Below are 55947 nucleotides of genomic sequence, written 5' to 3'. Positions count from 1 at the left end.
GGCGGGCAGTTGCTGGCGCGGATCAAGGGGGTGCGCAAGAAGCTGTCCCAGGACCTGGGCTTCCTCATGCCCACCGTGCACATCCGCGACAACCTCGACCTGCAGCCCAGTGCCTACCGTCTGACACTGATGGGGGTGATTCTCGCCGAAGCCGAGATCTACCCCGACCGTGAGCTGGCCATCAACCCAGGGCAGGTGTTCGGGACGCTCAACGGCATCGCCGCGCGCGACCCAGCGTTCGGCCTGGAGGCGGTATGGATCGACGTCGGCCAGCGTGCCCAGGCGCAGTCGCTGGGTTACACCGTGGTCGATGCCAGTACCGTGGTGGCCACCCACCTCAACCAGATCCTGCAGAAGCATTGCCATGAACTGATCGGCCATGAAGAGGTCCAGCAATTGTTGCAGGTGCTGGCCAAGGGTTCGCCTAAACTTGCTGAAGAACTGGTGCCGGGTGTCATTTCCTTGTCGGGCTTGCTCAAGGTCCTGCAGGCGTTGCTGTCCGAGCAGGTTCCGGTACGTGACATCCGCAGTATCGCCGAGGCGATCGCCAACAATGCGGGCAAGAGTCAAGATACCGCCGCGCTGGTCGCGGCAGTGCGCGTCGGATTGTGCCGTGCCATCGTGCAAAGCATTGTCGGCGTTGAGTCGGAGCTTCCTGTGATCACCCTGGAGCCAAGGTTGGAACAGATCTTGCTCAATAGTCTGCAAAGGGCCGGGCAAGGCCAGGAAGACGGTGTTCTCCTGGAACCTAGCATGGCCGAGAAGCTGCAGCGCTCGTTGATCGAGGCGGCCCAGCGCCAGGAGATGCAGGGCCTGCCGGCCATCCTCCTGGTCGCCGGCCCGATCCGCGCCATGCTGTCGCGATTCGGCCGCCTGGCTGTACCGAATTTGCATGTTCTGGCGTATCAGGAAATACCTGACAACAAGCAAGTCACCATCGTTGCCACCGTGGGCCCCAATGGCTGAGGTAGTGGGTTATGCAAGTTAAGCGTTTTTTCGCCGCCGATATGCGTCAGGCCATGAAGCTGGTCCGGGATGAGCTGGGCGCCGACGCCGCCATCATCGGCAACCGGCGCATCGCCGGCGGTGTCGAGTTGACGGCCGCGCTGGACTACAAGCTGTCCGCCCTGGCTCCGCGGGTGCCGAACATCGAGCTCGAGGACGAGCTGCGCAAGACCCAGTCGCGCATTGCCACCGCACAGGCCGAACTGAGCAGCCGCCACGAAGGTGACGAAGGCAACCGGCAATTGTTCGCCGGCCTCTCGCTGACCGCGTCCGAACCGCTGGTAGAACCCCATGTCGATGCGCCGGCCCCGGCTGCCGTGCCTGCCTCGGCACCGGTCGACCCGCGCCTGTTCGACGCCATGCGCTCGGAGCTCTCGGGCCTGCGCGAGCTGCTCGAAGTGCAGCTCGGCTCCCTGGCCTGGGGCCAGCTGCAGGGCAACAAGCCGCAGCAGGCCAACCTCTGGCGCCGCCTGCAGCGCATCGGTCTGTCGGGCCCCATCGCCCGCGAAGTGCTCGAGCTGACCGGCGAGATCGAAGAACCTCGCCAGGCCTGGCGCATGGTTCTGGCGCACCTGGCGCGGCTGATCCAGGTGCCCGAGGTGGAACCGATCGAGGAGGGCGGGGTGATCGCCATGGTCGGCCCGGCCGGCATGGGCAAGACCACCACCCTGGCCAAGCTCGCCGCACGCTACGTGCTCAAGTATGGCGCCCAGCAGCTGGCGTTGGTGAGCATGGACAGCTTCCGCATCGGTGCCCAGGAGCAGCTCAAGACCCTGGGCAGGATCCTCAATGTACCGGTGACCTACGTCGACCCCGGCCAGTCCCTGGCCCAGGCCCTGGAGCCACTGCTGCGCAAGCGCGTGGTGCTGATCGATACCGCTGGCCTGCAGGCCAGCGACCCGGCCCTGCGCATGCAGTTGGAGACCCTCGCCGGGCGCGGCATTGCCGCCAAGAACTACCTGGTGCTGGCGACCACCAGCCAGAAGCAGGTGCTCACCGCCGCCTACCACAGCTACAAGCGTTGTGGCCTGGCCGGGTGCATCCTGACCAAGCTTGATGAAACGGCCAGCCTCGGTGAAGTACTGAGCCTTGCCATCAGTCATGAATTGCCGGTGGCCTATCTGACCGATGGGCCGCGCATTCCTGACGACCTGCACTTGCCGCGCAAGCACCAGTTGGTCAGTCGTGCGGTCAGTGTGCAGCTGCAGGACGAGCCCAGCGAAGAGGCAATGGCCGACATGTTCGCTGATCTCTACCACAACCCTGGCAAGCGTGTGGGTTGACGAATGGACATCGCAAAGTACCTACACGAAAGGGGCGCTTTCCAACCCCTTGTGTGGCCTGGGCCCCGAGACAAGGTAAAGAACAAACATGGGTAGCATGCATCCCGTACAGGTGATCGCCGTGACTGGCGGTAAAGGCGGCGTCGGCAAGACCAACGTTTCAGTGAACCTGTCCCTGGCCCTGGCTGACCTGGGGCGGCGGGTCATGCTGCTGGACGCCGACCTCGGTCTTGCGAACGTCGACGTCCTGCTGGGCCTTTCGCCCAAGCGCACCCTGGCCGACGTCATCGAGGGGCGCTGCGAACTGCGCGATGTGTTGCTGCAGGGCCCTGGCGGTGTCCGGATCGTGCCGGCGGCCTCCGGCACCCAGAGCATGGTGCACCTGGCGCCAGCGCAGCATGCCGGCCTGATCCAGGCGTTCAGCGAGATCGGCGACAACCTCGATGTGCTGGTGATCGACACCGCCGCAGGGATTGGCGATTCGGTGGTCAGTTTCGTCCGTGCCGCCCAGGAGGTGTTGCTGGTGGTGTGCGACGAGCCGACGTCGATCACCGATGCCTATGCGCTGATCAAGCTGCTCAACCGCGACTACGGCATGAATCGCTTCCGCGTCCTGGCCAACATGGCGCAGAGCCCGCAGGAAGGGCGCAACCTGTTTGCCAAGTTGACCAAGGTCACGGATCGGTTCCTGGACGTCGCCCTACAATACGTCGGTGCCGTGCCTTACGACGAATGCGTGCGCAAGGCGGTGCAGAAGCAGCGGGCGGTCTACGAGGCCTTCCCTCGGTCCAAGTGTGCGCTGGCCTTCAAGGCCATCGCGCAGAAGGTCGACAGCTGGCCGCTGCCTGCCAATCCGCGTGGGCACCTTGAGTTCTTCGTCGAGCGCCTGGTGCAACCCACCAGTGCAGGGCCGGTACTATGAATGCGAGTGGTTACAAGATGTACAGCAGGGCGGCACGCGATGCCCAGTATGAACTGGTCGAGCGTTATGCCCCGCTGGTCAAGCGCATCGCCTATCACCTGCTGGCACGCCTGCCGGCCAACGTGCAGGTCGAGGACCTGATCCAGGCGGGCATGATCGGCCTGCTGGAAGTGGCCAACAAGTACGACGCCAGCAAGGGCGCCAGCTTCGAGACCTACGCCGGTATCCGCATCCGTGGCGCCATGCTCGACGAAGTGCGCAAGGGCGACTGGGCGCCGCGTTCGGTACACCGCAATACCCGTATGGTCAGCGATGCGATCCGTGCCGTTGAAGCCAGAACCGGTCGTGACGCTAAAGATCATGAAGTTGCTGCCGAACTCCAATTGAGTCTCGATGATTATTACGGGATCTTGAACGACACCCTGGGCAGCCGCCTGTTCAGCTTCGACGACCTGCTGCAGGACGGCGAGCACGAAGGGCTGCACGAGGATGGCGCCAGCGGCCAGCTGGAGCCGGCGCGGGACCTGGAGGACGAGCGCTTCCAGGCCGCCCTGGCCGAGGCGATCGCCAACCTGCCGGAACGCGAACGCCTGGTCCTGGCGCTGTACTACGACGAGGAGCTGAACCTCAAGGAAATCGGTGAGGTGCTTGGGGTCAGCGAGTCGCGCGTCAGCCAGTTGCATAGCCAATGCGCGGCGCGCCTGCGCAGCCGCCTGGGAGAATGGCGGGCGCGTTGAGCCAGGGTTCGCCGCAGTCGTTGCACGTTGTACCGAATTGATTGAACGCGCGCCCGGGGGCCGGGCGCGTTAAAGACTGCTTGGAGGTCTAATTGAACAAAGACATGAAAATCCTCATCGTTGACGACTTCTCGACGATGCGGCGGATCATCAAGAACCTGTTGCGTGACCTTGGCTTCACCAACACCGAAGAAGCCGACGACGGCACCACGGCGCTGCCGATGCTGGAAAACGGCCATTACGACTTCCTTGTGACCGACTGGAACATGCCTGGCATGTCCGGCATCGACCTGCTGCGCAAGGTACGCGCCCATGACCGTCTCAAGGGCATGCCGGTGCTGATGGTCACCGCTGAAGCCAAGCGTGACCAGATCATCGAAGCCGCCCAGGCTGGGGTCAACGGCTACGTGGTCAAGCCTTTCACGGCCCAGGTGCTCAAGGAAAAGATCGAAAAGATCTTCGAACGCGTCAACGGCTGAGTCACGTCAGGGGGCGCCATGGAGCAAATGAATACATCGCTCGGGGAGTTCGAGACGACCCTGAAGAAACATGCCCAGGAACTGGTCGAGAGCCTCGAGCGCGGCCGGTTCGGCGAGGCGGTGCAGCTGATCCACCAGCTGAACCAGACCCGTGACCGTGGCCTGTACCAGGAAGTCGGCAAGCTCACCCGCGAGCTGCACAGTGCAATCGTCAGCTTCCAGATCGACCCGCGCATGCCGCAGGCCGAGGAAGTCTCGCAGATCACCGATGCCACCGAGCGCCTGTCCTACGTGGTCAAGCTGACCGAGGGCGCGGCCAACCGGACCATGGACCTGGTCGAGGCCGGCACGCCGGTGCTCAACGACCTGACGGCCGAGGCCCAGAGCCTGAGCGCCGACTGGCAGCGCTTCATGCGCCGGGAAGTCGCAGCGCCTGAGTTTCGCGAGCTGGTCAAGCGCGTCGACAGTTTCCTGACGCACAGCGTCGAGGGTAACCGCAAGGTTGCCGGTCACCTCAACGACATTCTCCTGGCCCAGGACTATCAGGACCTGACCGGCCAAGTGATCAAGCGCGTGACCGCGCTGGTCACCGAGGTGGAGAGCAACCTGCTCAAGTTGGTGCTGATGGCCAGCCAGGTGGACCGTTTTGCCGGTATCGAACACGACCACCAGCAACTGCGCGCTGAAAAAGATCAAGAAAAACATCCGACTCGGGGTGAAGGTCCGCAGATTCATGCCGATAAGCGTGAAGATGTCGTGTCCGGTCAGGACGACGTCGACGATTTGCTGTCCAGCCTGGGTTTTTAAGGAGCACGTTCAATGAGCTTCGGCGCCGATGAAGAAATCCTCCAGGATTTCCTGGTAGAGGCCGGCGAAATCCTCGAGCAATTGTCCGAGCAACTGGTCGAGCTGGAAAGCCGACCCGAAGATGCCGACTTGCTCAACGCGATCTTCCGCGGTTTTCACACTGTAAAAGGGGGCGCCGGTTTCCTTCAGCTCAACGAGCTGGTGGAGTGCTGCCATATCGCCGAGAACGTGTTCGACATCCTGCGCAAAGGTGAGCGCCGGGTCGATGCGGAACTGATGGACGTGGTCCTCGAAGCGCTGGATACCGTCAACAGCATGTTCGGCCAGGTGCGCGAGCGCAGCGACATCACCCCGGCCACGCCGGAACTGCTGGCGGCGCTGTCGCGCCTGGCCGAGCCTGCCGGTGCCGACAGCGCTGCGCCCGCCGTCGAGGCGCCGGTGGCGGCCGAGGCCGAAGTGCCAGCGGTCGAGCCGGACATCACCGACAGTGAATTCGAACAGCTGCTCGACTCCCTCGATGCAGTCAAGGCCCAGGCCGCCGAGCAGATGCAGGGCGAGGTCGTGGGCGGCGAGGGTGACGAGATCACCGATGCCGAATTCGAATCGCTGCTCGACCAGTTGCACGGCAAGGGCCAGTTCTCCCCTGAAGTCGTGGCTGCCACACCAGCGGCCAGCACCTCGGCGCCTGCGGCATCCGACGAAATCACCGACGACGAATTCGAAGCGCTGCTCGATCAACTGCATGGCAAGGGCACCTTCGCCGCCGATGCGCTGGCGGGTGCGGCCGCACCTGCCGCCCCGGCAGCCCCTGCCGAGGCGGGCGGCGAGCACATCACCGACAACGAGTTCGAAGCCCTGTTGGACCAGTTGCACGGCAAAGGCAAGTTCTCCAGCGATGCGCTGGCCACCCAGGCGCCTGTCGCACCCGCTGCCGCCAGCGCCGCACCGAAGGCCGATAGCAAGCCGGTCGCCAAACCCGAGCCTGCCCCAGCCGCCAAGCCTGCCGCTGCCAAGCCCGTGGCCCCGGCACGCGCTGTGGCACCGGCTGGCGATAAGCCTGTGGCCAGCGAGGCGGAAACCACCGTGCGGGTCGATACCGCGCGCCTGGACGAGATCATGAACATGGTCGGCGAGCTGGTGCTGGTGCGTAACCGCCTGGTGCGCCTGGGCCTGAACAGCGGCGACGAGGCCATGTCCAAGGCCGTCTCCAACCTCGACGTGGTCACCGCCGATCTGCAGACCGCGGTCATGAAGACCCGCATGCAGCCGATCAAGAAAGTCTTCGGCCGCTTCCCTCGCCTGGTCCGCGACCTGGCCCGCCAGCTCAAGAAGGAAATCAACCTGGAGCTGGTCGGTGAAGAGACCGACCTGGACAAGAACCTCGTCGAAGCCTTGGCCGACCCGCTGGTGCACCTGGTGCGCAATGCCGTCGACCATGGCATCGAGATGCCCGACGAACGCGAAGCCTCCGGCAAGGCGCGTACCGGCCATGTGGTGTTGTCCGCCGAGCAGGAGGGCGACCATATCCTGTTGTCGATCTCCGACGACGGCAAGGGCATGGACCCGAACGTACTGCGCGCCAAGGCCGTGGAAAAGGGCCTGATGGACAAGGACGCCGCCGAGCGCCTGAGCGAGTCGGACTGCTACAACCTGATCTTCGCCCCCGGCTTCTCCACCAAGACCGAGATCTCCGACGTGTCCGGCCGTGGCGTGGGCATGGATGTGGTCAAGACCAAGATCGCCCAGCTCAATGGCTCGATCAATATCTTCTCGGCCAAGGGCCAGGGCTCGAAGATCGTCATCAAGGTGCCGCTGACCCTGGCGATCATGCCGACCCTGATGGTGATGCTGGGCAACCAGGCGTTCGCCTTCCCGCTGGTCAACGTCAACGAGATCTTCCACCTGGACCTGTCGCGCACCAACGTGGTCGACGGCCAGGAGGTGGTGATCGTGCGCGACAAGGCGCTGCCGCTGTTCTACCTCAAGCGCTGGCTGGTCCAGGACCAGGTGCACGAGGAGCAACGGGAGGGCCATGTGGTGATCCTCTCGGTCGGTACCCAGCGCATCGGCTTCGTCGTCGACCAACTGGTGGGGCAGGAGGAAGTGGTGATCAAGCCGCTGGGCAAGATGCTCCAAGGCACCCCGGGCATGTCTGGTGCGACCATCACCGGCGACGGTCGTATTGCGTTGATCCTCGACGTACCGAGCATGCTCAAGCGTTACGCCGCGCGGCGTTATTGATTTCGGTGGCGCACCCTGGCGGTGGCGCCGCCTAATGGAGTGTTTATGGCAGTCAAGGTCCTGGTGGTGGATGATTCCGGTTTCTTCCGCCGCCGCGTCTCGGAAATTCTCTCGGCCGACCCGACGATCCAGGTCGTCGGTACTGCGACCAACGGCAAGGAAGCGATCGACCAGGCGCTGGCGCTGCGACCGGATGTCATCACCATGGACTACGAAATGCCCATGATGGATGGCATCACCGCGGTACGCCACATCATGCAGCGCTGCCCGACGCCGGTGTTGATGTTCTCCTCGCTGACCCATGAAGGAGCCCGTGTCACCCTCGACGCGCTGGATGCCGGCGCAGTGGACTACCTGCCGAAGAACTTCGAGGATATCTCGCGCAACCCGGACAAGGTCAGGCAGTTGCTGTGCGAGAAGGTCCACACCCTGTCGCGCAGCAACCGTCGTTTCGGCGGCTATGCCACGGCCATCGCGACGCCAACGCCTGCACCCGCCAGCCATGCCCCGGCCAGCAGCCTGGGCAGCGCATCGCCGGCCCGCAGCGCCGTTCCGGCTGCCCCGGTGACGCGCAGCGCGGCGGGCAGCAGCCACGCGCCCGCGCCCAAGCGCAAGCCCTACAAGCTGGTGGCCATCGGGACGTCCACCGGCGGCCCGGTGGCGCTGCAACGGGTGCTCACCCAGCTGCCGGCCAGCTTCCCGGCGCCGATCGTACTCATCCAGCACATGCCGGCAGCCTTCACCAAGGCCTTCGCCGAGCGCCTGGACAAATTGTGCAGGATCAGCGTCAAGGAAGCCGAGGACGGCGATGTGTTGCGCCCGGGCCTGGCCTTGCTGGCCCCAGGCGGCAAACAGATGATGGTCGACGGCCGAGGCACGGTGAAGATCCTGCCGGGCGACGAGCGCCTGAACTACAAGCCATGCGTGGACATCACTTTCGGTTCTGCGGCCAAGTCCTATGGCGACAAGGTGCTGTCGGTGGTGCTCACCGGCATGGGGGCCGACGGCCGTGAAGGTGCACGTCTGCTCAAGCAGGGCGGCAGCACCGTATGGGCCCAGGATGAGGCCAGCTGCGTGATCTATGGCATGCCCATGGCCATCGTCAAGGCCAACCTGGCCGACGCGGTGTACAGCCTGGACGAAATCGGCAAGCACCTGGTCGAGGCGTGCATCTGATGGACGTGCTGAGCCTGATCGGCCTGATCCTCGCCTTTGTCGCCATCGTCGGCGGCAACTTCCTCGAGGGCGGTCATGTCGGCGCCTTGATCAACGGCCCGGCGGCCCTGATCGTGCTGGGCGGTACCCTGGCGGCGGCGCTGCTGCAGTCGCCGTTGCCGGCCTTCAAGCGGGCCTTGCAGATCCTGCGCTGGATCTTCTTTCCGCCCCGGGTGGACCTGCCCGGTGGTATCGACCGGGTCGTCAACTGGAGCCTGACCGCACGCAAGGAAGGCCTGCTGGGCTTGGAAGGGGTGGCCGATGCCGAGCCCGACCCCTATGCGCGCAAGGGCTTGCAACTGCTGGTCGACGGCGCCGAGCCGGAGGCCATCCGCAGCATTCTCGAGGTCGACTTCCTGACCCAGGAAAGCCGTGATATCCAGGCGGCCAAGGTGTTCGAAAGCATGGGCGGCTACGCGCCGACCATCGGCATCATCGGCGCGGTCATGGGCCTGATCCATGTGATGGGCAACCTGGCCGACCCCTCGCAGTTGGGCAATGGCATCGCCGTGGCGTTCGTCGCCACCATCTATGGCGTGGCCAGCGCCAACCTGATCCTGCTGCCGGTCGCCAACAAGCTCAAGGCCATCGCCCTGCGCCAGTCGCGCTATCGCGAGATGCTCCTGGAGGGCCTGCTGTCGATCGCCGAAGGGGAGAACCCACGCTCGATCGAGCTGAAGCTGCAAGGCTTCATGGAGTAGACCATGGCCCGTCGTCGCCATACCGAGGAGCATGAGAATCACGAGCGCTGGCTGGTGTCGTACGCCGACTTCATCACCTTGTTGTTCGCCTTCTTCGTGGTCATGTACTCGATTTCCTCAATCAACGAGGGCAAGTACAAGGTTATTTCCCAGGCGTTGATCGGCGTGTTCAACGACCCCGAGCGCAGCATGAAGCCGATCCCCATCGGCGACGAACGCCCGCTGACCATCAAGCCGGCCGAACCACTGGTCAAGGACAGCGAGCAGACCGATGCGGGCCTGGCGCAGAGCAGTGTGGACCCGTTGCAAAGCATTGCCGACGACGTGCGCGAGGCATTCGGCGATTTGATCAAGTCTGACCAGATGACGGTGCGCGGCAACGAGCTGTGGGTGGAGATCGAGCTCAACTCGTCGCTGTTGTTCGGCAGTGGCGATGCCATGCCAAGCGACGTGGCCTTCAACCTCATCGAGAAGGTGGCGAAGATCCTCAAGCCGTTCGCCAATCCGGTACACGTGGAGGGTTTCACCGACAACCTGCCGATTCGCACGGCCCAGTATCCGACCAACTGGGAACTGTCGTCGGCGCGCGCGGCGAGCATCGTCCGCTTGCTGGCCATGAACGGTGTGAACCCGGCACGCATGGCCTCGGTGGGCTATGGCGAGTACCAGCCGGTGGCGAGCAACGACACCGCCGAAGGCCGGGCCCGCAACCGTCGGGTGGTCCTGGTGATTTCCCGTAACCTCGAGGTGCGTCGCAGCCTGACCGGTTCCGGTAGCGCCAATGCCACGCCAGATGCGGCTTTGCGCCGTGCTGGCACACAAAGTGCACCGGCAACGCCAGCAGCGGTGGCGGGGCCGTAACTCGTCAATTCTCTGGCACCGTATCCCTGTGGGGGCGGCGAAGCCGGTTCCCACAGCGGGCAGCGTCATCAACGAGTCATGAGTCGTCCTATGAGAGTCTGGGCAGTAGCCAATCAAAAAGGTGGCGTCGGCAAGACCACCACTACCATCGCCTTGGCCGGCTTGCTGGCCGAGGCGGGCAAGCGCGTGGTCGTGGTCGACCTCGACCCCCACGGCTCGATGACCAGCTACTTCGGGCACAACCCCGACGCCCTGGAGCACAGCTGCTACGACCTGTTCCTGCACAAGGGCTCGGTACCCGAGGGCCTGCCCGGGCAACTGCTGCTGCCGACCAGCGACGAGCGTATTTCGTTGCTGCCCTCGAGCACCGCGCTGGCAGTGCTCGAGCGCCAGTCGCCGGGGCAGAGTGGCCTGGGCCTGGTGATCGCCAAGAGTCTGGCGCAACTGTGGCAGGACTTCGATTTCGCCTTGATCGACAGCCCGCCACTGCTCGGTGTGCTGATGGTCAACGCCCTGGCGGCCAGCCAGCAGTTGGTGATCCCGGTGCAGACCGAGTTTCTCGCCGTCAAGGGGCTCGAGCGCATGGTTGGAACCCTGGCCATGGTCAACCGCTCGCGGCGCCAGGCCTTGCCCTACCAGATCGTGCCGACCCTGTTCGACCGGCGGACCCAGGCGTCGCTGGGCACCCTCAAGGTGCTGCGCGACAACTACGGCGAACAGGTCTGGCCGGGCTACATTCCGGTTGATACACGCCTGCGCGACGCCAGCCGGGCGGGGGTCACGCCTTCGCAGTTCGATGGCAAGAGCCGTGGCCTGATCGCTTACCGGGCGCTGCTCAAGCATCTGCTCACTCAACAATCGGCACTGCAGGTGGCCTGATGAATTCCGCACGGCAAACCACCACCAAGCCGCAACTGGCCCTGCAGTCCTACCTCGATGGTCTGCTCCAGGAAGCCACGCATGAACTCGACCCGGTTCCGGAGCCGGCCGAGGCGGCTCCCAGCGACGAATTTGCCGAGGCGGTTCGCCAGGAACAGGCACAGGACGCCCTGCGTGAAGCCCATGCCCCTGTAATGCTGCGGCCATTCGCTGAGCCCGAGGCCAAGGTCCTGCCCTCGGTGCTGACACCCGTCGAGCTTGAACCGGTGCCCGCCGAGGTCGTGGGCGAGGCCGAAAAAGCAGCTGAGGTGATCACGCCTGTGGCGCCCCTGGTCGATGTGCACTTGCCATCAGCCGGCGCGGTGCTGCCGCCCAAGGCTGTCGACGGGCGCCCGGCCTGGGCGGCCGAGCCGTTCGAATGCCTGTTGTTCGATGTCGCCGGCCTGACCCTGGCCGTGCCGCTGGTCTGCCTGGGTTCGATCTACAGCCTGGCTGGCCAGGAACTGACTCCGTTGTTCGGCCAGCCAGACTGGTTCCTCGGCATTCTGACCTGCCAGGCGGGTAACCTCAAGGTACTGGACACCGCGCGCTGGGTCATGCCCGACCGCTACCGCGAGGACTTCCGCCAGGGCCTGCAGTACGTGATTTCCGTCCAGGGCTATGAATGGGGGCTGGCCGTGCACCAGGTCAGCCGTTCCCTGCGCCTGGACCCGGCCGAGATCAAGTGGCGCAGCCAGCGTGGGCAGCGCCCATGGCTGGCCGGCACGGTGATCGAACACATGTGTGCCTTGCTCGATGTCGCCGAACTGGCTGAGTTGATCGCCAGCGGCGCCGTCAAGCAGATGCACGCCAAACACCAATGACCGAACACACCGCCGAGCGCGGATTTCAAGGGGTAGGGGAATGAAAAAGTCGTCTGCACAAGGTTCCGAAGATCCGATCCTGCAGTGGGTAACCTTCCGTCTGGACAACGAGTCCTACGGCATCAATGTCATGCAGGTGCAGGAAGTCCTGCGCTATACCGAGATCGCGCCGGTACCGGGTGCGCCGAGCTACGTGCTGGGCATCATCAACCTGCGCGGCAACGTGGTCACGGTGATCGACACCCGCCAGCGTTTTGGCCTGATGCCCAGCGATGTCACCGACAACACCCGTATCGTCATCATCGAGGCGGACAAGCAGGTGGTCGGTATCTTGGTCGACAGCGTCGCCGAGGTGGTCTATCTGCGCCAATCGGAGATCGAAACCGCGCCGAATGTCGGTAACGAGGAGTCGGCCAAGTTCATCCAGGGCGTGTGCAACAAGAATGGCGAGCTGCTGATCCTGGTCGAGCTGGACAAGATGATGACCGAGGAAGAGTGGTCCGAGCTGGAGAACATCTGAGTTGATCTTCGAGGCTGCTGTCCTTCTCCTGGCGCTGCTATGGGCGCTGAGCCTGTGGTTGTTTCTCAACTACAGCAAGCGCCAGCGCGAGCTGGCCGCCCAGCAGGCCCAGGGCGATGCGCTGCGTGACCAGCGCATCAAGGACCTGGCCAAGCGCCTGGACGACTACCAGAACGGTACTGTGCGCATGGGCGAGGCGATCCACGAATTGCGCGCGGTGGTCGCCCCGTTGCCCGACAAGCTCCAGCAACTGGAACAGCGCGACCCCAACAGCGTGACCTTCACCCAGGCGGCCAAGCTGGTGGGCATGGGGGCCAGCGTCGAGGAGCTGACCCGCACCTGCGGCCTGACCCAGGCCGAAGCGGAGCTGATGAGCAAGCTGCATCGCAGCGAGTGAAGCGATCCATCAACCTCTACTGAGCGGCCTTGCGCCGCGATGGGGCGCGAAGCGGCCCTGAGTTCATGTGCACGGTTTGCCCGAGAAACCGGTATGGCCGATATTAGGGCCGCTTTGCGCCCCATCGCGGCACAAGGCCGCTCCTACAGGTTTCTGTCAGATCAATGAGTTTCGCGCTATGAGGGCAGGTGCAGCTGCGTGGGCGTGACGTCGCGCTCGGGCGGCGGTGCGTCATCGAAGCCCGCAGGCACCTTGCCACGTAACTGCCAGGCGAAGGCAATGATCTCGGCGATGGTCAGGTACAGCGCCTCGGGGATCTGTTCCCCCAGCTCCAGGCGCGCCAGCAACCGCACCAGCTCGGCATTCTCATAGATCGGCACCTCGTGCTCGCGGGCGATGGCAAGAATGGCCTCGGCCAGTTCGTCGTCGCCCTTGGCGCTTAAGGTCGGGGCTTGCTGGCCGTCGTAGCTCAGGGCGATGGCCTGGCGCGGTTGCTTGCTGCTCATGCGTTTTCATCCACCCAACGTTGTTCCAGGCGTGTGCGTGCCCCTTGCGGCGGGGTGCCGGGGTGGCACTCCAGGTCGCCAACCTCCAGGCCGCGGGCCACCAGCCGTTCGCGCAGCTCACCCAACTGACGCTCGATCAGCTGCGCGGTCTGGGGCAACTGCGCCCACAGCTGGCCTGAGAGCCGACCCTGGTTCAACTGTGCCTGGACCTGCAAAGGGCCGAGCGGTGGCAGGTCGAATGCCAGTTCGATACGCCACAACGACGCCAGCGGATCGCGTTGTTCTCGTTGCGGGTCGGCCTGTTGCTCCGGCGTTTCCTCGCGTTGCAGCTTGACCTGCAAGGGTATGAATTCCTGGCTATGGCGGATCGGTATTTCAGACTGCCAGGTGGTCAGCAGGTTGCCGTTTTCGTTGATGCCGGTTTGCTGCAGGCTGGACAGCTGATGGGCCTGCAGGCGTGCGATGGCGGCGGCGGCCAGGCGCAGCAACTGCTGCAGGTCGCCTTCCTCTTCCAGGTTCTTCACCAACCGCGAGGGTAGAGGGAATGCGCCGGGGTGAGGCTTGGGCGTATTGCGCTCGAGCATGCCCAAGGCGCCTCGGGCCATACCGGGAAAGGCCTGCGCCAGCGTATTGGCCACCGCTGGGTTGAAGGGCGTCCCGGTAGGGAGAGAAGGCATGGCCTGGGCCACCAGGCGAATCAATTGCGCCTTCAGGTCCGTTGCCACGCCGCTTGCCAGCCCTGCCAGCAGCTTCGATTCGAGGAAGGCGCCACTGCTTTGCAGCGCCTGGGCCACGGCCTTGGCGTCGCCCAGTTGCCGTGCCTCAGGAAGGCTGGCCAGCAGGCGTTCGGCACTGACCCGCAGATCGCCGTTGCCGTTCGGGGTGCGGGCCAGTTGTTGCAAGGCATCGAGCAACCCCGGCAGCGAGGCCTGGCGGCTCTGCTGCGCACCAAGCATTTGAGTAATGGCCAGATGATCCTGGCGACCGCCCAGAGGCACGAAGCGCAGCGACTGGTCACCCTGTACCAGGGCGCTGAGCAGGCTACCCACCGCCAACGGCCTCGGGCTGTCGATGGTCAGGGTAGCACCGGCCTGGGGGCTGTTGAGCAGACTCACCAGCGAACGGAAGCTGGCCGCTTCGCCGGGGGTCATCGGCAGGGCCTGGCTGGTCAGCACCTTGCCTTGCAACAGGGTGCCAACCGGCACCTGGGCTGTATCGAGGCGGGTGAGGGCCGCACTGTTGCCGGCATTGGCTTGCTGCACGAGGATTGCAAGGCGGTTGCCTTCGGTCTGGGTGACGGTTACCTGGCTACCTTGGGGCAGGGGCTGGCTGGCGCTGGCCTGCAGCTGGGTCTGGTTGCCGTTGGCCAGGGTCAGGCGCAGCAACAATTGGAAGTCCTGGCCGACCTGGCGCAACGACAATACATCGGCCCGGGCGGTCTCGCCGGGTGCCATCAAGCCCGGCTGAGGCTGTAGCAGACGCAGCAATTCGCCGGCCATCGCGGCCTTGCCGGCCTGCAGGCCCAGCACGGTTTGTGCGCCGAGACTATTGATTTCAGTCATGATTGTATACAACCTGTCGGACCAGCCCTCTTGGCAGCGGGACGTTGCATGTAATAATGCCCGCCCGTCCGCCATTGCCACTATAACGGCAGTGGCTGGGGCGACTTGAGACACTGGGTCGAGGTTCGCTGCCGCCTTCGAGCAGCGAGCCTGGGCCCAACCTGTATAAGGCGAAACCGTGACCCTTCACCTACAAGCCACAGGCCTGGCCTGCGAGCGCGACTGGCGATTGCTCTTCGAGCACCTGGAATTCCAGTTGCGGCCCGGTGACATGCTACAGATCAGCGGCCCCAACGGCAGCGGCAAGACCAGCCTGCTGCGCCTGTTGGCCGGGCTGATGCAGCCGACGGCCGGGCAGATCCTGCTGGGCGGCCAGCCGCTGGCCGAGCAGCGCCATGCCCTGGCCAGTATCCTGCTGTGGATCGGCCATGCCGCCGGCATCAAGGACCTGCTCACCGCCGAGGAAAACCTCGCCTGGCTGTGCGCCCTGCACCAGCCGGCCAGCACCGAGGCGATCTGGCAGGCCTTGGCTGCGGTAGGCCTGCGGGGTTTCGAGGATGTGCCGTGCCATACCTTGTCGGCCGGGCAGCAGCGCCGCGTGGCCCTGGCCCGGTTGTACCTGGACAGCCCACCGTTGTGGATCCTGGACGAACCCTTCACGGCCCTGGACAAGCAGGGCGTGGCCCAGCTCGAGGCACACCTGGCGGCCCACTGCGAGCAGGGGGGGACGGTAGTACTGACCACCCACCACAACCTCGAGCGCAAGCCCTCCGGCTACCGCGAACTGAACCTGGGGCAATGGGCGGCATGAGCGTATTCATCCTGTTGCTGCGCCGCGAGGCGCGCCTGTTATGTCGTCGTCCGGCGGAGCTGGCCAACCCGCTGGTGTTCTTCGCGATCGTCGTCGCCTTGTTCCCACTGGCGGTCGGGCCTGAGACACAATTGTTGCAAACCTTGTCGCCAGGCCTGGTCTGGGTGGCCGCGTTGCTGGCCGTGCTGCTGTCGCTGGACGGCCTGTTTCGCAGCGACTTCGAGGACGGCTCGCTGGAACAGTGGGTGCTGTCGCCGCATCCCTTGGCAATGCTGGTGCTGGCCAAGGTGTTGGCGCACTGGATCTTTTCCGGGCTGGCGCTGGTATTGTTGGCACCGCTGCTGGCGCTGATGCTGGGCCTGCCCGCCAATTGCCTGCCGGTACTGCTGGGCTCGCTGCTGCTGGGTACACCGGTGCTGAGCCTGCTGGGCGCGGTGGGCGCGGCGCTGACCGTCGGTCTCAAGCGCGGTGGCCTGTTGCTGGCGTTGCTGATCCTGCCGCTGTATATCCCGGTATTGATCCTGGGCAGTGGCGCCTTGCAAGCGGCATTGCAGAATATGCCCGCCACCGGCCATCTGCTCTGGTTGGCCAGCCTGGCGGCCCTGGCGGTGACACTGGCACCTTTTGCGATCGCGGCCGGCCTGAAGATCAGCGTCGGCGAATAACGAGTCCCGGGCTTCCAAGCCCGGCAAATACCCTGGATGTACCCTGATGAAAATGAGCTGGACGTGGTTCCACAAGCTGGGCTCCCCCAAATGGTTCTATGCGATCAGTGGGCGCATGCTGCCCTGGCTGACCGTTTCCGCCGTCCTTCTGCTGTTGGTCGGCATCACCTGGGGGCTGGCCTTCGCGCCCCAGGACTACCAACAGGGCAACAGCTTCCGGATCATCTACATCCATGTGCCGGCCGCCATGCTGGCGCAGTCGTGCTATGTGCTGCTGGCGGTGGCTGGAGTGGTGGGGCTGGTATGGAAGATGAAACTGGCCGATGTCGCCCTGCAATGCGCTGCCCCCATCGGTGCCTGGATGACTGCGGTGGCGCTGGTGACCGGGGCGATCTGGGGCAAGCCGACCTGGGGTAGCTGGTGGGTCTGGGATGCACGCCTTACCTCCATGCTCATCCTGTTGTTCCTGTACTTCGGCATCATTGCCCTGGGGCAGGCGATCAGTAACCGTGACAGCGCGGCCAAGGCCTGCGCGGTGCTGGCCATCGTCGGCGTGGTGAACATCCCGATCATCAAGTATTCGGTGGAGTGGTGGAACACCCTGCACCAGGGCGCCACCTTCACCCTGACCGAAAAGCCTGCCATGCCGGCCGAGATGTGGCTGCCGTTGCTGCTGACGGCGCTCGGTTTCTACTGCTTCTTCGGCGCAGTGCTGTTGGTGCGCATGCGCCTCGAGGTGCTCAAGCGCGAAGCCCGTGCCAGCTGGGTGCGGGAGGAAGTACTGAACAGCCTGGGTCGGAGGGCCGCCTGATGAGTTTCGCATCCTTCGGTGATTTCCTCGCCATGGGGCACCATGGCCTGTATGTCTGGTCGGCCTATGGCATCTGCCTGGCAGTGCTGGCGTTCAATGTCGCAGCGCCCCTGCTGGCCCGCCGCCGCTACCTGCAAGAAGAGGCGCGTCGTCTGCGCCGGGAGAACAACCAGTGAATCCGCAGCGCAAGAAACGCCTGTTCCTCATCCTCGGCCTGCTGGTCGGCGTGGCCATCGCCGTCGGCTTCGCCCTGAGCGCCCTGCAGCAGAACATCAACCTGTTCTATACCCCGACCCAGATCGCCAATGGCGAGGCGCCCCTCGATACCCGCATCCGCGCAGGCGGCATGGTCGAGAAGGGCTCGGTGCAGCGTTCGTCCGACTCGCTGGACGTGCGCTTCGTGGTCACCGACTTCAACAAGTCGGTGCCGATCACCTACCGCGGCATCCTGCCTGACCTGTTCCGCGAAGGGCAGGGCATCGTGGCCTTGGGCAAGCTCAACGCCGAAGGCGTGGTGGTGGCCGACGAGGTACTGGCCAAGCACGACGAGAAATACATGCCGCCCGAGGTCACCAAGGCCCTGAAGGAGAGCGGCCAGGCGGCCACCGGCGCGGAGCCCAAGCCATGAATGCGGCCCTGGTGATCCCCGAACTCGGGCAGTTGTCGATGATCCTGGCGATCTGCTTTGCCGTGGTGCAGGCCAGTGTGCCGTTGCTCGGCGCCTGGCGCGGCGACAGCCTGTGGATGAGCCTGGCACGACCGGCGGCGTGGGGGCAGTTCGCCTTCCTGGCGTTCGCCTTCGCCTGCCTTACCCATGCCTTCATGACCGACAACTTCTCGGTAGCCTATGTGGCCAGCAACTCCAACAGCGCCTTGCCCTGGTACTACAAGTTCAGCGCCGTATGGGGCGCGCATGAAGGCTCGCTGCTGCTCTGGGCGCTGATCCTGGGGGGCTGGACCTTCGCCGTGTCGGTGTTCTCGCGCCAGTTGCCGCAGGTGATGCTGGCCCGGGTACTGGCAGTGATGGGCATGATCAGCGTGGGCTTCCTGTCGTTCCTGATCATCACCTCCAACCCGTTCGAACGCCTGTTGCCCCAGGTACCGACCGACGGGCGCGACCTCAACCCGCTGTTGCAGGACTTCGGCCTGATCGTCCATCCGCCGATGCTGTACATGGGCTACGTCGGCTTCTCGGTGGCCTTCGCCTTCGCTATCGCCGCCCTGTTGGGCGGGCGCCTGGATGCCGCCTGGGCGCGCTGGTCGCGGCCCTGGACCATCGTCGCCTGGGCCTTCCTCGGCGTCGGCATCACCCTGGGCTCCTGGTGGGCCTACTACGAGCTGGGCTGGGGCGGCTGGTGGTTCTGGGACCCGGTGGAAAACGCTTCCTTCATGCCATGGCTGGTAGGTACGGCGTTGATCCACTCGCTGGCGGTCACCGAGAAGCGTGGGGTATTCAAGAGCTGGACCGTGCTGCTGGCGATCGCTGCCTTCTCCCTGAGCCTGCTGGGGACCTTCCTGGTCCGTTCCGGCGTGCTGACCTCGGTGCATGCCTTCGCATCCGACCCATCCCGTGGCGTGTTCATCCTGGTCTTCCTGCTGTTCGTGGTCGGCGGCTCGCTGACCTTGTTCGCCCTGCGCGCCCCTGTGGTCAAGAGCCAGGTGGGCTTTGCCCTGTGGTCGCGCGAGACCCTGCTGCTGGCCAATAACCTGGTGCTGGTGGTGGCGGCGTCGATGATCCTGCTCGGTACCCTCTACCCGCTGGTGCTCGATGCCCTGACCGGGGCGAAGCTTTCGGTCGGCCCGCCTTACTTCGATGCATTGTTCCTGCCGTTGATGGCATTGCTGATGGTGGTATTGGGGATCGGCGTGGTTGTGCGCTGGAAGGACACCCCGGGCAAATGGCTGGTGGGCATGTTGACCCCGGTGCTGGTCGGCAGCGCGGTGCTGGCGCCGGTCGCCGGCCTGCTGGTCGACGACTTCGACTGGCCGGCCTTGAGCGCGTTCGCCCTGGCCGCCTGGGTGGTGCTGGCGGGCGTGCGCGACATCCTCGACAAGACCCGCCACAAGGGCCTGGCCAAAGGCTTGCGCGGCTTGTCGCGCAGCTACTGGGGCATGCACCTGGCGCATCTGGGGCTGGCGGTGTGTGCCCTGGGCGTGGTGCTGTCGAGCAACAACAGTGCCGAGCGCGACCTGCGCATGGCGCCGGGCGAGACCGTGGAGCTGGGGGGGTATCACTTCCTGTTCGAGGGCGCCCAGCACTTCGAGGGGCCGAACTTCATCTCCGACAAGGGCACCGTGCGCATCAGCCGCGACGGCCGCGAGGTGACCGTGCTGCACCCTGAGAAGCGCCTGTACACCGTGCAACAGTCGATGATGACCGAGGCCGGTATCGACGCCGGCTTCACCCGCGACCTGTACGTCGCCCTCGGCGAGCCCTTGGACAACGGTGCCTGGGCGGTACGGGTGCATATCAAGCCATATGTCCGCTGGATCTGGCTGGGCGGTCTGCTGACCGCACTGGGTGGCTTCCTGGCGGCGTTCGACCGACGCTACCGCGTCAAGGTCAAGGCCCGGGTGCGTGATGTCCTGGGCATGTCTGGAGCAACTGCATGAAGCGTTGGATCATGGTGTTGCCGTTGGCGGTGTTCCTGCTGATGGCGGTCTTCCTCTACAAGGGCCTGTTCCTCAAGCCCGACGAACTGCCCTCGGCGATGATCGGCAAGCCGTTCCCGGCCTTCTCGCTGGCCTCGGTCCAGGGCGATCGCACGCTTACCCCGGCCGACCTGCAGGGCCGCCCGGCACTGGTCAATGTCTGGGCCACCTGGTGCCCGTCGTGCAAGGTCGAACACCCTTATCTGAACCAGCTCGCCGAGCAGGGCGTGGTCATCCACGGGGTCAACTACAAGGACGACAACGCTGCGGCACTGAAATGGCTGGTCGACTTCCACAACCCCTACCAGCTGAACATCCGTGACGAGCAGGGCAGCCTGGGGCTGGACCTGGGCGTGTACGGGGCACCGGAAACCTTCCTGATCGATGCCAAGGGCATCATCCGCTACAAGCACGTGGGCGTGGTCGATGCCACGGTCTGGCGTGAACAACTGGCGCCGCTGTACCAGGGTCTGGTCGACGAGGCCAAGCCATGAGGCGCTGGCTGGCGGCGGCGGTGCTGATCCTGGGCGTGGCCGGTGTGGCCCGGGCCGCCATCGATACCTACCAGTTCCGCGATGACGCCGAGCGCGAGCGCTACCAGCAATTGACCAAGGAGCTGCGTTGCCCCAAGTGCCAGAACCAGGACATCGCCGATTCCAATGCGCCGATTGCAGCCGACTTGCGTCGGGAGATCTTCCGCATGCTCGGCGAAGGCAAGAGCAACCAACAGATCGTCGATTTCATGGTCGATCGCTATGGCGACTTCGTGCGCTACAAGCCGGCGCTCACCGGCCGCACCTGGCTGCTCTGGTTCGGCCCGGGCATCCTCCTGGCCTCGGGCTTCGTGGTGCTGGCGCTGATCGTGCGCCGTCGTCGCGGGCCGGTAGCGGCCTCGACCGAGCAATTGTCGCCTGAAGAACGCGAGCGCCTCGCCAAACTGCTGGATAAAGAACAGACCCATGACTGAATTCTGGCTTAGCGCGGGCCTGCTGTTGCTCGCCGCCCTGGCTTTCCTGCTGATCCCGACCCTGCGCGGCCGCCGCCAGCAGCAGGAAGAAGACCGTACTGCCCTCAATGTCGCCCTGTACCAGGAGCGGGTCGCCGAGCTGGCGGCCCAGCAGGAAGCCGGCGTGCTCGATGCCGACCAGCTGGCCAAGGGGCGTGATGAGGCAGCCCGTGAACTGTTGGCCGATACCGAGGGCGCCGAGGCGTCGCGCCAGGGCCATCTGGGCAAGGCGCTGCCGCTGCTGGCGGCGGTCCTGGTGCCGGCGATGGGCCTTGGGCTGTACCTGCATTTCGGCGCCGTCGACAAGGTCGAGCTGACCCGCGAGTTCGCCCAGGCGCCGCAAACGATGGAAGAAATGACCACGCGCCTGGAGCGTGCCGTGCAGGCCCAGCCGGACTCGGCAGAGGGTCTGTACTTCCTTGGCCGCGCTTACATGGCCGAGCAACGCCCGGCCGACGCCGCACGTATCTTCGAGCGCGCCGTCGCCTTGGCCGGTCGCCAGCCCGAGCTGCTTGGCCAGTGGGCCCAGGCCCTGTATTTCGCCGCGAACAAGCAGTTCAGCGAGCAGGTGCAGGCCTTGACCGACGAAGCGCTCAAGGCCGACCCCAAGGAGGTGACCAGCCTTGGTCTGCGCGGGATCGCCGCGTTCGAGGGCGAGCGCTACCAGGAGGCGATCGACTATTGGCAGCGCCTGCTGGCGCAATTGCCCGAGGGCGACGCTTCACGCGCCGCCCTTCAGGGCGGCATCGACCGTGCCGCCGAAAGGCTGCAGGCGGCGGGCGGCAAACCGGCGGCAGCGCCCGAGGCTGCTCGCCTGAAGGTGCGGGTGACACTGGCCGACAAGCTCAAGGACAAGGTTAAGCCCGGCGACACGGTGTTCATCTTCGCCCGTGCCAGCAATGGCCCGCCCATGCCCGTTGCGGCCAAGCGCGTGACGGTGGCCCAGTTGCCGCTGGAGGTGGAGCTGTCCGACGCCGATGCGATGATGCCGCAGATGAAACTGTCGGACTTCAGTGAGGTCCAACTGGTTGCCCGTGTGTCCCGTGCCGGCCAACCGACCCGGGGCGAGTGGATCGGCCAGAGCGCGCCGCTGTCCACCCATACCGAGGCAGCCCAGCACCTGACTATCGACAGCCCAGATCAATAAGAGAGCATTTGCATGAACAGCGCCGTCCGTCTGACCCTGATCACCCTGGCACTGGGTCTTTCCGCCTGTACGGTGCAGCAACCAAGCGACGAGCCGTGGCCGCCGGTCGAAACCGCGCCGCCGCGCCAGGGGCCGGTGATCAAGCCGGCGCCGAGCGGGCAGCCGAGCACCCGGCCGAGTAAACCGGCCAGCGCGCCCAAGGCCATGCCGCGCACCTCCGCCAGCTTCGCACCGCCGCCGGGCGGCGCCAGCCACTGGGACCCGCGCATGGGCGTCTATGTGCTGGAGAACAAGCCCAACACCTTCTATCGCCAGCGCACCTACTACCGCTGGAACAATGGCTGGAGCTGGTCGCTGAGCCCCGAGGGCCCTTGGCAGGAAACCGACAGCAGCGGCGTTCCGGGCGGCCTGGGTCGGGCGTTCGCTCAGTAAACGTCGACTACCGATACAGTACAGTTATGGCCCAATATTCTCATTGACTGTACTAGCCGGTCCCCACGCATAATCCCTTCTCGCACACGAGCCGGAGGGCGCATGAGCAAGACCGTTCTGGTGCTGGTGGAAACCGTCGATGACTATTTGCCGCTACTCGAGCAGGCCGGTTTTCGGCTGATCCGCGCGCCGTCGCCGCAATTGCGCGCCGAGGCCATCGTGCGCTTCGGTGCCCAGGTCGATGCGGTACTGACCCGCGGCCCGCTGGGCCTGACGGCCAACGAGATCGAAGCCTTGCCGGCGCTTAGGATCATCTGTGTGATCGGCGCCGGCTACGAACAGGTCGACCTGGCTGCCGCCTCGGCTCGCGGCATTACCGTGACCAATGGGGCCGGCGCCAATGCCGCGGCGGTCGCCGACCATGCCCTGGCGCTTCTGCTGGCCTTGCTGCGCGATGTGCCACGGGCCGATGCCAGCACGCGCCGGGGGGAATGGAACCGGGTCATCAGCCCTTCGGTGAGCGGCAAGCGCCTGGGGATCCTTGGCCTGGGCGCGGTCGGTCGGGCGATCGCCAAGCGGGCGAACCTGGGCTTCGACATGAGTATCAGCTACCACAGCCGCACGCCGCGTCGCGACGTGTCCTACACCTGGCACGACAGCGTGCCGAGCCTGGCCGAGGCCGTGGACATCCTGGTGGTGGCGACGCCCGGCGGGCACGCCACCCGCCATCTGGTCGATGCCCAGGTGCTGCAAGCGTTGGGGCCGGACGGTTACCTGGTCAACATCGCCAGGGCCAGCGTGGTCGATACCCAGGCCCTGGTCGATGCCCTGAGCCGAGGCGCGATCGCCGGCGCCGCACTGGATGTCTTCGATGACGAGCCTGCCGTGCCCGATGCACTCAAGGTGCTCGGCAATACCGTGCTCACACCTCATGTGGCCGGCCAATCACCGGATGCCGCACGGGATACGGTGAGCCTGGTGCTCCTTAACCTGCAGGCGTTCTTTGCCGGTGAGCCGGTGCTGACCCCGGTCCGATCCTGACCTTTCCCCTGAACCTGCCGGGCCTGAGGCCGGGCATGAGGAGCTTTTGCATGCAACTCGAGATCTTCCAGGTCGATGCGTTTTCTGCCACACCGTTCGGTGGCAACCCGGCGGCAGTGGTGCCGTTGGAGCGTTGGCTGCCGGATGAAACGCTGCAGCGTGTGGCTGAGGAGAACAACCTTTCCGAGACGGCGTATTTCGTACGCAATGGCGAGGCGTTCGACTTGCGCTGGTTCACGCCCAGCGTCGAGGTGGATTTGTGCGGGCACGCGACGTTGGCGACGGCCTGGGTGCTGTTCGAGCAGTTGGGCGAGCAGGCCGCGGTACTGCGGTTCAATACGCGCAGCGGGGAATTGCGGGTCAGCCGTGGCAGCGATGGGTTGTTGGCGATGGACTTTCCGGCCAAGCAGCCGGTGGCGGTCGACGTGCCCGAAGGCTTGCTCGAGGCGCTGGGGCTGAACAGTGTCCGGGCGGTTTATCGGACCGATGATTATGTGGTGGTAATCGACGATGCGGCGTTGCTGGAGCCCTTGGCACCGGACTTCGTGGCATTGGGCGCGTTCGATGTGCGTGGTATCGCGGTGACGGCGCCGGGGCGAGGGTTCGATTTCGTGACGCGGTGGTTCGGGCCGCGGGTAGGGGTCAACGAAGACCCGGTGACAGGGTCGGCGCACACCTCGCTGGCGCCCTATTGGGCTGAGCGGCTGGGCAAGCGCAGCCTGGTATGCGAGCAGGGCGGCCGGCGCAAGGGGCAGTTGTGGTGCGAGGTGCCTGGGAATGGGCGGGTGATCATCAGCGGGCGGGGGGCGTTGTACCTGCGCGGGGTGATCTCCATCTGATGGGTTGCCTTCGGTCTCCTGGCGGCGTTCAAGTTACCGGTTGCACCTGGGCTGGTGTTGATCGTTCAGTGGCAGTGGCGGTAGGCTCTCGGGCCAATCGCGGGACAAGCCCGCTCCCACAGTGATTTCGCAAGTCTTGAGAGCGGCGCAATCTCGGTGGGAGCTGGCGACAGCCTGCGATGGGCTGCAAAGCAGCCCCAAGCCCTCAAACGGTGGAGCCCCTCCAGACTCAAGGGGCCGCTGTGCGGCCCATCGCAGGCTCCGCCAGCTCCCACCAAGCAAGCGGGGCCTGGCCGTATTTGCACGGCTGGGGAAACCAACCGAAGGCAATTTGGGCTTGTCCCGCACCATAGAATCTCCCACAGGGCTACACAATTCTTGAGCTTGCGCCGTCCCTGTGGGAGCGGGCTTGCCCCGCGATCGGGGCAAAACAGCCAACCAATCAGCATGATTTTTCGCCAACGCCGTCGCCGCTTTTGCTCTTGCTTTGCCTACGCAATAGCCCAAGCCCAACAGGAGATCCCCAATCTATACTTCCAAACCCAATTCCCAAGGAGCTCCACCCATGCCCCTGGAAAAACAAGGCACCTGCCTCTGCGGCCAAACCCACCTGAAAGTCACCGTCGACAACACCCATATCAGCGCCTGCCACTGCAGCATGTGCCGCAAATGGACCGGCGGCCCCCTCTTGGTCGTACACTGCAGCCAACCTCCCCAGATCGAAGGCACGCCCCCCACCGTCTACGACTCCTCCGACTGGGCCCAGCGCGGCTTCTGCGGCCAGTGCGGCACGCACCTGTACTACCGCCTGAAGGCCAACGACTTCTACGCCATCCCGGTTGGCCTGCTGGACGGCGATGAAACCTGGGACTTCGATCTGCAGATCTTCGTCGAACAGAAACCCGCCTGGTACTGCTTCGCCAACCAGACCAAGGAACTGACCGGCCAGGAAGCCTTCGAGCAGCTCGGCTAGGCGACCCTGGGCGCCTCGCGGCCTTGCCAAAGCGGTTCATTCCTGAGAAAACGGCGGCCACGAAAATCCGTTTCAGGAACAGCAGGCATGAGCAGCGAACTGCAAATCATCGATCTCGAGGAAGGCCAGGGCAAGGCCGTGGTCAAGGGCGCCTTGATCACCACCCAGTACACCGGCTGGCTGGCCGACGGCAGCGAGTTCGACTCGTCCTGGTCGCGGGGCAAGCCGTTCCAGTGCGTGATCGGCACCGGTCGCGTGATCAAAGGGTGGGACCAGGGCCTGATGGGGATGCGCGTCGGCGGCAAGCGCAAGCTGCTGGTGCCGGCACACCTGGGCTATGGCGAGCGCAGCGTGGGTTCGATCCCGCCCCACTCGGACCTGACATTCGAGATCGAGTTGCTGGAAGTGCTGACGCGGGATGATTGAGTCGTTCATAGGCTCAGCCGCGACCATGGGGCACATAGCTGCCCGACCTGAGCCGGTGGGTCGGGCGGCGCGCAATTGCGAACCTATCGACCGAACATCATCGGCCAGCCCACCACTTTCTTCGCCCGAGGCGTGGCGTAGGTCCGCACCTTGGAAGTGCTCAGGCCCATGCGCACCAGCGACTCGGCGATGGTCACCGCCGCACTGACACCATCGACCACTGGCACGCCGGTGCGCTGACGGATCTGCTCGTCCAGCCCGGCCATGCCGCCACACCCGAGGCAGATCACCTCGGCCTTGTCGTCGCGCACGGCCCGTTCAGCCTGCTCGACGATCGCCTCCACCGCGCGCCGTGGGTCGGCTTCCAGGTCGAGCACGGCCAGGCCGCTGGCGCGCACCGAGGCGCAGCGATCGAACAGGCCCGAGAGCTTGAGGCGGTCCTCGATCAGCGGCACGGTGCGGTCCAGGGTGGTGACCACCGAGTAGGCGTGCCCCAGGTACATGGCGGTGCTGGCGGCGGCATCGGTGATGTCCACCACCGGCACATCCAGCAGCTCCTGCAGGCCCTCGCGGCCATGCTCGCCGTAACCTGCCTGGATCACTGCATCGAAGGGTTGTTCGTAGGCCAGCACGCGGTCCATGACGGCGATGGCGGCCAGGTAGCTCTCGAAATTGCCTTCCACCGACTCGGCACCGAACCAGGGGGTCAGGCCGATGATTTCGGTACCCGGCGAGGCCACGCTGCGGGCCTGTTCGACGATGGCGTCGGTGATGGCGCAGGTGGTGTTCACATTGGCGATCAAGATGCGCATGAAGGATCTCCCTATCAATGGCTGCTGTGGTCGACGGCGATGGCTTCGCCGCTGACGTCGAGGTATTGGCGGTTGCGCGGCGCGAGCAGCAGGTACAAGGCGGCGGCGGTGCCGGCGCCGATCAGCCAGGAGAACGGCGCGACGCTGTGGAAGTTGGGCACCAGGGCCAGGACGATGGCCAGCAGCGCGGTGGGCAGGAAGGCGGCGACGGCGCGCAGGTTGATGCCTCGGGTGTAGAAATAGGCGCCGGCCGGGTTCTCGCTGTACAGCTGCGGGACGTTGACCTGGCCTTTGCGCAGCAACCAGTAGTCGGCCATGATCACACCGTACAGCGGGCCGAGCAGGGCACCCAGGCCAGACAGGAAGTACACGATCACCAGCGGGCTGTTGTACAGGTTCCACGGCAGGATCAGCACTGCCAGGGTCGCGCTGATCAGCCCCGCGCGGCGGAAGTTCAGGTGGCGTGGCGCCAGGTTGCTCAGTACGAAGGCCGGGGCGACGAAGTTGGCCATGATGTTCACCGCCACGGTGACGATCAAGAAAGCCAGGCAACCCAGGACCAGGAACGGCGTGCTGGGGATGTTGGCGACGATCTGGGTGGGGCTGTCGATCACCTGGCCGTTGATCTGGAACTGGGCACCGCACAGCACCGCGGTGATGGTGGCGAACACCAGGATGTTCACCGGCAGGCCCCAGAAGTTGCCCACGCGAATGGTCTTGCGGCAGGGCGAGGAGCGGGCGAAGTCACAGAAGTTCAGCACCAGCGTGCCGTAGATCGCCAGCCACAGGGCGCCGCCAGCGAAGATGTTGCGCCACATCTCGTAGCCGGTCAGCGGCTCGGCCACCGACCAGGCGATGCGCGCATCGGCCTGGAAGTACATCCAGCCCGCAAGGCTTGCCACGGTCAGCAGGATCACCGGGCCGGCGAAGGCTTCGTAACGGCGCACCATCTCCATGCCGTAGGCCAGGATCACCAGTTGCACCAGCCAGATCGCCACGAAGCACACCCAACCCAGGCTCGACAGACCGAGGATGCTGTCCTGGTCATGGATGGCCAACTGCGGCCATATCGCCGTGAGCAGTACCCGCAATACCACCGAGGCCAGGTACGTCTGGATGCCGAACCAGGCGATGGCGATGACCGCGCGGATCAGGGCTGGGATCTGTGCGCCATGGATCCCGAACGCAATGCGGCTGATCACCGGGAAGGGCACGCCGGTCTTCTGCCCCATATAGCCGGACAGATTCATGAAGAAATACACCAATGCTGCGCCGATGGCCAAGGACAGCAGGATCTGCCAGCCACCCAGGCCGAGCGCGAACAGCCCCATGGCGAATGAATAGTTGGCGATGTTGTGCACGTCGTTGGTCCACAGCGCGAAGATGCTGTAGCGCCCCCAGCGCCGGCCTTCGCTGCGGGTCGGGGCCAGGTCGCGGTTATGCAGGCGTGGGCTGAGTTCGAGGTCCGGTAGATCACCGGCGAGTGGCGTGGAAGTGGGGTTGGTGCTGGCAACGGATAGTTCAGGGGCAAGGTTGAGGCTGGTACTCATTCCGGCAGGCTCCTGATGCGTGTGGACTGCGATGATCGGGCATGCGCACGGGCTCGCCATCTCGTCGGTGCAGCGTTGGCATCACTGGGTTCTGGGCGCAACGGCCTGCCGGGGCAGGCGCTGCGGGTTCTTGTGTATTTATGTTTTGTTCAACTTGTATACAAAACACAAGGACACAAAAGCGAGTTCCATGCCAGGCGAAAAGCAACTTTCAGCGCGAGGCTTTTTCGAATCTATCTTGTTGAAAGATAAGTGAATGAAATTGGGGAATTATAAGTTGACCAAATGAACAGTTTTTATTTTTGAAGTGCACTATTAGTTGATTAATTGGTCAGTTTTTCGCGGCGGAAGTGTGTAACGTGTTGGGGCGTTACCGGACAAAGTGCACACAAAAATGGCACCTAAGGTGACATTAGTGTGTACAAAAATTAATCGTCGCGTATCCGAACTACTATTCCATGGGTGGCAGCCGGCGTTTGACCGGTGTCTTCTTGATGATCGCCGTGTTGGTTTCGGCCAACACATTGATGCGATCGAGCAGGGTGTCCAGCTGTTCCATGGAGCGCACGTGCAGACGGGCGATGAAGCAATCCTCGCCAGTGACCTTGTCGCATTCGGTGAATTCGGGGATGGCGATGATCTGCCGCTCGACGTCTTGCAACTGTCCTGGCAGTGGCCGGATACGCACGATGGCCTGTAGCTGGTAACCGAAGCTGCGAGGGTCGACATCCACCGTGTAACCGCGCAGCACGCCACGTTCCTCCAGGCGGCGTAGGCGTTCGCTGACACTGGGTGCCGACAGGCCGCTGACCTGCGCCAGTGCCTTGAGCGAACGGCGGGAGTCTTCCATCAAGGCATTGATCAACAGCTGGTCTATGGCATCGGTCATGTCGCCCTCGTTAGGTGATTTCCTGTATTCGCCTTGATAGTAAAGGTGAATGCGCGAGAACGGCTTTGTTTTCCGCTGGATGGTCGACCGTCGCCTCGCACATACTGTGGCCCTGTTCGACAGGAGGTGTGAGATGGACAATTCGTTGCGTCGCGGCTCGCTGGAGATGACGGCCGCCATGCTGATTTCCGGTACCATCGGTTGGTTCGTACTGGTGTCCGGGCAGCCGGTACTGGAGGTGGTGTTCTGGCGTTGTGTGTTCGGCGCCGGCACCTTGCTGTTGATCTGCGCAGCCATGGGGTTGCTCAAGCCCGGTGCGCTGACCCGCACGACCTTCCTGCTGGCCGTGACCAGCGGGGTGGCCATCGTCGGTAACTGGGTGCTGTTGTTCGCCTCGTACGCCAAGGCCTCGATCGCGATCGGCACGGCGGTGTACAACGTTCAGCCGTTCATGCTGGTGGGGCTGGCGGCGCTGTTCCTGGGCGAGAAGATCACCCTGCCCAAGATGACCTGGTTGAGCCTGGCGTTTCTCGGCATGCTGGCCATCGTCAGTGCCCATGGCAGCGGCCAGGAAGGGGCGGGGGATTATCTGCAAGGCATCGGCCTGGCGTTGGGCGCAGCCTTCCTCTACGCCGTGGCGGCGCTGATCATCAAGCGCCTGAGCGGTACCCCGCCGCACCTGATCGCCTTGGTCCAGGTGGTGACCGGTATTGTGCTCCTGGCACCTTGGGTCGGGGTGCGAGGGCTACCGGCAGAAACATCGGCCCTGGCCAGCCTGGTGACCTTGGGCATCGTCCATACCGGGCTGATGTACGTGCTGCTGTACAGCGCCATCCAGCGCCTGCCGACGGCGCTGACCGGTGCACTGTCGTTCATCTACCCGATCGCGGCGATCCTGGTCGATTGGGTGGCGTTCGACCATCGCCTGGCACCGCTGCAGTGGCTGGGTGTGGCGGCGATCCTGCTGGCGGCGGCAGGCATGCAGCAGGGGTGGTGGTTCCGGTCGGGCAGAGGAGCGGTGAAGGGGTATTGAGCGAGGTTTGCCTTGCGGCCCTATCGCGGGACAAGCTTGCTCCCACAGGGATGCGCCGCTCTTGCGAACAGCGGTGAACCTGTGGGAGCGGGCTTGTCCCGCGATGGGGTACGTAGCAGCCTCTGACAGTGCTTATAGGCTGGCATTAGGTAGAATGCGTTCTTTTTGCTTGCGACCCCACCATGACCTCGCCGATCCATATCCTCGAGCAACACCTGCTCGCCGCCCTTGACCCCGCCCCGCAGGAAACCCGTCGCCTGTTCCACGGTCGTGGCCGCTGCTGGCCGGGCCTCGAGCAGATCACGGTCGACTGGCTGCAGGGCGTGCTGCTGGTAGCGCTGTTCCGCGAGCCGCCCGAGGGCCAGCTGGCCGAGCTGGAGGCCATGCTGCGCAGCCTCGCCGAGCGCCCGCAGTGGGCTGGGCAGGCCATCCTCATCCAGCACCGCTACCTGCCGGACAGCCCTGGCCAGTGGCTGCTGGGCGAGCCGTGCCAGCAACGCGAAGTGATCGAGGATGGCCTGACCTATCTGCTGGACCTGGGCGTGCGGCAGAACAACGGCCTGTTCCTCGACATGCGCTACGGCCGCCGCTGGGTACGCGAGCAGGCCGCGGGCAAGCGGGTGCTCAACCTGTTCGCCTATACCTGCGGATTCTCGGTGGCCGCCATTGCCGGCGGGGCGCAGCAAGTGGTCAACCTGGACATGGCCAAGGCGGCGTTGTCCCGTGGCCGCGACAACCACCGGCTCAATGGCCACGATGCCTCCCGGGTCGCCTACCTGGGGCATGAGCTGTTCAAGTCATGGGGCAAGGTGCGCAAGTACGGGCCCTATGACTTGATCATCATCGACCCACCGACCTTCCAGAAAGGCAGCTTCGTGCTGACCCAGGACTACGCGAAGATCCTGCGGCGCCTGCCGGAGCTGCTGACGGGAGAGGGGACGGTGTTGGCGTGCATCAATGACCCGGGGATCGGGCCGGACTTTTTGATCGAGGGCATGGGCGAGCATGCACCGGGGCTGGTATTCGTCGAGCGGCTGGAGAACCCGCCGGAGTTTCCGGATGCCGATCCGGCAGGGGGCTTGAAGGCATTGGTGTTTCGCCAGCGAGCCTGAGTAAGCTTCAATCGCGGGACAAGCCCGCTCCCACAGAGATCGTATCTGTCGGTGCGGGCTTGTGTCGCGAACCGTTACTGGTTGGTATAGATCTGGTCGAACACGCCACCGTCATTGAAGTGGGTTTTCTGCACGGTACGCCAGTCGCCGAAGGTCTTCTCCACCGATAGGAAATCGACTTTCGGGAAGCGGTCGGTGTACTTGGCCAGAACGGTCGCGTCACGTGGGCGCAGGTAGTTCTGCGCGGCCAGTTCCTGGGCGGCCGGCGACCACAGGTATTTGAGGTATTCCTCGGCCACGGCGCGGGATTTCTTGCGCTCGACAACCTTGTCGACCACGGTCACCGGCGGCTCGGCCTCGGCCGACACGCTCGGGTAGACCACCTCGAACTGGTCGCGACCGAATTCGCGGGCGATCATTTCCGCCTCGTTCTCGAACGTCACCAGCACGTCGCCGATCTGGTTGGTCATGAAAGTCGTGGTGGCGGCGCGTCCGCCGGTGTCCAGCACCGGAGCCTGCTTGAACAGCTTGCCGACGAACTCGCGCGCCTTGGCTTCGTCGCCGCCTTGCTTGAGCACATAGCCCCAGGCCGACAGGTAGGTGTAGCGGCCGTTACCCGACGTCTTGGGGTTGGGCACGATCACCTGCACGCCGTCCTTGAGCAGGTCGGGCCAGTCCTTCAGGGCCTTGGGGTTGCCCTTGCGCACGATGAACACGGTGGCGGAGGTGAACGGCGCGCTGTTGTTCGGCAGGCGCGTGACCCAGTTGTCCGGCACCAGCTTGCCGTTGTCGGCCAGGGCATTGATGTCGGTGGCCATGTTCATGGTGATGACGTCTGCCGGCAGGCCGTCGATCACGGCGCGTGCCTGCTTGCTCGAGCCGCCGAAGGACATTTGCACGTTGACCTTCTCGTTGTGCTCGGCTTCCCAGTGCTTCTGGAATGCTGGGTTGTAGTCCTTGTAGAAGTCGCGCATCACGTCGTAAGACACGTTGAGCAGGGTCGGTGCAGCCTGGGCCAGGTTGCCCAGGGCCATACCGGCGGCGAGCAGCGATGCGGTGAAGAGCTTTTTCACGTTGCTTCCTTGTTCTTGAGAGGTTGTAGGCAGTTTGCCAGCGACTATAGCGGGTGGCTTGGCAGGGGTTAAAGAACAAAAAACACTTTGGTTATGCCGGTGCTTGTGCGGCCCCTTCGCGGGCTGGGCATCACTGCTTCGGGAACAACGCATTGCCACAGCGCGAGCAGAACGCCGCGCCGTGTTCATGGGTGTTCTTGCGGCACGTCGGGCAATCATGCTGCAGCTGTTCGCCGCGCAGGGCGTTGGCCAGCTCCGCCGTGAAGATGCCCGTGGGTACGGCGATGATCGAATAACCGGTGATCATCACCAGCGACGACAGTACCTGACCCAGCGGCGTCTTCGGCACGATATCGCCGAACCCTACGGTGGTCAGGGTGACGATCGCCCAGTAGATGCCCTTGGGGATGCTGGTGAAGCCATGCTCGGGGCCCTCGACCACGTACATCAAGGTACCGAACACGGTCACCAGGGTCGATACGCTGACCAGGAACACGATGATCTTCTGCCGGCTGCCCTGCAGTGCCGCGAGCAGGTAATGGGCCTGCTTGAGGTAGGGGCTGAGCTTGAGCACACGGAAGATCCGCAGCATGCGGATGACCCGCACGATCAGCAGATACTGGGCGTCGCTGTAGTACAGGGCGAGGATGCCCGGGATGACCGCCAGCAGGTCCACCAGCCCATAGAAGCTGAAGGCATAGCGCAGGGGCTTGGGCGAGCAGTAGAGCCGCACCAGGTACTCCACCAGGAAGATCGCGGTGAAGCACCACTCGATCCCGGCCAGCAGGCCGGCGTATTGCTGGTGCACTTCGTCGATGCTGTCGAGCACGACTGTGACCAGGCTGGCGAGGATGACCAGCAGGAGGATCTTGTCGAAACGCCTGCCGGCGACGGTATCGGTCTGGAAGACGACGACGTAGAGCCGCTCGCGCAGGTTCGCAGGGTTATCCATGGGCTCGTTCCATTGTGCGATGGCCTGAGCCTAGGGGGTGCGTTCTAGCTGTGCAAGCGGTCTGCGTTGCGGCGCTGGGCCGATTGCGCCAGGTGGCTGCCCAGGTGCATCAGCCAGCAGGCGACGACAAAGGGTGCGGTCAGGCCAGCGATAGGCATCAGGTTGAATAAAGGCTGCAGCAACAGTGCCATGGCGATGGCCAACAACGTCACCCAGGCACGTTCGCCCTGGCGGCTGAAGGCCAGCGCGGCGAGCGCTGCGTTGAAACCGAACAGCCCCATCCAGGCAGCCTGGGCCTCGCCCGCCAGCAGGGCGACACCGCCGCCGACGGCCGAGCCGATCAACGCCCAGAGTGCGGCATAGGGGTTGGCGATGAACATGCCGATGACGATCAGCAGGCCGGCCAGCGGGTTGTCCAGCAGGAAGATCTGGCCGACACCACGTAGCAAGGCATACAACGGGTTGGCCTCGGTGTAGAGGGCCGGCATGGGCTCTGCCACCAGCAGGGTACCCCAGCCCAGCAGCACGAAAGGTGCGGTGTAGGCGATCAGCAGCTTGCCGCCGCGCTTGCGCCATTGGTGCGTGAGGATGCTGGAAAGGCCGCCGGCGGCGATGATCAGCGGTGGCATGATGGCCGACCAGGGCAGCAGCGCGGCAATCAGCAGGCCGATCAGTACGCCGTTGTAGCAGTACAGGCCAGCCTGGCGATCGGCGCGTTCGTAACCGCGGCGCTGGGCGGTCAGCAGCCCGGCCAAGGCGCCGAGCAGGGCGCCGCCGACCAGGTTCGGGGCGGTGACCAGGATGGCCAGCAGGCAGCACAGGCCGCACAAGGGATTGCGCAGCAGCAGTACCTGGCTGAAGCCGTTGAGCAAGGCCGTGGCCCAGTCGGGGCACGGGTTGACGAAATTCTTGGTGTACATGGGGCAGTCGGGAAGGTGGATGGAAGAGCGGTGGGCCTCTTCGGGCCTCGGGTTTTCCGCAGGTTTCATGGATCGGTGTAACGGGAGGGCCGCGCCCTCCAATCGCCGGCAAGCCGGCTCCCACAGGGATTTCGCAAGTCTTGAACGCGGCGCAATCTCGGTGGGAGCTGGCGACAGCCTGCGATGGGCTGCAAAGCAGCTCCAGCACCATAGAATCTCCCACAGGGGGGCGCACAGCGCCCCCCGGCATTCTCAGACCAAGGTCTCGATCCGCAGCGTATTAGTCGTCCCTGGCTTGCCGAAAGGCACACCGGCGGTGATCAGCAGCGTGTCGCCACGGCTGGCCATGCCTTGGGCCTGGGCAATTTCCAGCGCAGTGGAAACGACCTCATCGACTTGGTGCAGGCGATCGTTGACCACCGAGTGCACGCCCCAGGTCACGCTCAGGCGGCGGGCGGTGGAGAGGTTCGGCGTCAGGTTGAGGATCGGTGCGCGTGGCCGTTCGCGGGCAGCGCGCAGGGTCGAGGAGCCCGACTCGCTGTAGTTGACCAGCACGGCCACCGGCAAGATGCCACTGATGCGGCGAATCGCGCAGCTGATGGCGTCCGAGACCGTGGCTTCGGCCTTGGGCCGGCCGACGTCGAGCTGGGCCTGGTAGTCCGGGCCGTTCTCCACCTGGCGGATGATCTTGCTCATCATCTGCACGGCTTCGAGCGGGTAGTCGCCCGAGGCGGTCTCGGCCGACAGCATGACTGCGTCGGTGCCTTCGGCCACGGCGTTGGCCACGTCGGTGACCTCGGCGCGGGTCGGGGCAGGGGAGAAGCGCATCGACTCGAGCATCTGGGTCGCCACCACCACGGGTTTACCCAGCTGGCGGCAGGTGCCGATGATGCGTTTCTGGATCTGCGGCACGCTTTCGGCCGGCACTTCCACACCCAGGTCGCCACGGGCGACCATGATCGCGTCGGACAGCTCGGCGATCGCCTGCAACTGCTCGACCGCCGACGGCTTCTCGATCTTGGCCATCAGGTAGGCGCGCTCGCCGATCAGTTGACGGGCTTCGACGATGTCTTCCGGGCGCTGGACGAACGACAGGGCCACCCAGTCCACGCCCAGGTCCAGGCCGAAGGCCAGGTCGCGGCGGTCTTTCTCGGTCAGCGGGCTGAGGTCGAGCACGGCCTGGGGCACGTTCACGCCCTTGCGGTCGGACAGCTCGCCGCCGGCAACCACCTCGGTGTCGATGGCGTCGCTGTGCTTGGCGGTCACCCGCAGGCGCAGCTTGCCGTCATCGAGCAGCAGGTCCATGCCCGGTTCCAGCGCCGCGATGATCTCGGGGTGGGGCAGGTTGACCCGGCGGCTGTCGCCCGGGGTGGTGTCCAGGTCCAGGCGCAGGGCCTGGCCGCGTTGCAGCTGCACCTTGCCGTCGGCGAAACGGCCGACGCGCAGCTTGGGCCCTTGCAGGTCCATGAGGATGCCCAGCGGATAGTTCAGCTGTTGCTCCACTTCGCGGATCCACTGGTAGCGCAGGGCGTGGTCGGCGTGCTCGCCATGGCTGAAGTTCAGGCGGAAGATGTTCACGCCGGCCTCGACCAGTTGGCGGATATCGTCGACGCCTTTGATCGCAGGGCCCAGGGTTGCGAGGATTTTGACTTTCTTGTCTGGCGTCATGATGGCTGAGTCTCGAGGATCAGGATGGCACGGAAGTCGTTGACGTTGGTGCGGGTCGGCTCGGTGACGATCAGCGCATCCAGTGCGGCGAAGTAGCCATAGCCGTTGTTGTTGTCCAGCTCGTTGGACGCCGACAGGCCCAGGGCCTCGGCGTTGGCATAGCTTTGCGGGGTCATGATGGCGCCGGCGTTCTCCTCGGAGCCGTCGATGCCGTCGGTGTCCCCGGCCAGGGCGTAGACACCCGGCAGGCCCTTGAGGTTTTCGGTCAGGCTGAGCAGGAACTCGGCGTTGCGCCCGCCACGACCGTTGCCGCGCACGGTGACCGTGGTCTCGCCGCCGGACAGGATGATGCAAGGCGCCTTGAGCGGCTGGCCGTGCAGCACGATCTGCCGCGCGATACCGGCATGCACCTTGGCCACTTCGCGCGACTCACCTTCCAGGTCACCCAGGATCAGCGGGCTGAAGCCCGCCTGGCGGGCCTTGACGGCCGCGGCCTCGAGCGACTGCTGGGGCTTGGCGATCAACTTGAAGTGGCTGCGCGCCAGGGCTGGGTCGTCGGCCTTGACGGTTTCCGAGGCGGGGTTGTTGAGCCAATCGATGACGGCCTTGGGCGCTTCGATGGCGTAGCGCTTGAGAATGGCCAGGGCATCGGCCGAGGTGCTCGGGTCGGCCACGGTGGGGCCGGAGGCGATGACGGTGGCCAGGTCCCCGGGGACGTCGGAGATGGCATAGGTGTAGACCGTCGCTGGCCAGCAGGCCTTGGCCAGGCGACCGCCCTTGATCGCCGAGAGGTGCTTGCGCACGCAGTTCATCTCGCCGATGGTGGCGCCGGACTTGAGCAGGGCCTTGTTGATCTGTTGCTTGTCGGCCAGGGTCAGGCCTTCGGCAGGCAGGGCCAGCAGGGCCGAGCCGCCACCAGAGAGCAGGAAGATCACCCGGTCGTCTTCATTGAGGTTGCTGACCAGCTCCAGCACGCGCTTGGCCACGGCCAGGCCAGCGGCATCGGGGACCGGGTGGGCGGCTTCGACCACTTCGATCTTCTGGCAATTGGCGCCATGGCCGTAGCGGGTCACGACCAGGCCGGACACCTCGCCCTGCCAGCTCTTCTCGACCACCTCGGCCATGGCCGCGGCGGCCTTGCCGGCGCCGATGACGATGACGCGGCCGGTGCGGTCGGCGGGCAGGTGGGGTTCCAGGACCTGGCGGGGGTGAGCGGCGGCAATGGCCGTATCGAACAGCTCGCGGAGAATTCTTTGTGGATCGACCGACATGGCAGGCTCCCAAAATCTTATTGTTCTGCAGAATCGAAAACGCCCCTGGAACTGCCTCCGTGCAGGCCGAACCAGGGGCGGGTGTTGCTCGGTGTCACCGTTGAGCCTGTGGTCGCAGGTCCAAAGGTGTGGATTTCATCGCCGGCAAGCCGGCTCCCACAGGTACGGCGGAGTACTTCGGGCTAGTGGGAGCCGGCCTGCCGGCGATTGGGCTGCAAGGCAGCCCCTTGTCACTTGTCGTCGCGGATCGAGAAGTTGGCCATGTGCTCCAGGCCTTTGATCAGCGCCGAGTGGTCCCAGTTGCCGCCGCCCAGGGCAACGCAGGTGCTGAACACTTGCTGGGCGTTGGAGGTGTTGGGCAGGTTGATGCCCAGCTCCTTGGCGCCTTGCAGGGCCAGGTTCAGGTCCTTCTGGTGCAGGTTGATGCGGAAGCCTGGGTCGAAGGTGCCCTTGATCATGCGCTCGGCGTGCACTTCGAGGATCTTCGAGGAGGCGAAACCGCCCATCAGCGCTTCACGTACCTTGGCTGGGTCCGCGCCGTTCTTGGCAGCGAACAGCAGGGCTTCGCCGACGGCCTGGATGTTCAGAGCGACGATGATCTGGTTGGCGACCTTGGCGGTCTGGCCGTCACCGTTACCACCGACGCGGGTGATGTTCTTGCCCATGGCTTCGAACAGCGGCAGGGCGCGCTCGAAGGCTTTCGGGCAGCCACCGACCATGATGCTCAGGGTGCCGGCCTTGGCGCCGACTTCGCCACCGGACACCGGGGCGTCCAGGTAGGCAGCGCCGGTGGCCTTGATCTTCTCGGCGAAGGCCTTGGTCGCGGTAGGGGAGATCGAGCTCATGTCGATCACCACCTTGTTCGGGCCGACGCCTTCGGCCACGCCATTCTCACCGAACAGGACCGCTTCTACCTGCGGGGTGTCCGGGACCATGACGATGATGAACTCGGCTTCCTGGGCCACTTCCTTCGGGTTGGCCAGGGCGACGGCGCCAGCGGCGACCAGGTCGGCCGGGGCGGCGTCGTGGTGAGTGGAGACGAACAGGCTGTGACCTGCCTTTTGCAGGTTCTGGGCCATTGGTTTGCCCATGATGCCGGTGCCGATGAAACCGATTTTAGCCATGACAATGTGCCTCTTTGTATTTGTTCGCGGAGCCTGTAGGAGCGGGCTTGCCCCGCGATGGCGGCGCTGAGGTCGCCATCGCAATCGCGGGGCAAGCCCGCTCCTACAGGTCGGTGTTCAATCTTTAGATTGCGTTATGGGTCTTCAGCCAGCCCAGGCCTGCTTCGGTGGTGGTCAGCGGCTTGTATTCCGCGCCCACCCAGCCCTGGTAACCGATGCGGTCCAGGTGCTCGAACAGGAAGCGATAGTTGATCTCGCCGGTGCCTGGTTCGTTGCGGCCGGGGTTGTCGGCCAGCTGGATGTGGTTGATCAGCTTCAGGTTGGCTTCCATGGTACGAGCCAGGTCACCTTCCATGATCTGCATGTGGTAGATGTCGTATTGCAGGAACAGGTTGTCGCTGCCGACTTCGGCCTGGATTTCCAGGGCCTGCTTGGTGGTGTTCAGGTAGAAGCCCGGGATATCGCGGGTGTTGATCATTTCCATGACCAGGCGGATACCGGCGGCCTTGAGCTTGTCGGCGGCGTACTTGAGGTTGTCGACGAAGGTCTTGCGCACGGTGGCGCAGTCCGGGCCTTGCGGGCGGATACCGGCCAGGCAGTTGACTTGGGTGTTGCCCAGGACCTTGGCGTATTCGATGGCCTTGTCGACACCTGCGCGGAATTCCTCGACGCGCTCGGGGTTGCAGGCGATGCCGCGCTCGCCCTTGCCCCAGTCACCGGCCGGCAGGTTGAACAGCACCTGGGTCAGGCCGTGGGCATCGAGCTGTTGCTTGATCTCGGCGGCGCTGAAATCGTACGGGAAGAGGTATTCGACACCGCTGAAACCAGCGTCGGCGGCGGCCTTGAAGCGGGCCAGGAAGTCCTGCTCGGTGAACAGCATGGACAGGTTGGCAGCGAAGCGAGGCATGGTTGTCTCCTTGCAGATGAAGGCCCCCGGCACAGCCGGCGCGGGGGCGTCAGGCGGTCAGTCCAGCATCGAGATCGCGGTAGGCGCGTCGTTGCCGACCAGGGCGAGGTCTTCGAACTCGTTGACCGCGTTGATCTCGGTACCCATGGAAATGTTGGTCACGCGCTCGAGGATCACTTCGACCACCACCGGCACGCGGAACTCTTCGGCCATCTTCTGCGCCTTGAGCAGGGCAGGGGCGATTTCAGCCGGCTCGAACACGCGCAGTGCCTTGCAGCCCAGGCCCTCGACCACGGCCACGTGATCGACGCCGTAGTTGTTGGCCTCGGTGGCGTTGATGTTCTCGAACGCCAGTTGTACACAGTAATCCATGTCGAAGCCACGCTGGGCCTGGCGGATCAGGCCGAGGTAGGCGTTGTTCACCAGTACGTGGACGTACGGCAGGTTGAACTGCGCGCCCACGGCCAGCTCTTCGATCATGAACTGGAAGTCGTAGTCACCGGACAGCGCGACGACCTTGCGCTTGGGGTCAGCCTTGACCACACCCAGGGCAGCCGGAATGGTCCAGCCCAGCGGGCCGGCCTGGCCGCAGTTGATCCAGTGGCGTGGCTTGTACACGTGCAGGAACTGGGCGCCGGCGATCTGCGACAGGCCGATGGTGCTGACGTAGCAGGTGTCCTTGCCGAAGACCTGGTTCATTTCCTCGTAGACGCGCTGCGGCTTGACCGGCACGTTGTCGAAGTGGGTCTTGCGCTGCAGGCTCGACTTGCGCTGCTGGCAGTCTTCCAGCCACTCGCGGCGGCACTTGAGCTTGCCGGCGGCTTTCCACTCGCGGGCCACTTCCAGGAACGCGTCCAGTGCCGCGCCTGCGTCGGAAACGATACCCAGGTCCGGGGTGAACACACGGCCGATCTGGGTCGGTTCGATGTCTACGTGAACGAACTTGCGGCCTTCGGTGTAGACGTCGACGGAGCCGGTGTGACGGTTGGCCCAACGGTTACCGATACCGAACACCAGGTCGGACTTGAGCAGGGTAGCGTTGCCGTAGCGGTGCGAAGTCTGCAGGCCGACCATGCCGACCATCTGTGGGTGGTCGTCCGGGATGGTGCCCCAGCCCATCAGGGTCGGGATGACCGGTACACCGGTCAGTTCGGCGAATTCGACCAGTTTTTCGCTGGCATCGGCGTTGATCACGCCGCCGCCGGAAACGATCAGCGGACGCTCGGCTTCGTTGAGCATGGCCAGGGCTTTTTCAGCCTGGACACGGTTGGCGGCTGGCTTGTGCACCGGCAGCGGCTCGTAGGCGTCGATGTCGAATTCGATCTCGGCCATCTGCACGTCGAACGGCAGGTCGATCAGCACAGGGCCTGGGCGGCCGGTGCGCATTTCGTAGAAGGCCTTCTGGAAGGCGTAGGGCACCTGGCCTGGCTCCAGAACGGTGGTCGCCCACTTGGTGACTGGCTTGACGATATTGGTGATGTCAACGGCCTGGAAGTCTTCCTTGTGCAGGCGGGCACGAGGCGCTTGGCCGGTGATGCAGAGAATTGGGATGGAGTCGGCCGAAGCGCTGTACAGGCCGGTGACCATGTCGGTGCCGGCTGGGCCGGAGGTGCCGATGCACACACCGATGTTGCCCGGGTTGGCGCGGGTGTAACCCTCGGCCATGTGGGAAGCGCCTTCGACGTGGCGAGCGAGGACGTGATCGATGCCACCGACTTTCTTCAGGGCCGAGTACAGCGGGTTGATGGCTGCCCCCGGGATGCCGAACGCGGTATCTACACCTTCACGGCGCATGACCAGAACGGCTGCATCGATTGCTCTCATTTTGCTCATGGTTTGTGCCTCATCGATTTTGTAATTGTATACAACTTGCTTTGCGACAGAGTGTATTCACGCTCGACGCCCTAGGTCAATCCATTTTCATCTGTAGAAGTGGCTTTCGTCGGGAAGCCGGTGAAAACGGCATTTCGTCCGATCGTGCACGATAGTCTAAAAATATTGTATACAAAAAATCTGGCCGTTGTGTTCTATTGTCGTATCGGTTTTCAACTGCCCTCAGGGCTTCTCACAACAAGAAGAGGACCTTTCCATGAACGCATTGACCCTGAAAGTCGCCGTCAGCCTGGTGAACGCCGCGCTGGACGCCGGTCGCAAGATCAACGCCGCCCCCTTGACGGTGGCGGTACTGGACGCCGGTGGGCATCTGCTCGCGCTGCAGCGCGAGGACGGCGCCAGCTTGCTGCGCCCGCAGGTGGCCATGGGCAAGGCCTGGGGGGCTGTCGCCCTGGGCAAGGGCTCGCGCCTGCTGGCGCTGGATTCGCAACAACGGCCGGCTTTCTTCGCGGCGCTCAATGGCCTGGGCGAGCGTCCGGTGGTACCGGCGCCGGGTGGTGTGCTGATTCGCGATCAGGACGGCAAGGTGCTGGGTGCGGTAGGGATCAGCGGCGATACGTCGGATATCGACGAGCAGTGCGCGATCAGTGCGATCGAGGAGGTGGGGCTGACGGCGGATGCCGGAGTGGTGGCGTAAGCGTCTGAAATCCTGGGGCCGCTACGCAGCCCTTTCGCGGCACAAGGCCGCTCCTACAGGTTCAACGATGATCCTTGTAGGAGCGGCCTTGTGCCGCGAAAGGGCTGCGTAGCGGCCCCGCTTTTTATCAGGCCGCCTCGGGCTCGCAGCCTTTGAGCACCAGGCGGATGATGGTTTCGGCCGCCGCTTCGTAGTCGGTGTCGGACAGCTTGGCCTTGCCGGTGATCACCGAGATCTGCCAGTCGAAGTCGGCGTAGGTCTGGGTCGCCGCCCAGATGCTGAACATCAGGTGATGCGGGTCGACCGGGGCGATCTGCTTGCGCTCGATCCAGCGCTGGATGCACTCGATGTTGTGCCGCGCCTGCTCGTTGAGCTGCTGCACCTGGTTGGGCGACAGGTGCGGGGCGCCATGCATGATCTCGCTGGCGAACACCTTCGACGCATGGGGCAGGTCACGGGAGATGCGGATCTTCGAGCGGATGTAGCCGCTGAGCACCTCCTTGGGGTCGCCGTCGGCGTTGAATGGCGTGGAGGCCTGCATGATCGGCGCGATGATGCTCTCCAGGACCTCGCGGTAGAGGTTTTCCTTGGATTTGAAGTAGTAGTACACGTTCGGCTTGGGCAGGCCAGCCTTGGCGGCGATGTCGCTGGTCTTGGTGGCGGCGAAGCCCTTGTCGGCGAATTCTTCGCTGGCCGCGCGCAGGATCAGCTCCTTGTTGCGCTCGCGAATGGTGCTCATGTCGGGAATCTTCCTTTGTCTGGCCACCTCTAAAGAGGGTCCGGCATGGTAGCACCCGCCTTGTCGGGCGCTCAAGGCAGCCGCTTTGGGCTAGACTTCGGCCCATTCAACCCATTGGAAACACGCAAACATGGCAGGAAGCAGTCTACTGGTACTGATCGACGACATCGCCACGGTGCTCGACGATGTCTCGGTGATGACCAAGGTCGCGGCGAAGAAGACCGCAGGCGTGCTGGGCGACGATCTGGCGCTCAATGCCCAGCAGGTCACAGGCGTGCGCGCCGACCGGGAACTGCCGGTAGTCTGGGCGGTGGCCAAGGGGTCGTTGGTCAACAAGGCGATTCTGGTGCCGGCGGCCTTGCTGATCAGTGCGTTCATACCCTGGGCGGTGACCCCGCTGTTGATGCTCGGTGGCGCCTTCCTGTGCTACGAAGGCTTCGAGAAGCTCGCGCACAAGTTCCTGCACAGCAAGGCCGAGGATGCGACGCAGCATGCGGCGCACACCGAAGCCCTGGCCGACCCGAACATCGACCTGGTGGCCTATGAGAAGGACAAGATCAAAGGCGCGGTGCGCACCGACTTCATCCTCTCGGCCGAAATCATCGCCATCACCCTGGGCATCGTTGCCGATTCACCGCTGACGCAGCAGATCGTCGTGCTCTCGGGCATCGCCGTGGTGATGACCATCGGGGTGTATGGGCTGGTGGGTGGCATCGTCAAGCTCGACGACTTGGGGCTGTGGCTGACCACCAAGGCATCCGGGCTGGCCCAGGCGGTGGGCAATGGCATCCTGCGCGCGGCGCCCTACATGATGAAGAGCCTCTCGGTGATCGGCACTGCGGCCATGTTCCTGGTCGGCGGCGGCATCCTGGTGCATGGCATCGAGCCGCTGCACCACGCCATCGAGGCCTTCAGCGAAGGGCGCGGCGGTGCCTTGACCGGAGGTGTGCTCAACGGCCTGGCCGGCGTGGTGGCCGGGGCTGTGGTGCTGGCCGTGGTGAGTGGGGTGGGCAAGGTGTGGAAGGCGCTGCGGCCGGCCAGGTGACCGTGGAGGATGGCCGGGGCAAGCCCCCGGATCGCGGGACAAGCCCGCTCCCACAGTCAGGAAGCGCCCTACGCCTGTAGGAGCGGCCTTGCGCCGCGAAAGGGCTGCGCAGCAGCCCCCGCGCACCGTCAGAAGTGATACTTGAGCAGGAAGCTCATGGTGTTCTGGTCGGTGGTGAACGCATCGCTGTCCTTGATGCCGTACTTGTTCTTCCAGTAATCGTACTCGATACCCACGTACAGCTGCTTCTGGCCGATCTTCAGCGCCTTGCCCAGGTCGTACTTGACCTGTGGATTGAAGTGCAGGTTGGCCTGGTAGGTGCCGCGGCGGTTCTCGTCGTTGTCCACCACCCAATCCATGAATCCGTCGATCAGGATGTCAGACGAACCCACAGGCAGCGTGTAGGACCACACCGGGGTGATCTGCCAGACGTTGTCACCCGGGCGGCTGCCGTCGGTGGTGCGCTGGTAGAAGTTCAACTGGAAGTAGTCGAAGCCCGGGATATCCAGGTCGAAGCCTGGGCCGATCAGGTAGGCCTCGGTGTCGCCTTCGCCGAACTCGTAGGTCATGGCCAGCAGCACGTCCTTGACCGGGCCGAACGAGAGCTTCTGGTCGAAGATCTTGCCGAACGACAACCGCGGACTGATTTCGCCGTAGTAGGTGTTCGGGCCATTGCCGGCGTCTTTCTTGCCCTGGTAGAAGATCTTGTCGAAGAAGATGAAGTTGTCCCCGTACTTCCAGCCATCGGCATGCTCGAAAGTGAAGGTCTGCTGGGTTTCCGGGTTCACCTTGAAGTTCTTGCCCCACAGGTAGGTGAGGCTGTTGTTCTGCCATTGCAGCAGATCGCCGGCGAACGTGGCTCCGGATGCCAGCAGGCCGCCGGCGAGTATCAGGCTATTGATGGTACGCATTGCGAAGGTCGCTCCCTTGAGTCAGATCTGTTGTCAGCGCTCTTTGGCGCTATTCTTGTCTTTCGAGTCAGCTTTTTTCGATTGGCCACAGCTGTTTGGCAAGAGCTGCGCCAACTTTCCGGGTTGGTCACAACCATCCTGCTCGACTTCGTTCTGAACGGATGAAAAGGGTGTTTCAGGCTGGCAACACGTTGGCCAACCGCCCGAATTCATTGACTGAGCGGTCAGGAAACGCGGGCAGGATCCTTCCTGCCCTGATCGAGGGGGCGCGCAGATTACTCACTTGCGCGCTGGGCCTCAAGTGCTCCGTCCTGGCGCACTATGGCATAAAACCTGATCTTTGAGTCAACTTTTAGAAGTGAACTTTCACCAAGGCGCTGGTTACGCTCTGGTTGCTGTCGATGTTGCCTTGGCTGTCGATGCCGTACTTGTCCTTCCAGTAGCTGTATTCGATACCCACATAGAGCTGCTTGGCGCCCCAGTTCAGGGCCTTGCCCAGGTCGTACTTGACCTGTGGGTTGAACTGCAGGTTGGAATGGTAGGTGCCGCGGCGGGTCTGGTCGTTGTCCACCACCCAGTCGATGTAGCCATCGATGAGGATGTCGGATTTGCCCACCGGAATGGTGTAGGACCAGTTCGGGGTGATCTGCCAGACATCATCCCCGGGGCGGCTGCCCTCGGTATTACGCCAGTAGAAGTTCAGGTTGAAATAGTTGAAGCCAGGCACTGCCAGGCTGAAGCCGGGGCCGATCAGGTAGGTCTCGTTGTCGCCTTCGCCGCGCTCGTAGGTCATGGCCAGCAGGACGTCCTTGATCGGGCCGAACTCGAGCTTGCGGTCGAAGATCTTGCCGAACGACAGGCGCGGGCTGAACTCACCGTAGTAGGTGGTCGGGCCTTTGGTGGCATCGGCCTGGCCGTTGTAGAAGGTCTTGTCGATGAACAGGAAGGTGTCGCCGTATTTCCACCGGTTGGCGTGTTCGAACGTCACCGTCTGCTGGATGCCTGGGTTGACCTTGAAGTCCTTGCCGTACAGGTACGTCAGGCTTTCGCCGTGCCACTCCAGCCAGTCGCCTGCGACGGCGGGGAGGGTGGCCAGCAGGCTGCTGCCCAGCAACAGGGACGAGGTGATGCGCTTCATGTTGTGATTCCCGGTTCTTGTTCTTGTTTGTGGTTTTTTCGGCGCGCAGGCGCCCCGTACGGCCCACGAGCGTGGGCCGACGGTGTTGCGGTTACTGCGGGGAAGAGCAGGGCGGCAATGCAGCCGCCCGACCACTCAGTGCTGATGCGCGGCGTTGTGCACGGCGCGCTCGGCACCGCCGAGGATGTTGAACAGCAGGTTCAACACCAGGGCGCTCACCGTGGCCATGGCGATGCCGCTGTGGGTGATGGGTTCCATCCACTGGGGCATCTGGGCGAAGAACTCCGGACGGACCACAGGGATCAGGCCGAAGCCGACGCTGACCGCGACCAGCAGCTGGTTGCGACGGTCGGAGATGTCCGCTTCCTGGAGGATCTTGATGCCCGTGGCAGTGACCATGCCGAACATGGCGATGGACGCGCCGCCCAGTACCGCAGGTGGGATCGAGGCAATCAGGAAGGCCGCCTTCGGCAGCAGGCTGAGGAGGATCAACAGCGCGCCGGCCACGATGGTGACATAGCGGCAGCGCACCCCGGTCATCTGCACCAGGCCGATGTTCTGGGCGAAGGAGGAGTGGGTGAAGGTATTGAAGAAGCCGGCGACGAACGACGCCCCCGCGTCGCACATCAGACCGCGCCGCAGCATGCCAGGGGTGACTTCACGGTCGGTGACCTTGCCCAGGGCGAGGAACATGCCGGTGGATTCCACGAAGATGATCACCACCACCAGGCACATGGACAGGATCGGTGCCAGGCTGAAGGTCGGCATGCCGAAGTGCAGTGGGGTGACCACTTGCACCCACGGCGCCTCGGACAGGCCGGACAGGTCGACCATGCCGATGGAACCGGCCAGGATGTAGCCCAGGCCCATGCCTACCAGTACCGAGACATTGACCCAGAACCCACGCATGAAACGGTTGATCAGCAGGATCACTGCCAGTACCAGGCCGGCAACCAACAGGTAGATGGGCGAGCCGAAGGTATCGGCCTCATGGCCACCACCGGCCCAGTTGACCGCGACCGGGAACAACGACAGGCCGATCGAGGTGATCACGGTGCCGGTGACCAGAGGCGGGAAGAACCGCACCACCTTGGACATGAACGGCGCGATCAGCATGCCGAAGAAACCGGCCGCGATGGTCGCGCCGAAAATCCCCTGCAGGCCGACGCCCGGCATGCCGGCCATGGCGACCATGCTGCCGACGGCAGCGAAGCTGGCCCCCATCATCACCGGCATGCGAATGCCGACGGGACCGATACCGAACGATTGGACCATGGTGGCAACGCCTGCGACCAGCAGGTCGGCGTTGATCAGGAAGGCAACTTCTTCACGAGACAGCCCGGCGGCCTGGCCAATGATCAAAGGCACGGCGATCGCGCCTCCGTACATCAGCAATACATGTTGCAGGCCCACCAGGATCAGTTGGAACAGGGGCAGAGGCTGTCGTGGGGGCGCAACGGGGATGTACGCCTTGCGGGACTCGGACATGCAGCACCTCGAGTTTTGTTTTTATTCTCGGATCCAAGCGTCGGGCTCCGGAGGGGCAGGCCCGAAGGCCTGGGGTTTCCCCTGTGGAGCCCTAGCTCGATGCTAGCTACGTACTACTTACAGCTTGACGTGTGTTACCGCGTGCAACTCAGTTGACCGGAGCGCCCTTGGCGATCCAGGCACCGACCATGTTGCGTTCTTCCTGGGTCATCTGGGTGATGTTGCCCAGTGGCATGATCTGGCTGGCGACGGCTTGCGCCTGGATGCGCGCGGCCTGGGCCTGGATCTGTTGCGGGGTGTCGAACATCACGCCGGCAGGGGCGGCGCTGAACAGCGGGCTGGTCGGCTTGGCCGAGTGGCACACGGTGCAGCGTTCCTGGATGACGGTGTGGATCTTCTCGAAACCACCGGGTGCGGCCTGGGCGGTAGCCTGGGCTGGCGCCTCGGCCGGTGCTGCAGGCGCCTCGGCGGCCGTGGTGGCCTCTTCGGCGCGCTGTTCGGCAGCGGTCTTGCCACCGATGGCGGTCGCCGGCAGCGGCTGGTACTCGATCTTCGCCGCGGCTTGCTCAGGTGCGGTAGGCATCGGCTTGGGGCCGGTCACGTAGGCCAGGCAGATCATCGCCAGGGCGCCGACAGGCAGGGTCCAGGCGTACTTGTTGCTGTCATGGCGGGTGTTGAAGTAGTGACGGATCAATACCGCAGCCACTGCGATCCCAGCCAGGATCAGCCAGTTGTACTGGCTGCCGTAGGTGCTCGGGAAGTGGTTGCTGATCATGATGAACAGCACCGGCAGGGTGAAGTAGTTGTTGTGGCGCGAACGCAGCAGGCCCTTGGCCGGCAGGACCGGATCAGGGGTTTCGTTCTTTTCGATGGCCGCCACCAGCTGGCGCTGGGCCGGCATGATGATGCGGAACACGTTACCGACCATGATGGTGCCGATGATCGCGCCGGTATGCAGGTACGCACCACGGCCGCTGAATACCAGGCTGAAGCCGAAGCAGGCAGCGATGATCAGGACGAACAGCACGGCACCGAGCAGGGCCGGGCGCTTGCCCAGGGGCGAATCGCAGAGGAAGTCATAGATGAACCAGCTTGCCACCAGCGAGCCGATACCGATGGCCACGCCCTCGGCACCGCTCAGGGTGCTGCCAGGGGCCAGCAGGTAGAGGGTCGGGTTCCAGTAGAACACCACGCAGAGCAGGGCGATACCGGACATCCAGGTGAAGTAGGCTTCCCATTTGAACCAGTGCAGGTTCTCGGGCATCTTCGGCGGGGCCAGCTTGTACTTCTCGAGGTGGTAGATACCACCACCGTGGATGGCCCAAAGGTCACCCGACAGCCCGTCACGCGGATTGCTCCGGTTCAGGTTGTTTTCCAGCCAGACGAAGTAGAACGAGGCACCAATCCAGGCGATGCCGGTGATCATGTGAACCCAGCGAATGCTCAGGTTCAGCCATTCGTGAAGGTGTGCTTCCACAGTATTTACCTCTTGCCGGTCACGACCCGGGCGAACCCTGGATGACCGACCTTTTCTTATTGGTGGGGATTGAGGACCAGCATCTGTTCCTCGGTGAAGTAATGCTCGTCGCAGTTGTTGCCGGAACCACTGCGATCAACCACCAGGAAGTCATCCCGCTTTTCGATCGTCAGCACCGGGTGGTGCCAGACGCCGCGATGGTAATTAACGCCCTGCCTGCCATTACTGCGGAAGGCTCGGACCAAGCCTGATACAGGTGCATCGCCAACTGGCGCGACCACGATCAGAAAGGGGTTGCCGAGCAGCGGGATGAAAGCCTGGCTGCCCAGCGGATGGCGTTCCAGCATGCGTACGGTCAGTGGCATCTCCAGAGCGTCGGCGCGGAAGATGCTGATGATCGCTTTGTCCTCGGGCTCGGCGGTCTCGACCGTGGCGAGCTTGTGGAAGCGCATGGTCGACCCGTTGTTGATCATGAAGTGGTCGCTGCCATCGGTTTCGATCACGTCACCGAACGGGGCGAAGGCTTCTTTGGTCAGGGGCTCGATCACTAAAGTGCGCATGCGGTTATCTCTTTGTTCTATGTTCTGTTTGGGGGTGGGCCGGCCCCGGGGCGAATGTATCGCGCAGTCGGGGCCGGGCATCGCACCGTCTTTTAAAGCTGCAGCAGGCGGAACAGCGCGATCAGGTTGATCTGCGCCAGGGCCTCCTTGAATTCGGCATCGACATCGTTGTGGATGCGTTTTTCGAAGGAGGCGAGGATCTGGTGCCGGTTGCTGCCCTTGACCGCCATGATGAACGGGAATTGGAACTTGGCCTTGTAGGCGTCGTTGAGTTCGGTGAAGCGCGCGAACTCTTCGGCGGTGCACTGGTGGATACCGGCGCCGGCCTGTTCGTTGGTGCTCGACTCGGTCAGCTCGCCCTGGATGGCGGCCTTGCCTGCCAGGTCCGGGTGAGCGTTGATCAGGGCCAGCTGGTCTTCATGGCTGGCGCTGAGCAGGATGTCGCTCATGCGCTGGTGCAGCGCTTCGATCTCGTCCAGTTCAGCCAGCTGACCCAGGTCATAGGCTTTCTCGGCAACCCACGGCGAGTGCTCGTAGATGTCGGCGAAGGCTTCGACGAAGGCGTCGCGGGCCAGGGTCGATGGCTTGAGGGTCTTGAAAGCGGTCATCAGGCGTTCTCGTTCTTGTACGGGTGGGTGGCGTGCCAGTGGCGGGCGATGTCGACGCGACGGGCGAACCAGACCTGGTCGTGGCTCTTGGCGTATTCGATGAAGCGCTTGAGTGCGGCCAGGCGGGCCGGGCGGCCGACCAGGCGGCAGTGCAGGCCGATCGACAGCATCTTCGGTGCTTCGGCGCCTTCTGCGTAGAGCACGTCGAAGGCGTCCTTGAGGTACTGGAAGAACTGCTCGCCGCAGTTGAAGCCCTGGACCTGGGTGAAGCGCATGTCGTTGGTGTCCAGGGTGTACGGGATCACCAGGTGCGGTTTGCCGGTCGGGTTGTTCGGCTCCCAATAGGGCAGGTCGTCATCGTAGGTGTCGCTGTCGTAGAGGAAGCCACCTTCCTCCATCACCAGGCGGCGGGTGTTCGGGCCGGTGCGGCCGGTGTACCAGCCCAGCGGGCGTTCGCCGGTGAGTTCGGTGAGGATGCGGATTGCCTCGAGCATGTGCTCGCGTTCCTGGGCCTCGTCCATGTACTGGTAGTCGATCCAGCGGTAGCCGTGGCTGCAGATCTCATGGCCGGCTTCGACCATGGCGCGGATCACGTCGGGGTGGCGTTGGGCGGCCATGGCGACGGCGAAGATGGTCAACGGCACGCCGGTGTCCTTGAACAGCTTGAGCAAGCGCCATACGCCGGCACGGCTGCCGTATTCATAGAGCGATTCCATGCTCATGTTGCGCACGCCTTGCAGGGGCTGGGCGGCAACCATCTCGGACAGGAAGGCTTCGGACTCCTTGTCACCGTGCAGGACGTTGCGTTCGCCACCTTCTTCATAGTTGAGCACGAAGGACAGAGCGATGCGTGCATTCCCCGGCCATTGCGGGTGAGGTGGGTTGTTGCCGTAACCGATCAGGTCGCGAGGGTAGTCAGCGCTCACTGCAGTCTTCCTTCTTGTTCGTTGGTGCGTGGGGTGGGCGGCCCGCGTCGGGTTGTCGCACCACCGGATGGGGTGATTGTATACAACTTCTGAAATCTTTTGTAAGCCTGTTTTTCCGCATTTCTTCCCATTTGTCGGTTGAGAATGTATTGCAAGAAACCTGCCTGGTCGGTCAGCTAATGACGACGCCGTCGGCACGGGGCCTGTCTTTCCAGCCGTTGGTGTATTTACAAGCAGGGCAGGGGGGTAGTGCAAGAGGTGTTCAAAAAATTGTGTACAATTTCTCGGGAAAATGTCTTAATGGCTCCATTCCCGCACACCGCAGGCCCCTGGCGCGGTGATTGCCGTGTATTTTTTGCCCACGCATATGACAAGAGGCGACAAGCAAATGGGACGTTTGACTACACACGTACTGGATGCCGCTCACGGCTGCCCGGGCAACTCGATCAAGGTCGAGCTGTACCGTGTCGAAGGCCAACAGCTGGAGCTGGTGAACACCGCCCTGACCAACAGCGACGGCCGCGTCGACGCGCCGTTGCTGCAGGGTGACGATTACCGTACCGGGGTGTACCAGCTGCAATTCAGCGCCGGCGACTACTACCGTGCTCGCGGTGTGAAACTGCCTGAAACCGCATTTCTGGATGTTGTCGTGCTGCGCTTTGGTATCGATCAGAACCAGGAGCACTACCATGTGCCGCTGCTGATCTCGCCGTACAGTTACTCGACCTATCGTGGAAGCTAGTTGGTCGCTAGAAGAATCTTCGTAGGTCCTTGGCCCGCTCTCACACTGGCGGGCTTTTTTTTGTCCTGGATTTGGTGCTGGTGTTGGTCAGCTGACGAGGCGCACGTTAGGGGTGGCGGCTGGGGCTGCTGTGCAGCCCAATCGCCGGCAAGCCGGCTCCCACGAGATACAGCGATCCAGCGGATACCGCTGAGCCCTGTAGGAGCCGGCTTGCCGGCGATTGGGCCGGGGCAGGTAACCGACCGGCATGAGTCTTCGCCGCCGCTTTTGCTCTCGCTTTTCCTACGCAATAGCCCCGGCGCCGCCAATCGCGACGTCAGGAGGCTGAATGGAGGCGTTGCGTAGGTGGGTGCCCGGCATGGATACCTGGCAAGCGGCGCAGGGCCACGGATGGCCCTTCGCCCCGCCGGAGCGATACTGGAGGGAGCCCCGGCGCGCAGCGCCGGGGCCGGATGCAGGACTCAGCGGTTTTTGCCTACGTTTGCCCAAGAGCAAAAGTAGGTCGCCGTAAAGGCGAAAAGCCCCGGTGGCGCCACCGCCGAACATGACTATTCACGCTCTCTATAAGCCCAAGCCTCAAAGAAACACAAACTTGGCAATAAAGATCACGCACAGCACCCACAAGCTAGCGGAAATCTCCTTGAACTTCCCGGTCCCCGCCTTGAGCGCCACATAGCTGATAAAGCCCAGGGCAATCCCATCCGCCACCGAGAACGTCAACGGCATCATGATCACAGTCACGATCGCCGGAATCGCATCGGTCGCCTCGTCCCAGTGAATATGCGCCATGCTCCCCATCATCAGCATCGCTACATAGATCAGCGCCCCCGCCGTGGCATACGCTGGGATCATCCCCGCCAGCGGTGCAAAGAACATGGCCGCGACGAACAGCAGGCCAACCACGACAGCGGTCAGGCCCGTCCGGCCACCGGCGGCAACCCCTGCGGCACTTTCCACGTAGCTCGTCACCGGCGGAACCCCCACCGCAGCACCGAACACACTCGAGGCACTGTCCGCCTTCAATGCGCGCGACAGGTTTTCGATGCGCCCGTCGTCAGCCACCAGGCCAGCCCGCTGGGCCACGCCCATCAAGGTGCCGGCGGTGTCGAACATATGCACGAAGAGGAACGCCAGCACCACGCTGATCATGCTGACGTTGAACACCCCGGCAACGTCCATGGCCATCCAGGTCGGCGCCAGGCTCGGAGGCAGCGAGAACACCCCGCCGTATTGCACCAGCCCCAGACCCCAACCCGCCAGGGTCACGGCGATGATGCTGATCAGGATGGCGCCGAATACCCGGTGGTAGCTGAGCACGGCGATCATCAGGAAGCACACCGCCGCCAGCAGCGGGCCTGGCTCATGCAGCGAACCGAGCTTGATCAGCGTGGCCGGGCTGTCGACGACGATACCCGCGGTCTTGAGGCCGATCAGGCCGAGGAACAGCCCGACGCCAGCACCCATGGCATGGCGCAGGCTCACGGGAATGCTGTTGAGCAGCCATTCGCGTACCCGCGAAAGCGTCAGCAGCATGAACAGTACGCCGGAGACGAATACCGCGCCCAGCGCCGCCTCCCAGGTGTAGCCCATGGTACCGACCACGGTATAGGTGAAGAACGCATTGAGCCCCATGCCCGGGGCCAGGCCAACCGGCCAGTTGGCGTACAGGCCCATCAGCAGGCAGCCAAGGGCTGCGGCAATGCAGGTGGCGACGAACGCTGCACCGTGGTCGATACCGGCGTCGGCCATGATGTTGGGATTGACGAAGATGATGTAGGCCATGGTGATGAAGGTGGTCACCCCGGCGATCAGCTCGGTCCTGACGGTGCTGCCATGTCGCTTGAGTTTGAAAATCCGTTCCAGCCAGCTCGTTTCGAGCGGTGGAGCGAGATCCAGCGTAGGGGCTTCGGATTTGCGGCTTTCCACAGCGAGTACTCCTCAAGTCTTTCTTGTTGTTTCGGAGCCTGGTCCTGCGCCATGCACTTGGGCGGCTCCGCGAGGGGATTTGGCAGACGTCCGACCGTTTGTTGACTTTCGGGTCAAGAAGTTGCTCGCAGGATTATGCGTTTGTGTACAAATAATGCAAATAATGTTTTATCTTTTGTGGGCGAAATACGACGCATAGTGGCTATATGGCGAAGGCCACCTGCAGAAACCGGTATGCCTGTGTACAATAGGCCGATACCTTGATCCCTTTTTTCTTTCCAGGACTTGCCAGCCACCCTCTGACGGGTATTACAGTCAAGGTCCCGACTGGCGGATCCTCGTGCTCGAGAGCCCATGAACGAACAGCTGCAACCTCTGAAGAAACCTGCGCGCAATGGCAAGGCCGGCCGCAGCGGTACCCAGGACGATATCGTCTATGCGCATATTTTCGAGGCGATCCTCGAGCAGCGACTGGCTCCGGGCACCAAGTTGAGCGAGGAAGCGCTGGGCGAAATCTTCGGCGTCAGCCGCACCATTATCCGCCGCGCCCTGTCGCGCCTGGCCCATGAAAGCGTCGTGCTGCTGCGGCCCAACCGTGGTGCGGTCGTGGCCAGCCCCACGGTGGAGGAGGCACGCCAGGTGTTCTTTTCCCGTCGCATGGTCGAGCGCGCCATCACCGAGCTTGCGGTGCAGCATGCCACCATCGAGCAACTGAACGAGCTGCGCCAGATGGTCCGAGAGGAGCGCGACAGCTTCTCCCGCGGTGATCGAGGCGCCGGGATCCGGCTTTCGGGCGAGTTCCACCTCAAGCTGGCGGAAGCCGCGGGCAATGCACCCTTGATCAGCTTCCAGCGCAGCCTGGTGTCCCAGACCTCACTGATCATCGCCCAGTACGAGAGCGGCAACCGCTCGCACTGCTCCTATGACGAGCACATGCAGCTGATCGATGCCATCGAGGCCCGCGACGGCGACCTGGCGGTGAGCCTGATGATGCACCACATGGACCATATCGACACCAAGCTCAACCTGGACGAGGAAGGCGCCTCGGACGACCTGCACGCGGTATTCTCGCATTTGCTGAAAAAGCCCAAGGCCTCGGTCAAGGGTTGATCGTTTGCCGTCCCTTGAACGAGGGTAGGAAAGGGGTCGCATAGCGGCCCTTTGCTGTTACTGGCCATTAGCCAATGCTCTGCTAGATTCTCCTTGCAAACCTTCATCAAGCAGTTGGGCTTGCGCATCCGTCGCGTTCAACTACTTGAGGAATGTTCCATGAGTATGTCCCTGGGCAAGCGCATGGGTGCCGAGCTGGTCGGCACCTTCTGGTTGGTCCTTGGCGGTTGCGGCAGCGCAGTGCTGGCCGCCAGTTTCCCCACCGGTATCGGTATCCTCGGCGTCGCCTTTGCATTTGGCCTTACCGTATTGACCATGGCTTTTGCCATTGGCCATATTTCCGGCTGCCACCTCAACCCTGCGGTGTCGTTCGGGTTGGTGGTAGGAGGGCGATTCCCGGCCAAGGAGTTCGTGCCTTACGTCTGCGCCCAGGTGATTGGCGCGGTCCTGGCGGCTGGCGTGATCTATCTCATCGCCAGCGGCAAGGCAGGCTTCGACCTGGCGTCGGGGTTGGCATCCAATGGCTATGGGGAACATTCGCCTGGCGGCTATTCACTGGCGGCGGGCCTTACCAGCGAAGTGGTGATGACCGCGATGTTCCTGGTGGTCATCATGGGGGCGACCGACGCACGCGCGCCGTCGGGCCTGGCACCGATCGCCATCGGCTTGTGCCTGACCCTGATCCACCTCATCTCGATCCCGGTGACCAATACCTCGGTCAATCCGGCGCGCAGCACCGGCCCCGCCTTGTTCGTCGGCGGCTGGGCACTGCAGCAACTCTGGCTGTTCTGGGTGGCACCGCTGATCGGCGCGGCGATCGGCGGTGCGCTCTACCGTGGGTTGGCGCGTGAACCTTAGCGCTGATGCACGCAGCGCCCGGCCGCATAGGTTTCACGCACGGTGCGGTCGTCGCCCAGGGTGGTGAGCACGAACAAGGTCTCCTCGATGCTGTTGGACTGCTGGATGCGGTAGTCCAGCAGCGGAGTCGCCTTGTAGTCCAGCACCACGAAGTCGGCGTCGTTGCCTGGGCGCAGGCTGCCGATACGGTCTTCCAGGCGCAGGGCGCGGGCGCCGCCCAGGGTGGCCAGGTACAGGGACTTGTATGGATGCAGGCGCGCGCCTTGCAGCTGCATGACTTTGTAGGCTTCGTTCAGGGTATTGAGCAGTGAGAAGCTGGTGCCGGCACCTACGTCGGTTCCCAGCCCGACATTGACCTTGAACCGCTCCGCCTGGGGCAGGTTGAACAGGCCGCTGCCCAGGAACAGGTTGGAGGTCGGACAGAAGGCGACCGCCGAACCGGTGTCGGCCAGGCGCTGGCACTCTTCATCGCACAGGTGCACGCCATGGGCGAACACCGAGCGCTCGCCCAGCAGCTCGTAGTGATCGTAGACGTCCAGGTAGCCGCTGCGCTCCGGGAACAGTGCCTTGACCCACTCGATTTCCTTGAGGTTCTCCGACAGGTGGGTGTGCATGTACAGCCCGGGGTATTCCTTGAGCAGCTGGCCGGCGAGGCTCAGCTGTTCCGGTGTGCTGGTCGGGGCGAAACGTGGCGTCACGGCATAGTGCAGGCGGCCCTTGCCGTGCCAGCGTTCGATCAAGGCCTTGCTTTCGGCATAGCTGGACTCGGCCGTGTCGGTCAGATAGTCGGGGGCATT

General features: G+C 63.9%; 58 protein-coding genes (2 of these 58 cut by a window edge). 35 read left to right on the top strand and 23 right to left on the bottom strand.

Annotated features, from left to right (window positions below; translation table 11 throughout):
• From flhA to ACXHGZ_RS14015, 14 genes are all read left to right on the top strand, one after another.
• Positions 1-966, top strand: partial view of a flagellar biosynthesis protein FlhA gene (gene flhA, locus ACXHGZ_RS14080; protein WP_084858220.1) — the end only. 1164 nt of this gene lie to the left of the window's left edge; 966 of the gene's 2130 nt are visible here — the last part of the coding sequence; its start codon lies off the left edge, out of view; it ends in the stop codon at positions 964-966.
• Between the two features lie 11 nt (positions 967-977).
• Complete coding sequence (flhF, locus tag ACXHGZ_RS14075) at positions 978-2288, top strand: flagellar biosynthesis GTPase FlhF (protein WP_084858219.1); 1311 nt, start codon at positions 978-980, stop codon at positions 2286-2288.
• A gap of 88 nt (positions 2289-2376) precedes the next feature.
• Positions 2377-3210, top strand: coding sequence for a flagellar synthesis regulator FleN (gene fleN / locus ACXHGZ_RS14070; protein WP_224456383.1), 834 nt, complete (start codon positions 2377-2379; stop codon positions 3208-3210).
• The gene (fliA, locus tag ACXHGZ_RS14065; protein WP_084858217.1) at positions 3207-3947 is read left to right on the top strand and encodes an RNA polymerase sigma factor FliA; all 741 of its coding nucleotides are present in this window, start codon (positions 3207-3209) and stop codon (positions 3945-3947) included. The genes fleN and fliA overlap by 4 nt, the downstream gene beginning before the upstream one ends.
• Before the next feature lie 104 nt (positions 3948-4051).
• Positions 4052-4426, top strand: a complete 375-nt coding sequence (locus tag ACXHGZ_RS14060) for a chemotaxis response regulator CheY (RefSeq protein WP_011534888.1) — start codon at positions 4052-4054, stop codon at positions 4424-4426.
• Between the two features lie 18 nt (positions 4427-4444).
• The gene (locus tag ACXHGZ_RS14055; protein WP_480460308.1) at positions 4445-5233 is read left to right on the top strand and encodes a protein phosphatase CheZ; all 789 of its coding nucleotides are present in this window, start codon (positions 4445-4447) and stop codon (positions 5231-5233) included.
• Positions 5234-5245: 12 nt separating this feature from the next.
• Complete coding sequence (locus ACXHGZ_RS14050; RefSeq protein WP_324815529.1) at positions 5246-7474, top strand: chemotaxis protein CheA; 2229 nt, start codon at positions 5246-5248, stop codon at positions 7472-7474.
• A 45-nt stretch (positions 7475-7519) separates the two neighbouring features.
• Positions 7520-8650, top strand: coding sequence for a protein-glutamate methylesterase/protein-glutamine glutaminase (locus tag ACXHGZ_RS14045; protein WP_084858214.1), 1131 nt, complete (start codon positions 7520-7522; stop codon positions 8648-8650).
• Positions 8650-9390, top strand: a complete 741-nt coding sequence (locus tag ACXHGZ_RS14040) for a flagellar motor protein (protein ID WP_084858213.1) — start codon at positions 8650-8652, stop codon at positions 9388-9390. Before ACXHGZ_RS14045 ends, ACXHGZ_RS14040 begins: the two co-directional genes overlap by 1 nt.
• 3 nt (positions 9391-9393) lie before the next feature.
• Entirely contained in the window at positions 9394-10251 is an 858-nt protein-coding gene (gene motD, locus ACXHGZ_RS14035; RefSeq protein ID WP_480460307.1) for a flagellar motor protein MotD, read from the top strand.
• A gap of 90 nt (positions 10252-10341) precedes the next feature.
• The gene (locus tag ACXHGZ_RS14030; RefSeq protein WP_084858211.1) at positions 10342-11130 is read left to right on the top strand and encodes a ParA family protein; all 789 of its coding nucleotides are present in this window, start codon (positions 10342-10344) and stop codon (positions 11128-11130) included.
• The gene (locus tag ACXHGZ_RS14025; RefSeq protein WP_480460306.1) at positions 11130-11993 is read left to right on the top strand and encodes a CheW domain-containing protein; all 864 of its coding nucleotides are present in this window, start codon (positions 11130-11132) and stop codon (positions 11991-11993) included. The genes ACXHGZ_RS14030 and ACXHGZ_RS14025 overlap by 1 nt, the downstream gene beginning before the upstream one ends.
• Positions 11994-12033: 40 nt before the next feature.
• A complete protein-coding gene (locus tag ACXHGZ_RS14020; RefSeq protein ID WP_016393802.1) occupies positions 12034-12513 on the top strand; it encodes a chemotaxis protein CheW in 480 nt (159 codons plus the stop codon).
• Between the two features lies 1 nt (position 12514).
• A complete protein-coding gene (locus ACXHGZ_RS14015) occupies positions 12515-12910 on the top strand; it encodes a DUF2802 domain-containing protein (protein ID WP_084858209.1) in 396 nt (131 codons plus the stop codon).
• A gap of 176 nt (positions 12911-13086) precedes the next feature.
• Here ACXHGZ_RS14015 and ACXHGZ_RS14010 read toward each other — a convergent pair whose 3' ends face one another.
• Together ACXHGZ_RS14010 and fliK are read right to left on the bottom strand one after the other, a co-directional pair.
• Positions 13087-13416, bottom strand: coding sequence for an EscU/YscU/HrcU family type III secretion system export apparatus switch protein (locus ACXHGZ_RS14010; protein WP_480460305.1), 330 nt, complete (start codon positions 13414-13416; stop codon positions 13087-13089).
• Positions 13413-14978: a flagellar hook-length control protein FliK gene (gene fliK / locus ACXHGZ_RS14005; RefSeq protein ID WP_480460304.1), complete on the bottom strand. Its 1566-nt coding sequence runs from the start codon at positions 14976-14978 to the stop codon at positions 13413-13415. The genes ACXHGZ_RS14010 and fliK overlap by 4 nt, the downstream gene beginning before the upstream one ends.
• 178 nt (positions 14979-15156) lie before the next feature.
• Between fliK and ccmA the strand changes: the two genes are divergently transcribed.
• From ccmA to ACXHGZ_RS13935, 14 genes are all read left to right on the top strand, one after another.
• Positions 15157-15789: a cytochrome c biogenesis heme-transporting ATPase CcmA gene (gene ccmA / locus ACXHGZ_RS14000; protein ID WP_480460303.1), complete on the top strand. Its 633-nt coding sequence runs from the start codon at positions 15157-15159 to the stop codon at positions 15787-15789.
• Positions 15777-16454, top strand: coding sequence for a heme exporter protein CcmB (ccmB, locus tag ACXHGZ_RS13995; protein WP_480460302.1), 678 nt, complete (start codon positions 15777-15779; stop codon positions 16452-16454). Before ccmA ends, ccmB begins: the two co-directional genes overlap by 13 nt.
• A 46-nt stretch (positions 16455-16500) precedes the next feature.
• Positions 16501-17265, top strand: coding sequence for a heme ABC transporter permease (locus ACXHGZ_RS13990; RefSeq protein WP_084858205.1), 765 nt, complete (start codon positions 16501-16503; stop codon positions 17263-17265).
• Positions 17265-17441, top strand: coding sequence for a heme exporter protein CcmD (gene ccmD, locus ACXHGZ_RS13985; protein WP_480460301.1), 177 nt, complete (start codon positions 17265-17267; stop codon positions 17439-17441). The genes ACXHGZ_RS13990 and ccmD overlap by 1 nt, the downstream gene beginning before the upstream one ends.
• Positions 17438-17893 (top strand): cytochrome c maturation protein CcmE, encoded by a 456-nt coding sequence (gene ccmE / locus ACXHGZ_RS13980; RefSeq protein ID WP_084858203.1) that lies wholly within the window; start codon positions 17438-17440, stop codon positions 17891-17893. The genes ccmD and ccmE overlap by 4 nt, the downstream gene beginning before the upstream one ends.
• Before the next feature lie 11 nt (positions 17894-17904).
• Positions 17905-19878: a heme lyase CcmF/NrfE family subunit gene (locus ACXHGZ_RS13975; protein ID WP_480464058.1), complete on the top strand. Its 1974-nt coding sequence runs from the start codon at positions 17905-17907 to the stop codon at positions 19876-19878.
• Entirely contained in the window at positions 19875-20411 is a 537-nt protein-coding gene (locus tag ACXHGZ_RS13970) for a DsbE family thiol:disulfide interchange protein (RefSeq protein ID WP_480460300.1), read from the top strand. The genes ACXHGZ_RS13975 and ACXHGZ_RS13970 overlap by 4 nt, the downstream gene beginning before the upstream one ends.
• On the top strand, positions 20408-20884 hold the full coding sequence (locus tag ACXHGZ_RS13965) for a cytochrome c-type biogenesis protein (RefSeq protein ID WP_480460299.1): 477 nt from the start codon (positions 20408-20410) through the stop codon (positions 20882-20884). Before ACXHGZ_RS13970 ends, ACXHGZ_RS13965 begins: the two co-directional genes overlap by 4 nt.
• On the top strand, positions 20877-22070 hold the full coding sequence (ccmI, locus tag ACXHGZ_RS13960) for a c-type cytochrome biogenesis protein CcmI (protein ID WP_480460298.1): 1194 nt from the start codon (positions 20877-20879) through the stop codon (positions 22068-22070). Before ACXHGZ_RS13965 ends, ccmI begins: the two co-directional genes overlap by 8 nt.
• Before the next feature lie 12 nt (positions 22071-22082).
• A complete protein-coding gene (locus ACXHGZ_RS13955) occupies positions 22083-22502 on the top strand; it encodes a hypothetical protein (protein WP_084858198.1) in 420 nt (139 codons plus the stop codon).
• 102 nt (positions 22503-22604) lie between these two features.
• Positions 22605-23543, top strand: coding sequence for an NAD(P)-dependent oxidoreductase (locus ACXHGZ_RS13950; RefSeq protein ID WP_480460297.1), 939 nt, complete (start codon positions 22605-22607; stop codon positions 23541-23543).
• 50 nt (positions 23544-23593) lie between these two features.
• Positions 23594-24382, top strand: a complete 789-nt coding sequence (locus tag ACXHGZ_RS13945; protein WP_480460296.1) for a PhzF family phenazine biosynthesis protein — start codon at positions 23594-23596, stop codon at positions 24380-24382.
• A 565-nt stretch (positions 24383-24947) separates the two neighbouring features.
• Positions 24948-25355 (top strand): GFA family protein, encoded by a 408-nt coding sequence (locus ACXHGZ_RS13940; protein ID WP_084854598.1) that lies wholly within the window; start codon positions 24948-24950, stop codon positions 25353-25355.
• Positions 25356-25442: 87 nt separating this feature from the next.
• On the top strand, positions 25443-25781 hold the full coding sequence (locus ACXHGZ_RS13935) for an FKBP-type peptidyl-prolyl cis-trans isomerase (protein WP_224456368.1): 339 nt from the start codon (positions 25443-25445) through the stop codon (positions 25779-25781).
• 83 nt (positions 25782-25864) lie between these two features.
• On the opposite strand, the gene ACXHGZ_RS13930 is transcribed toward ACXHGZ_RS13935, so the two are convergent.
• The 3 genes from ACXHGZ_RS13930 to ACXHGZ_RS13920 form a co-directional block, all read right to left on the bottom strand.
• Entirely contained in the window at positions 25865-26593 is a 729-nt protein-coding gene (locus tag ACXHGZ_RS13930) for an aspartate/glutamate racemase family protein (RefSeq protein WP_480460295.1), read from the bottom strand.
• Between the two features lie 14 nt (positions 26594-26607).
• Positions 26608-28143, bottom strand: coding sequence for an NCS1 family nucleobase:cation symporter-1 (locus ACXHGZ_RS13925; protein ID WP_324817601.1), 1536 nt, complete (start codon positions 28141-28143; stop codon positions 26608-26610).
• Positions 28144-28594: 451 nt separating this feature from the next.
• Positions 28595-29032 carry an Lrp/AsnC family transcriptional regulator gene (locus ACXHGZ_RS13920; RefSeq protein WP_480460294.1) on the bottom strand — a complete coding sequence of 146 codons (438 nt, stop codon included), beginning with the start codon at positions 29030-29032 and terminating at the stop codon, positions 28595-28597.
• 133 nt (positions 29033-29165) lie between these two features.
• Between ACXHGZ_RS13920 and ACXHGZ_RS13915 the strand changes: the two genes are divergently transcribed.
• Positions 29166-30065, top strand: a complete 900-nt coding sequence (locus tag ACXHGZ_RS13915; RefSeq protein WP_084854607.1) for a DMT family transporter — start codon at positions 29166-29168, stop codon at positions 30063-30065.
• A gap of 182 nt (positions 30066-30247) precedes the next feature.
• Positions 30248-31177: a class I SAM-dependent methyltransferase gene (locus tag ACXHGZ_RS13910; protein WP_084854608.1), complete on the top strand. Its 930-nt coding sequence runs from the start codon at positions 30248-30250 to the stop codon at positions 31175-31177.
• A gap of 74 nt (positions 31178-31251) precedes the next feature.
• Here the strand turns inward: ACXHGZ_RS13910 and ACXHGZ_RS13905 are convergent, their stop codons facing one another.
• The 8 genes from ACXHGZ_RS13905 to gcl form a co-directional block, all read right to left on the bottom strand.
• Positions 31252-32250 (bottom strand): sulfate ABC transporter substrate-binding protein, encoded by a 999-nt coding sequence (locus tag ACXHGZ_RS13905; RefSeq protein ID WP_084854609.1) that lies wholly within the window; start codon positions 32248-32250, stop codon positions 31252-31254.
• A 130-nt stretch (positions 32251-32380) separates the two neighbouring features.
• Positions 32381-33202, bottom strand: coding sequence for an ion transporter (locus ACXHGZ_RS13900; protein ID WP_084854610.1), 822 nt, complete (start codon positions 33200-33202; stop codon positions 32381-32383).
• A gap of 44 nt (positions 33203-33246) precedes the next feature.
• Positions 33247-34122: an urea transporter gene (locus ACXHGZ_RS13895; RefSeq protein WP_084854611.1), complete on the bottom strand. Its 876-nt coding sequence runs from the start codon at positions 34120-34122 to the stop codon at positions 33247-33249.
• A gap of 252 nt (positions 34123-34374) precedes the next feature.
• On the bottom strand, positions 34375-35790 hold the full coding sequence (gene pyk / locus ACXHGZ_RS13890) for a pyruvate kinase (RefSeq protein ID WP_480460293.1): 1416 nt from the start codon (positions 35788-35790) through the stop codon (positions 34375-34377).
• Positions 35787-37061, bottom strand: a complete 1275-nt coding sequence (locus tag ACXHGZ_RS13885) for a glycerate kinase type-2 family protein (RefSeq protein WP_480460292.1) — start codon at positions 37059-37061, stop codon at positions 35787-35789. The genes pyk and ACXHGZ_RS13885 overlap by 4 nt, the downstream gene beginning before the upstream one ends.
• Positions 37062-37291: 230 nt before the next feature.
• Entirely contained in the window at positions 37292-38185 is an 894-nt protein-coding gene (locus ACXHGZ_RS13880) for a 2-hydroxy-3-oxopropionate reductase (RefSeq protein ID WP_084854614.1), read from the bottom strand.
• 124 nt (positions 38186-38309) lie between these two features.
• A complete protein-coding gene (gene hyi, locus ACXHGZ_RS13875) occupies positions 38310-39092 on the bottom strand; it encodes a hydroxypyruvate isomerase (RefSeq protein WP_070576732.1) in 783 nt (260 codons plus the stop codon).
• Positions 39093-39149: 57 nt separating this feature from the next.
• A complete protein-coding gene (gcl, locus tag ACXHGZ_RS13870; protein ID WP_084854615.1) occupies positions 39150-40925 on the bottom strand; it encodes a glyoxylate carboligase in 1776 nt (591 codons plus the stop codon).
• Positions 40926-41181: 256 nt separating this feature from the next.
• On the opposite strand from gcl, the gene ACXHGZ_RS13865 reads away from it, so the two are divergent.
• Entirely contained in the window at positions 41182-41622 is a 441-nt protein-coding gene (locus ACXHGZ_RS13865) for a GlcG/HbpS family heme-binding protein (RefSeq protein ID WP_084854616.1), read from the top strand.
• Positions 41623-41749: 127 nt separating this feature from the next.
• Here the strand turns inward: ACXHGZ_RS13865 and ACXHGZ_RS13860 are convergent, their stop codons facing one another.
• Positions 41750-42361, bottom strand: coding sequence for a TetR/AcrR family transcriptional regulator (locus ACXHGZ_RS13860; protein WP_084854617.1), 612 nt, complete (start codon positions 42359-42361; stop codon positions 41750-41752).
• Between the two features lie 130 nt (positions 42362-42491).
• Between ACXHGZ_RS13860 and ACXHGZ_RS13855 the strand changes: the two genes are divergently transcribed.
• Positions 42492-43406, top strand: coding sequence for a DUF808 domain-containing protein (locus ACXHGZ_RS13855; protein ID WP_480460291.1), 915 nt, complete (start codon positions 42492-42494; stop codon positions 43404-43406).
• Between the two features lie 128 nt (positions 43407-43534).
• Here the strand turns inward: ACXHGZ_RS13855 and ACXHGZ_RS13850 are convergent, their stop codons facing one another.
• The 7 genes from ACXHGZ_RS13850 to puuE form a co-directional block, all read right to left on the bottom strand.
• Positions 43535-44317: an outer membrane protein OmpK gene (locus tag ACXHGZ_RS13850; RefSeq protein ID WP_084854619.1), complete on the bottom strand. Its 783-nt coding sequence runs from the start codon at positions 44315-44317 to the stop codon at positions 43535-43537.
• A gap of 352 nt (positions 44318-44669) precedes the next feature.
• Complete coding sequence (locus tag ACXHGZ_RS13845; RefSeq protein ID WP_084854620.1) at positions 44670-45455, bottom strand: outer membrane protein OmpK; 786 nt, start codon at positions 45453-45455, stop codon at positions 44670-44672.
• Positions 45456-45590: 135 nt separating this feature from the next.
• A complete protein-coding gene (locus ACXHGZ_RS13840; protein ID WP_324813808.1) occupies positions 45591-46943 on the bottom strand; it encodes a nucleobase:cation symporter-2 family protein in 1353 nt (450 codons plus the stop codon).
• A gap of 148 nt (positions 46944-47091) precedes the next feature.
• Entirely contained in the window at positions 47092-48420 is a 1329-nt protein-coding gene (locus ACXHGZ_RS13835) for a urate hydroxylase PuuD (RefSeq protein WP_480460290.1), read from the bottom strand.
• A 56-nt stretch (positions 48421-48476) separates the two neighbouring features.
• Complete coding sequence (locus ACXHGZ_RS13830) at positions 48477-48980, bottom strand: ureidoglycolate lyase (protein ID WP_084854623.1); 504 nt, start codon at positions 48978-48980, stop codon at positions 48477-48479.
• Between the two features lie 92 nt (positions 48981-49072).
• Complete coding sequence (gene uraD / locus ACXHGZ_RS13825) at positions 49073-49588, bottom strand: 2-oxo-4-hydroxy-4-carboxy-5-ureidoimidazoline decarboxylase (RefSeq protein WP_084854624.1); 516 nt, start codon at positions 49586-49588, stop codon at positions 49073-49075.
• The gene (puuE, locus tag ACXHGZ_RS13820; protein WP_084854625.1) at positions 49588-50514 is read right to left on the bottom strand and encodes an allantoinase PuuE; all 927 of its coding nucleotides are present in this window, start codon (positions 50512-50514) and stop codon (positions 49588-49590) included. Before puuE ends, uraD begins: the two co-directional genes overlap by 1 nt.
• A gap of 388 nt (positions 50515-50902) precedes the next feature.
• On the opposite strand from puuE, the gene uraH reads away from it, so the two are divergent.
• Positions 50903-51256, top strand: a complete 354-nt coding sequence (uraH, locus tag ACXHGZ_RS13815) for a hydroxyisourate hydrolase (protein ID WP_084854626.1) — start codon at positions 50903-50905, stop codon at positions 51254-51256.
• 576 nt (positions 51257-51832) lie between these two features.
• Here the strand turns inward: uraH and ACXHGZ_RS13810 are convergent.
• Positions 51833-53182: an NCS2 family permease gene (locus tag ACXHGZ_RS13810; RefSeq protein WP_084854627.1), complete on the bottom strand. Its 1350-nt coding sequence runs from the start codon at positions 53180-53182 to the stop codon at positions 51833-51835.
• 354 nt (positions 53183-53536) lie between these two features.
• On the opposite strand from ACXHGZ_RS13810, the gene ACXHGZ_RS13805 reads away from it, so the two are divergent.
• Both ACXHGZ_RS13805 and aqpZ read left to right on the top strand, forming a co-directional pair.
• Complete coding sequence (locus ACXHGZ_RS13805) at positions 53537-54292, top strand: GntR family transcriptional regulator (RefSeq protein ID WP_480460289.1); 756 nt, start codon at positions 53537-53539, stop codon at positions 54290-54292.
• A 159-nt stretch (positions 54293-54451) separates the two neighbouring features.
• A complete protein-coding gene (gene aqpZ, locus ACXHGZ_RS13800; RefSeq protein WP_480460288.1) occupies positions 54452-55150 on the top strand; it encodes an aquaporin Z in 699 nt (232 codons plus the stop codon).
• On the opposite strand, the gene guaD is transcribed toward aqpZ, so the two are convergent.
• Positions 55147-55947, bottom strand: the 3' portion of a protein-coding gene (gene guaD, locus ACXHGZ_RS13795) for a guanine deaminase (RefSeq protein ID WP_480460287.1). 504 nt of this gene lie beyond the right edge of the window; only the last 801 of its 1305 coding nucleotides appear in the window; its start codon lies beyond the right edge, outside the window; the stop codon is at positions 55147-55149. The two genes, aqpZ and guaD, sit on opposite strands and share 4 nt — an antisense overlap.

It is taken from the genome of Pseudomonas shiyinii, from assembly GCF_056725765.1.
This window is presented reverse-complemented; position numbering and strand designations above follow the sequence as displayed.

Coding starts and splice junctions, on each gene's coding strand:
- ACXHGZ_RS13830 (WP_084854623.1), bottom strand. CDS start 48,980: ATGCGCACTTTAGTGATCGAGCCCCTGACCAAAGAAGCCTTCGCCCCG.
- ACXHGZ_RS14040 (WP_084858213.1), top strand. CDS start 8,650: ATGGACGTGCTGAGCCTGATCGGCCTGATCCTCGCCTTTGTCGCCATC.
- flhF (WP_084858219.1), top strand. CDS start 978: ATGCAAGTTAAGCGTTTTTTCGCCGCCGATATGCGTCAGGCCATGAAG.
- ACXHGZ_RS13950 (WP_480460297.1), top strand. CDS start 22,605: ATGAGCAAGACCGTTCTGGTGCTGGTGGAAACCGTCGATGACTATTTG.
- ACXHGZ_RS13850 (WP_084854619.1), bottom strand. CDS start 44,317: ATGCGTACCATCAATAGCCTGATACTCGCCGGCGGCCTGCTGGCATCC.
- hyi (WP_070576732.1), bottom strand. CDS start 39,092: ATGCCTCGCTTCGCTGCCAACCTGTCCATGCTGTTCACCGAGCAGGAC.
- ACXHGZ_RS13965 (WP_480460299.1), top strand. CDS start 20,408: ATGAGGCGCTGGCTGGCGGCGGCGGTGCTGATCCTGGGCGTGGCCGGT.
- ACXHGZ_RS13805 (WP_480460289.1), top strand. CDS start 53,537: ATGAACGAACAGCTGCAACCTCTGAAGAAACCTGCGCGCAATGGCAAG.
- ACXHGZ_RS14020 (WP_016393802.1), top strand. CDS start 12,034: ATGAAAAAGTCGTCTGCACAAGGTTCCGAAGATCCGATCCTGCAGTGG.
- fliK (WP_480460304.1), bottom strand. CDS start 14,978: ATGACTGAAATCAATAGTCTCGGCGCACAAACCGTGCTGGGCCTGCAG.
- aqpZ (WP_480460288.1), top strand. CDS start 54,452: ATGAGTATGTCCCTGGGCAAGCGCATGGGTGCCGAGCTGGTCGGCACC.
- pyk (WP_480460293.1), bottom strand. CDS start 35,790: ATGACGCCAGACAAGAAAGTCAAAATCCTCGCAACCCTGGGCCCTGCG.
- fliA (WP_084858217.1), top strand. CDS start 3,207: ATGAATGCGAGTGGTTACAAGATGTACAGCAGGGCGGCACGCGATGCC.
- ACXHGZ_RS13990 (WP_084858205.1), top strand. CDS start 16,501: ATGAAAATGAGCTGGACGTGGTTCCACAAGCTGGGCTCCCCCAAATGG.
- ccmI (WP_480460298.1), top strand. CDS start 20,877: ATGACTGAATTCTGGCTTAGCGCGGGCCTGCTGTTGCTCGCCGCCCTG.
- ACXHGZ_RS13935 (WP_224456368.1), top strand. CDS start 25,443: ATGAGCAGCGAACTGCAAATCATCGATCTCGAGGAAGGCCAGGGCAAG.
- ACXHGZ_RS13900 (WP_084854610.1), bottom strand. CDS start 33,202: ATGGATAACCCTGCGAACCTGCGCGAGCGGCTCTACGTCGTCGTCTTC.
- ACXHGZ_RS14045 (WP_084858214.1), top strand. CDS start 7,520: ATGGCAGTCAAGGTCCTGGTGGTGGATGATTCCGGTTTCTTCCGCCGC.
- ACXHGZ_RS13910 (WP_084854608.1), top strand. CDS start 30,248: ATGACCTCGCCGATCCATATCCTCGAGCAACACCTGCTCGCCGCCCTT.
- ACXHGZ_RS13860 (WP_084854617.1), bottom strand. CDS start 42,361: ATGAGCACCATTCGCGAGCGCAACAAGGAGCTGATCCTGCGCGCGGCC.
- ACXHGZ_RS13920 (WP_480460294.1), bottom strand. CDS start 29,032: ATGACCGATGCCATAGACCAGCTGTTGATCAATGCCTTGATGGAAGAC.
- fleN (WP_224456383.1), top strand. CDS start 2,377: ATGGGTAGCATGCATCCCGTACAGGTGATCGCCGTGACTGGCGGTAAA.
- ACXHGZ_RS14025 (WP_480460306.1), top strand. CDS start 11,130: ATGAATTCCGCACGGCAAACCACCACCAAGCCGCAACTGGCCCTGCAG.
- ACXHGZ_RS14030 (WP_084858211.1), top strand. CDS start 10,342: ATGAGAGTCTGGGCAGTAGCCAATCAAAAAGGTGGCGTCGGCAAGACC.
- ccmD (WP_480460301.1), top strand. CDS start 17,265: ATGAGTTTCGCATCCTTCGGTGATTTCCTCGCCATGGGGCACCATGGC.
- ACXHGZ_RS13925 (WP_324817601.1), bottom strand. CDS start 28,143: ATGAGTACCAGCCTCAACCTTGCCCCTGAACTATCCGTTGCCAGCACC.
- ACXHGZ_RS14010 (WP_480460305.1), bottom strand. CDS start 13,416: ATGAGCAGCAAGCAACCGCGCCAGGCCATCGCCCTGAGCTACGACGGC.
- ACXHGZ_RS14060 (WP_011534888.1), top strand. CDS start 4,052: ATGAAAATCCTCATCGTTGACGACTTCTCGACGATGCGGCGGATCATC.
- ACXHGZ_RS14050 (WP_324815529.1), top strand. CDS start 5,246: ATGAGCTTCGGCGCCGATGAAGAAATCCTCCAGGATTTCCTGGTAGAG.
- ACXHGZ_RS13855 (WP_480460291.1), top strand. CDS start 42,492: ATGGCAGGAAGCAGTCTACTGGTACTGATCGACGACATCGCCACGGTG.
- gcl (WP_084854615.1), bottom strand. CDS start 40,925: ATGAGCAAAATGAGAGCAATCGATGCAGCCGTTCTGGTCATGCGCCGT.
- ACXHGZ_RS13840 (WP_324813808.1), bottom strand. CDS start 46,943: ATGTCCGAGTCCCGCAAGGCGTACATCCCCGTTGCGCCCCCACGACAG.
- ACXHGZ_RS13945 (WP_480460296.1), top strand. CDS start 23,594: ATGCAACTCGAGATCTTCCAGGTCGATGCGTTTTCTGCCACACCGTTC.
- ACXHGZ_RS14055 (WP_480460308.1), top strand. CDS start 4,445: ATGGAGCAAATGAATACATCGCTCGGGGAGTTCGAGACGACCCTGAAG.
- ACXHGZ_RS13970 (WP_480460300.1), top strand. CDS start 19,875: ATGAAGCGTTGGATCATGGTGTTGCCGTTGGCGGTGTTCCTGCTGATG.
- uraD (WP_084854624.1), bottom strand. CDS start 49,588: ATGACCGCTTTCAAGACCCTCAAGCCATCGACCCTGGCCCGCGACGCC.
- ACXHGZ_RS13865 (WP_084854616.1), top strand. CDS start 41,182: ATGAACGCATTGACCCTGAAAGTCGCCGTCAGCCTGGTGAACGCCGCG.
- ACXHGZ_RS13915 (WP_084854607.1), top strand. CDS start 29,166: ATGGACAATTCGTTGCGTCGCGGCTCGCTGGAGATGACGGCCGCCATG.
- ACXHGZ_RS13955 (WP_084858198.1), top strand. CDS start 22,083: ATGAACAGCGCCGTCCGTCTGACCCTGATCACCCTGGCACTGGGTCTT.
- ACXHGZ_RS13845 (WP_084854620.1), bottom strand. CDS start 45,455: ATGAAGCGCATCACCTCGTCCCTGTTGCTGGGCAGCAGCCTGCTGGCC.
- motD (WP_480460307.1), top strand. CDS start 9,394: ATGGCCCGTCGTCGCCATACCGAGGAGCATGAGAATCACGAGCGCTGG.
- ACXHGZ_RS13880 (WP_084854614.1), bottom strand. CDS start 38,185: ATGGCTAAAATCGGTTTCATCGGCACCGGCATCATGGGCAAACCAATG.
- ACXHGZ_RS13895 (WP_084854611.1), bottom strand. CDS start 34,122: ATGTACACCAAGAATTTCGTCAACCCGTGCCCCGACTGGGCCACGGCC.
- ACXHGZ_RS13885 (WP_480460292.1), bottom strand. CDS start 37,061: ATGTCGGTCGATCCACAAAGAATTCTCCGCGAGCTGTTCGATACGGCC.
- ACXHGZ_RS13940 (WP_084854598.1), top strand. CDS start 24,948: ATGCCCCTGGAAAAACAAGGCACCTGCCTCTGCGGCCAAACCCACCTG.
- ccmB (WP_480460302.1), top strand. CDS start 15,777: ATGGGCGGCATGAGCGTATTCATCCTGTTGCTGCGCCGCGAGGCGCGC.
- uraH (WP_084854626.1), top strand. CDS start 50,903: ATGGGACGTTTGACTACACACGTACTGGATGCCGCTCACGGCTGCCCG.
- ACXHGZ_RS13930 (WP_480460295.1), bottom strand. CDS start 26,593: ATGCGCATCTTGATCGCCAATGTGAACACCACCTGCGCCATCACCGAC.